At 51.4% G+C, this 57671-nt stretch carries 54 protein-coding genes (1 of these 54 running past the window's edge); 20 read left to right on the top strand and 34 right to left on the bottom strand.

What is annotated here, in order from left to right:
- The 9 genes from J2Z18_RS27475 to J2Z18_RS27435 form a co-directional block, all read right to left on the bottom strand.
- Positions 1-261: the 5' portion of a hydantoinase/oxoprolinase N-terminal domain-containing protein gene (locus tag J2Z18_RS27475; protein WP_210095645.1), read on the bottom strand. The gene continues 1317 nt to the left of window position 1, outside the view; only the first 261 of its 1578 coding nucleotides appear in the window; it begins with the start codon at positions 259-261; its stop codon lies off the left edge, out of view.
- The gene (locus J2Z18_RS27470) at positions 258-1373 is read right to left on the bottom strand and encodes an S-methyl thiohydantoin desulfurase family protein (RefSeq protein ID WP_210095644.1); all 1116 of its coding nucleotides are present in this window, start codon (positions 1371-1373) and stop codon (positions 258-260) included. The genes J2Z18_RS27475 and J2Z18_RS27470 overlap by 4 nt, the downstream gene beginning before the upstream one ends.
- Before the next feature lie 4 nt (positions 1374-1377).
- Positions 1378-2667, bottom strand: a complete 1290-nt coding sequence (locus J2Z18_RS27465) for a cytosine permease (protein WP_210095643.1) — start codon at positions 2665-2667, stop codon at positions 1378-1380.
- Positions 2668-2705: 38 nt separating this feature from the next.
- Positions 2706-3287 carry a TetR family transcriptional regulator gene (locus J2Z18_RS27460; protein ID WP_210095651.1) on the bottom strand — a complete coding sequence of 194 codons (582 nt, stop codon included), beginning with the start codon at positions 3285-3287 and terminating at the stop codon, positions 2706-2708.
- A gap of 371 nt (positions 3288-3658) precedes the next feature.
- On the bottom strand, positions 3659-4819 hold the full coding sequence (locus J2Z18_RS27455; RefSeq protein WP_210095642.1) for a cobalamin-independent methionine synthase II family protein: 1161 nt from the start codon (positions 4817-4819) through the stop codon (positions 3659-3661).
- Positions 4820-5022: 203 nt separating this feature from the next.
- Positions 5023-5592 carry an SF0329 family protein gene (locus J2Z18_RS27450; protein WP_210095641.1) on the bottom strand — a complete coding sequence of 190 codons (570 nt, stop codon included), beginning with the start codon at positions 5590-5592 and terminating at the stop codon, positions 5023-5025.
- A gap of 239 nt (positions 5593-5831) precedes the next feature.
- Complete coding sequence (locus J2Z18_RS27445; RefSeq protein ID WP_210095640.1) at positions 5832-7001, bottom strand: DUF4317 domain-containing protein; 1170 nt, start codon at positions 6999-7001, stop codon at positions 5832-5834.
- A 192-nt stretch (positions 7002-7193) separates the two neighbouring features.
- On the bottom strand, positions 7194-9491 hold the full coding sequence (locus tag J2Z18_RS27440; protein ID WP_245256234.1) for a glycoside hydrolase family 127 protein: 2298 nt from the start codon (positions 9489-9491) through the stop codon (positions 7194-7196).
- A gap of 233 nt (positions 9492-9724) precedes the next feature.
- The gene (locus J2Z18_RS27435; RefSeq protein ID WP_210095638.1) at positions 9725-10303 is read right to left on the bottom strand and encodes an NAD(P)H oxidoreductase; all 579 of its coding nucleotides are present in this window, start codon (positions 10301-10303) and stop codon (positions 9725-9727) included.
- 208 nt (positions 10304-10511) lie between these two features.
- Between J2Z18_RS27435 and J2Z18_RS27430 the strand changes: the two genes are divergently transcribed.
- From J2Z18_RS27430 to J2Z18_RS27415, 4 genes are all read left to right on the top strand, one after another.
- Positions 10512-10907: a winged helix-turn-helix transcriptional regulator gene (locus J2Z18_RS27430; RefSeq protein WP_210095637.1), complete on the top strand. Its 396-nt coding sequence runs from the start codon at positions 10512-10514 to the stop codon at positions 10905-10907.
- Between the two features lie 395 nt (positions 10908-11302).
- Complete coding sequence (locus tag J2Z18_RS27425; protein ID WP_245256233.1) at positions 11303-12556, top strand: MBOAT family O-acyltransferase; 1254 nt, start codon at positions 11303-11305, stop codon at positions 12554-12556.
- Positions 12557-12607: 51 nt separating this feature from the next.
- The gene (locus J2Z18_RS27420; RefSeq protein WP_210095636.1) at positions 12608-13768 is read left to right on the top strand and encodes a hypothetical protein; all 1161 of its coding nucleotides are present in this window, start codon (positions 12608-12610) and stop codon (positions 13766-13768) included.
- Entirely contained in the window at positions 13749-13931 is a 183-nt protein-coding gene (locus tag J2Z18_RS27415) for an SH3 domain-containing protein (RefSeq protein ID WP_028404457.1), read from the top strand. Before J2Z18_RS27420 ends, J2Z18_RS27415 begins: the two co-directional genes overlap by 20 nt.
- Positions 13932-14081: 150 nt before the next feature.
- On the opposite strand, the gene J2Z18_RS27410 is transcribed toward J2Z18_RS27415, so the two are convergent.
- Both J2Z18_RS27410 and J2Z18_RS27405 read right to left on the bottom strand, forming a co-directional pair.
- Positions 14082-14789: a DNA alkylation repair protein gene (locus J2Z18_RS27410; RefSeq protein WP_210095635.1), complete on the bottom strand. Its 708-nt coding sequence runs from the start codon at positions 14787-14789 to the stop codon at positions 14082-14084.
- A gap of 67 nt (positions 14790-14856) precedes the next feature.
- Positions 14857-16197: an aminotransferase-like domain-containing protein gene (locus tag J2Z18_RS27405; RefSeq protein WP_028404459.1), complete on the bottom strand. Its 1341-nt coding sequence runs from the start codon at positions 16195-16197 to the stop codon at positions 14857-14859.
- Between the two features lie 205 nt (positions 16198-16402).
- Between J2Z18_RS27405 and J2Z18_RS27400 the strand changes: the two genes are divergently transcribed.
- The 4 genes from J2Z18_RS27400 to J2Z18_RS27385 all read left to right on the top strand — a co-directional run bounded on the left by J2Z18_RS27400 (position 16403) and on the right by J2Z18_RS27385 (position 20419).
- Positions 16403-17386, top strand: a complete 984-nt coding sequence (locus J2Z18_RS27400; RefSeq protein ID WP_210095634.1) for a DMT family transporter — start codon at positions 16403-16405, stop codon at positions 17384-17386.
- A gap of 31 nt (positions 17387-17417) precedes the next feature.
- Positions 17418-18068, top strand: coding sequence for a nitroreductase family protein (locus J2Z18_RS27395; protein ID WP_007131039.1), 651 nt, complete (start codon positions 17418-17420; stop codon positions 18066-18068).
- Between the two features lie 225 nt (positions 18069-18293).
- Positions 18294-19670: a Na+/H+ antiporter NhaC gene (nhaC, locus tag J2Z18_RS27390; RefSeq protein WP_210095633.1), complete on the top strand. Its 1377-nt coding sequence runs from the start codon at positions 18294-18296 to the stop codon at positions 19668-19670.
- Positions 19671-20008: 338 nt separating this feature from the next.
- The gene (locus J2Z18_RS27385) at positions 20009-20419 is read left to right on the top strand and encodes a VOC family protein (protein WP_210095632.1); all 411 of its coding nucleotides are present in this window, start codon (positions 20009-20011) and stop codon (positions 20417-20419) included.
- 105 nt (positions 20420-20524) lie between these two features.
- Here J2Z18_RS27385 and J2Z18_RS27380 read toward each other — a convergent pair whose 3' ends face one another.
- The 4 genes from J2Z18_RS27380 to J2Z18_RS27365 all read right to left on the bottom strand — a co-directional run bounded on the left by J2Z18_RS27380 (position 20525) and on the right by J2Z18_RS27365 (position 26168).
- Positions 20525-21388: an alpha/beta fold hydrolase gene (locus J2Z18_RS27380; RefSeq protein ID WP_028404462.1), complete on the bottom strand. Its 864-nt coding sequence runs from the start codon at positions 21386-21388 to the stop codon at positions 20525-20527.
- Positions 21389-21457: 69 nt separating this feature from the next.
- The gene (locus J2Z18_RS27375) at positions 21458-23206 is read right to left on the bottom strand and encodes an ABC transporter ATP-binding protein (RefSeq protein ID WP_210095631.1); all 1749 of its coding nucleotides are present in this window, start codon (positions 23204-23206) and stop codon (positions 21458-21460) included.
- Positions 23175-25007 (bottom strand): ABC transporter ATP-binding protein, encoded by a 1833-nt coding sequence (locus J2Z18_RS27370; RefSeq protein ID WP_210095630.1) that lies wholly within the window; start codon positions 25005-25007, stop codon positions 23175-23177. The genes J2Z18_RS27375 and J2Z18_RS27370 overlap by 32 nt, the downstream gene beginning before the upstream one ends.
- Before the next feature lie 204 nt (positions 25008-25211).
- Positions 25212-26168 (bottom strand): helix-turn-helix transcriptional regulator, encoded by a 957-nt coding sequence (locus J2Z18_RS27365; RefSeq protein ID WP_210095629.1) that lies wholly within the window; start codon positions 26166-26168, stop codon positions 25212-25214.
- Between the two features lie 325 nt (positions 26169-26493).
- Between J2Z18_RS27365 and J2Z18_RS27360 the strand changes: the two genes are divergently transcribed.
- A complete protein-coding gene (locus J2Z18_RS27360; RefSeq protein ID WP_210095628.1) occupies positions 26494-27066 on the top strand; it encodes a PadR family transcriptional regulator in 573 nt (190 codons plus the stop codon).
- Entirely contained in the window at positions 27050-28030 is a 981-nt protein-coding gene (locus J2Z18_RS27355; protein WP_210095627.1) for a BtrH N-terminal domain-containing protein, read from the top strand. Before J2Z18_RS27360 ends, J2Z18_RS27355 begins: the two co-directional genes overlap by 17 nt.
- Positions 28031-28086: 56 nt before the next feature.
- Here the strand turns inward: J2Z18_RS27355 and J2Z18_RS31080 are convergent, their stop codons facing one another.
- Positions 28087-28173: a histidine kinase dimerization/phospho-acceptor domain-containing protein gene (locus J2Z18_RS31080; protein WP_376773075.1), complete on the bottom strand. Its 87-nt coding sequence runs from the start codon at positions 28171-28173 to the stop codon at positions 28087-28089.
- A gap of 490 nt (positions 28174-28663) precedes the next feature.
- Here J2Z18_RS31080 and J2Z18_RS27345 point away from each other — a divergent pair, with 490 nt between their 5' ends.
- Positions 28664-29626: a cation diffusion facilitator family transporter gene (locus J2Z18_RS27345; RefSeq protein WP_007131029.1), complete on the top strand. Its 963-nt coding sequence runs from the start codon at positions 28664-28666 to the stop codon at positions 29624-29626.
- A 198-nt stretch (positions 29627-29824) separates the two neighbouring features.
- Here the strand turns inward: J2Z18_RS27345 and J2Z18_RS27340 are convergent, their stop codons facing one another.
- Together J2Z18_RS27340 and rlmD are read right to left on the bottom strand one after the other, a co-directional pair.
- Positions 29825-30613, bottom strand: a complete 789-nt coding sequence (locus J2Z18_RS27340; RefSeq protein WP_210095625.1) for a class I SAM-dependent methyltransferase — start codon at positions 30611-30613, stop codon at positions 29825-29827.
- Between the two features lie 134 nt (positions 30614-30747).
- Positions 30748-32424 carry a 23S rRNA (uracil(1939)-C(5))-methyltransferase RlmD gene (gene rlmD / locus J2Z18_RS27335; RefSeq protein ID WP_210095624.1) on the bottom strand — a complete coding sequence of 559 codons (1677 nt, stop codon included), beginning with the start codon at positions 32422-32424 and terminating at the stop codon, positions 30748-30750.
- A 120-nt stretch (positions 32425-32544) separates the two neighbouring features.
- On the opposite strand from rlmD, the gene J2Z18_RS27330 reads away from it, so the two are divergent.
- Positions 32545-32739 (top strand): hypothetical protein, encoded by a 195-nt coding sequence (locus J2Z18_RS27330; RefSeq protein WP_028406872.1) that lies wholly within the window; start codon positions 32545-32547, stop codon positions 32737-32739.
- Positions 32740-32909: 170 nt separating this feature from the next.
- On the opposite strand, the gene J2Z18_RS27325 is transcribed toward J2Z18_RS27330, so the two are convergent.
- Genes J2Z18_RS27325 through J2Z18_RS27315 form a run of 3 tightly spaced genes read right to left on the bottom strand, consistent with a single transcriptional unit; the run spans position 32910 to position 34867 of the window.
- Entirely contained in the window at positions 32910-33791 is an 882-nt protein-coding gene (locus tag J2Z18_RS27325; RefSeq protein WP_007131021.1) for a diacylglycerol kinase, read from the bottom strand.
- 18 nt (positions 33792-33809) lie between these two features.
- Entirely contained in the window at positions 33810-34574 is a 765-nt protein-coding gene (locus J2Z18_RS27320; protein WP_028406871.1) for a sirohydrochlorin chelatase, read from the bottom strand.
- 2 nt (positions 34575-34576) lie between these two features.
- The gene (locus tag J2Z18_RS27315) at positions 34577-34867 is read right to left on the bottom strand and encodes a YerC/YecD family TrpR-related protein (protein WP_028406870.1); all 291 of its coding nucleotides are present in this window, start codon (positions 34865-34867) and stop codon (positions 34577-34579) included.
- 319 nt (positions 34868-35186) lie between these two features.
- On the opposite strand from J2Z18_RS27315, the gene J2Z18_RS27310 reads away from it, so the two are divergent.
- The gene (locus J2Z18_RS27310) at positions 35187-35813 is read left to right on the top strand and encodes a hypothetical protein (protein ID WP_007131018.1); all 627 of its coding nucleotides are present in this window, start codon (positions 35187-35189) and stop codon (positions 35811-35813) included.
- A 268-nt stretch (positions 35814-36081) separates the two neighbouring features.
- Here the strand turns inward: J2Z18_RS27310 and J2Z18_RS27305 are convergent, their stop codons facing one another.
- The 5 genes from J2Z18_RS27305 to J2Z18_RS27285 all read right to left on the bottom strand — a co-directional run bounded on the left by J2Z18_RS27305 (position 36082) and on the right by J2Z18_RS27285 (position 40901).
- A complete protein-coding gene (locus tag J2Z18_RS27305; RefSeq protein WP_210095623.1) occupies positions 36082-36447 on the bottom strand; it encodes a YrhK family protein in 366 nt (121 codons plus the stop codon).
- A gap of 228 nt (positions 36448-36675) precedes the next feature.
- Positions 36676-37632 carry a magnesium/cobalt transporter CorA gene (corA, locus tag J2Z18_RS27300; RefSeq protein WP_007131016.1) on the bottom strand — a complete coding sequence of 319 codons (957 nt, stop codon included), beginning with the start codon at positions 37630-37632 and terminating at the stop codon, positions 36676-36678.
- A gap of 105 nt (positions 37633-37737) precedes the next feature.
- Entirely contained in the window at positions 37738-38718 is a 981-nt protein-coding gene (locus J2Z18_RS27295) for an inorganic phosphate transporter (protein ID WP_007131015.1), read from the bottom strand.
- A gap of 14 nt (positions 38719-38732) precedes the next feature.
- Positions 38733-39347 (bottom strand): DUF47 domain-containing protein, encoded by a 615-nt coding sequence (locus tag J2Z18_RS27290; protein ID WP_028406869.1) that lies wholly within the window; start codon positions 39345-39347, stop codon positions 38733-38735.
- A gap of 213 nt (positions 39348-39560) precedes the next feature.
- Positions 39561-40901 carry a DUF3048 domain-containing protein gene (locus tag J2Z18_RS27285; protein WP_445933629.1) on the bottom strand — a complete coding sequence of 447 codons (1341 nt, stop codon included), beginning with the start codon at positions 40899-40901 and terminating at the stop codon, positions 39561-39563.
- Between the two features lie 717 nt (positions 40902-41618).
- Here J2Z18_RS27285 and J2Z18_RS27280 point away from each other — a divergent pair.
- From J2Z18_RS27280 to J2Z18_RS27270, 3 genes are all read left to right on the top strand, one after another.
- Positions 41619-42158: a DoxX family protein gene (locus J2Z18_RS27280; RefSeq protein ID WP_007131012.1), complete on the top strand. Its 540-nt coding sequence runs from the start codon at positions 41619-41621 to the stop codon at positions 42156-42158.
- 281 nt (positions 42159-42439) lie between these two features.
- Positions 42440-42964, top strand: a complete 525-nt coding sequence (locus J2Z18_RS27275; RefSeq protein ID WP_028407130.1) for a DoxX family protein — start codon at positions 42440-42442, stop codon at positions 42962-42964.
- Between the two features lie 241 nt (positions 42965-43205).
- Complete coding sequence (locus J2Z18_RS27270) at positions 43206-43748, top strand: DoxX family protein (protein WP_144878511.1); 543 nt, start codon at positions 43206-43208, stop codon at positions 43746-43748.
- 985 nt (positions 43749-44733) lie between these two features.
- Here J2Z18_RS27270 and J2Z18_RS27265 read toward each other — a convergent pair.
- The 8 genes from J2Z18_RS27265 to J2Z18_RS27230 form a co-directional block, all read right to left on the bottom strand.
- Positions 44734-45510, bottom strand: coding sequence for a DODA-type extradiol aromatic ring-opening family dioxygenase (locus J2Z18_RS27265; protein WP_007131008.1), 777 nt, complete (start codon positions 45508-45510; stop codon positions 44734-44736).
- 77 nt (positions 45511-45587) lie between these two features.
- A complete protein-coding gene (locus J2Z18_RS27260; RefSeq protein ID WP_007131007.1) occupies positions 45588-46409 on the bottom strand; it encodes an alpha/beta hydrolase family protein in 822 nt (273 codons plus the stop codon).
- A gap of 192 nt (positions 46410-46601) precedes the next feature.
- Positions 46602-46853: a hypothetical protein gene (locus J2Z18_RS27255; RefSeq protein ID WP_007131006.1), complete on the bottom strand. Its 252-nt coding sequence runs from the start codon at positions 46851-46853 to the stop codon at positions 46602-46604.
- A 250-nt stretch (positions 46854-47103) separates the two neighbouring features.
- Positions 47104-47976, bottom strand: coding sequence for a DMT family transporter (locus J2Z18_RS27250; protein ID WP_210095622.1), 873 nt, complete (start codon positions 47974-47976; stop codon positions 47104-47106).
- A gap of 503 nt (positions 47977-48479) precedes the next feature.
- Positions 48480-50252, bottom strand: coding sequence for a BlaR1 family beta-lactam sensor/signal transducer (locus J2Z18_RS27245; protein WP_210095621.1), 1773 nt, complete (start codon positions 50250-50252; stop codon positions 48480-48482).
- Positions 50253-50318: 66 nt separating this feature from the next.
- Positions 50319-51266: a class A beta-lactamase gene (bla, locus tag J2Z18_RS27240; protein WP_210095620.1), complete on the bottom strand. Its 948-nt coding sequence runs from the start codon at positions 51264-51266 to the stop codon at positions 50319-50321.
- Positions 51267-51643: 377 nt separating this feature from the next.
- Positions 51644-52027 carry a penicillinase repressor BlaI gene (gene blaI, locus J2Z18_RS27235; RefSeq protein ID WP_040739251.1) on the bottom strand — a complete coding sequence of 128 codons (384 nt, stop codon included), beginning with the start codon at positions 52025-52027 and terminating at the stop codon, positions 51644-51646.
- A 153-nt stretch (positions 52028-52180) separates the two neighbouring features.
- Positions 52181-54208, bottom strand: coding sequence for a penicillin-binding transpeptidase domain-containing protein (locus J2Z18_RS27230; RefSeq protein WP_210095619.1), 2028 nt, complete (start codon positions 54206-54208; stop codon positions 52181-52183).
- Positions 54209-54847: 639 nt separating this feature from the next.
- On the opposite strand from J2Z18_RS27230, the gene J2Z18_RS27225 reads away from it, so the two are divergent.
- The 4 genes from J2Z18_RS27225 (at position 54848) to J2Z18_RS27210 (ending at position 57282) form a co-directional block, all read left to right on the top strand.
- Complete coding sequence (locus J2Z18_RS27225) at positions 54848-55195, top strand: PadR family transcriptional regulator (RefSeq protein ID WP_210095618.1); 348 nt, start codon at positions 54848-54850, stop codon at positions 55193-55195.
- Entirely contained in the window at positions 55185-55847 is a 663-nt protein-coding gene (locus J2Z18_RS27220; protein ID WP_007130999.1) for a DUF1129 family protein, read from the top strand. The genes J2Z18_RS27225 and J2Z18_RS27220 overlap by 11 nt, the downstream gene beginning before the upstream one ends.
- A gap of 130 nt (positions 55848-55977) precedes the next feature.
- Positions 55978-56910 carry a hypothetical protein gene (locus tag J2Z18_RS27215; RefSeq protein ID WP_210095617.1) on the top strand — a complete coding sequence of 311 codons (933 nt, stop codon included), beginning with the start codon at positions 55978-55980 and terminating at the stop codon, positions 56908-56910.
- Positions 56911-56991: 81 nt separating this feature from the next.
- A complete protein-coding gene (locus tag J2Z18_RS27210) occupies positions 56992-57282 on the top strand; it encodes a YfzA family protein (RefSeq protein WP_210095616.1) in 291 nt (96 codons plus the stop codon).
- The last annotated feature ends 389 nt before the right edge of the window (positions 57283-57671 follow it).

Below are 57671 nucleotides of genomic sequence, written 5' to 3'. Positions count from 1 at the left end.
CTTGCGCTCCACGATGGCATTGGTGCAATGCGTGGTGCCGAGCATCGCATAGCGTATGTCTGAGCCATTTACGCCGCTTTCCTGCAGCAGCAGGCGAACGGCCTCCACAATGCCTTCGTTCACGTCGGCCGTCGTGTGGACCTTTACCTTGTGCACGCAGCGCAAGTCGGAATCCAGCAGGGCGGCGTCCGTATTCGTCCCTCCCACATCAATGCCGATGCGGTAAATCTGGTTTGCACTAGCAGTTGTAGTCTCGGTCATTTCGCCGCACCTCCTTTCGAAGCCAACGTCTCGATCGGCACATAATCAAAGTCATAACCGAAGTATCTTGGCCCGGCCGTCTCGATGCCCTTCGGCGTGCGCCATTTGTCGTCGCACGGCAAACCTGCTGCCGTCACCCGGGCGCCATACTTCAAGTTCTCCGTCGTCACCGGCATGCCCGTATCCTGATCCAGCAGCGTAATCAAATCAGGCGTAATGGCGAGCGGTTGATCGTCAACGGTGGCGAGCAGGAACTCATTCTGGAAAAACAGCCGCATCGTTTCTCCCTTGTTCTCGCCGGTACCTTCAAATACCGCTTCGCCGCGCGTAAATCCGCCGTCCATGCGGCGACGGATATCCACGGCCTTGCCGTGGAACAGTGCATGGCCGTTCAGCTTCGTGAGCAGCTCGCGCACAGGATTCAGCTTCTGCTGCTTCGCTTCGAACAGCGTCCGCCCGATCTCATAGGCGAGCGTCAACGTGCCGCCGATCGCGCTTCGCTTCGCCTGCGCGCCGGATACCGGATAATCGCAGATGGAGGCAGAGCCCCCCATCTCTACTGTCAGCGCACGCGCCAGCCGTTCTTCCCACACCCCGTCAATCGTATGCATCAGCGCGCTGTTGCCGCGCTCGTCCGCCATCGCCACCGGGCTGCAGGGGATGCCTTCCAGATGGAACGTCACCATCTGCGATTCGGGAAACGCGCGCCCCATCGCATCGGCATCGACGAGCGGAATTCCGCGCTGTGCCGCCGCAATGACCGGAACGAGCGAGTTGCCGCCGCCGACCTCGATCGGCATAACGGCGTCCACCTTGCGGCCGAGCTCTCTCTCCATCAGATCCAGCGGCTTGGTCAGCTGGTCTGCCGAAGGGATTTTCTCCAGCATCACCGTCGGTGCTCCGATCATCGATACCGGCACGATAAGCCCTTCATCGTCCAGCTCTTCGAGCTGGACGATTCGTACCGGGCCAAGCTCGCGGATCGCCTCCATGGCCATCAATTTTCCGACATGAGGATCTCCGCCGCCGCCCGTGCCAAGCACCGCAGCTCCGATCGCGATATATTCGATTGACTGTTCATCCAATGAGGTTAATCTGGTTGCTTGATTCATGCTTTCATCCCTTCTTTACGACCCATTTGCCTATGATTGCTTGCAAGATAAATGCCATCAGGAAGCTGTCCAGCGCCGGAACCTGCGTTACCTGGAACCATCCGAGCCCATCCGGGGCCATCGTTGTCATGAACCCGAAGAACGTGGCGATGACCCATACGACGATGGAGCGGGGGATCCAGCTTCGGTTGCTGTCCAGCCCGTCAAACGAGAATCGCTTTTTGTTCACCAACAAATACTCAGCCGTATAAATGCCGCCCAGCGGTGCGACAAGCATCGTAATGTACGTCAGGAACGTCATGAAACGATCATAAATACCAAAGCAAGCAAGTGCCGTCGCAATGAGACCTGCAATAATCGTAATCACGGATTTAGGCACCCGTTTGAATACGACGGAGAAGCCCAGCCCCGCGGAATATAAATTGTTCGTATTGGTCGTCCATTGTGCCAGCGTCAGCACGATGATCGCCGGAATACCGAGACCAAGCGTCAGTAGAATGCCCGTCAGATCGTCGGAATCCATCGTACGCGACAGGAAAATTGCAATGATGGTCATGAAGCTGTTGCCGACAAAGAAACCGATAAATGCTGCGGTAACGGCATGCTTTGGCGTTTTGGCCCAGCGCGCGATGTCAGGGGACAGCGCCGTTCCAAGGATAAAGATACCGATAACCAGCGAAATCGCCGTCCCCATCGGCACAGCCTCACCCTCGAACGGTGCCCAGACGGTGCTTCCGCCTTCCCCGTTTAGCGCCATGACCAGCGCGATAATGATAAACACGACGAGCAGCGGTACCGACCAGACGCTTAATTTTTCAATCGCCCTATAGCCCCAGATCGCCGTGGACATCATGAGAAGTCCGCCAATGATCGACAGCACCCAGAGCGACCAATGCCATCCCCATAATTCGTTTAACGCGGTCTGGAAGTTGGAAGCGAAGAAGCCCACCTGAACGCCGAACCAGCCCAGCGATGAAATGCCGAGAATGACCGAGACGATTAGCGCCCCTTGATTCCCAAACAGAAACCTGCTGATCATGGCCGTCGACAGGCCCGTTTTCGCTCCCACATATGCGCAGACTGCCCCGATCATGCCTAATATCGCCGAACCGACGATGACCGCCGTAAGCGAGTCGCCGATGCTCATGCCCGCGCCGAGCTGCGCCCCCAGGAACATCGCGGACAGGTCAATGCCGATCGCAATCCAGACGAATGCCATCGAGAGCCATGATTTCCGCAAATGCTGGGGGACGGGCTCCCGTTCGTAATCTTCTATTTTCGTATCATTGCTCATGCTCCACCCTCTGCTTTCTGTACAATCTTGTTGTTCGCCTAAGCTTTCACGGATCTCCAGAACATCTCAAAGGCATGTTTCAGCTTCCGTTCGAACAGCTCCGGCGATTTATAGTAGTAATATTGCATGCCCAGCCCGTCCATCAAGGTAAGGTACGAATCCACCAGCGTCTCCATCGGGATAACGGCCAGTTCGCCTCGATCCAGACCTTCCTGGATAATCTCGCCGATAATGCTGCTCAGAAGCGTATCGAACCGCCCAAACGCCTCGTGCATCCGATCCTGCAAGAAATCCGGCGGGAAAACTAAGTACCGGAAGGCAAATACGGCAAGCTCCTGCTTGTCCCGGTGGAAATCGTATTGGCGAAGCAGCAGCGCATGCAGTTTTTTCTCCGTGCTCATTCCTTTGCTGGTTTCTGCCATCGCTTGGATATATTCGTTGTAGGCGCTCATCGATTCTTCGAAGACCGTCATAAACAGATCTTCCTTGCTCTCAAAAAAGGCGTAGATTGCTGGTGTTTTGACACCCACCTCCTTCGCGATTTCCGATAATGCCGTTCCGTCGTAGCCCTTCTGCCCGAATAACCTCAGCGCAGCTTCTTTCAGCTTCGTTCTGGTCATGTTCATCCCCTTTTCTCCGGTTTAATTAACGTTAATTAAGTAGATTATACAACTTTCTGCATAAAAATCAATCTATTTAACGTCTCTGCTGAATTGTCTTCGAATCTTTATACGTTTAATGAATTAAGCAGGACAATGTACCAAGGTAGATAAAATCCCCATACCAAAAAGAGATATCCCAACTCGAAGGATACCTCTTCTGGAAACTCAAACCTATTCATTCAAACACGTCCTGATTCGGGACTTCTGCCTGTGAACAGGGTAGCAGTAACACCCTGCATACAACAAGCCGCATACAAAAAGAGATGCCTCGCGGTCCATTAAAGGCCCTTCGAGTCATCTCTTATTAGCTCAATGATATCTATCCGAATTTAATTATTCCAATATTGCTCGGCAATCCGTTGACCTTGATCGATTTTTGCCCATTGCTCGGCTTCGCTTAGCTCGTTACCGCCATCGCAGGATGCAAAGCCGCATTGATGCGAGAGCAGCAGACGATCCTTGTCAATGATTTTGGATGCTTCGTCAAGCAGACGGATGACGCGGGCTTCATCATCGAGCGTATTTGTCTTGGAAGACAGGAGGCCCAGTACAATCTCCGTTTCCGGCCGGTCCTTGAAGACCTCCAGCGCTTCAATCGAACCCGCACGCTCATCATCCCACTCCAGGAAGAAGCGGTCATATTTCAATTGCTTCAGGAACAGGTTGGCGATTTTCGCGTAAGATCCTCCGCCCATGTTCCGGGAATCATAGTTCCCGCGGCAGTTGTGTGTCCACATTTTTAAGCCGAGGCTATGACCGTAGTCAATCAATGTATTGTTTAGTTCAATAAATTCGGTGGCGAGACCCTGTACTTCCGCTTGGTTAATATGCTCCCCGGTAAACGGAGAGTTCGGGTTGTCGTCCGCAAACAGCTCCCATAAGCAATCATCGAATTGCAGGATCGTGCCGCCCGCCGCAGCGAATTCCGCCACGAATTCCTTATACGCGCTAACAAGGCCCTCTTTGAGCTCCTGTCTGTTCTGATAAACGGCATCCGTTCCGCCAATGTTATCCGACCAGGAGAGCTCGCCGAAAATATGGGAAGGAGACGGTACGCAAAGCTTCGTTTGGTGATCGCCTGCGAAATCCTGAAGCTGTTTGAACAGCTTGATGAAATGATGATTCGTTCCGCTCAGTTTGCCAGTAATACGCAATCCAATATCTTTGCGCGTTTCATATTTCGAGGTTCCGTCCACATCCCGGAAGAAGTAGCCATGGTCCGCGATATAACGCTGGACTCCGCCAAAGCCCCATACAAAATCCAGATGCCACATCGATTTGGAAAATTCGCCGTCCGTAATAACCGACAGGTTATGCTCGATTTCCTTCTTCACGACCTCTTTGATGGCCTCGGTCTCGCACTCGGCATACCCTTCAAAATTTTCATAGAACGGATACTGGATATCATCACGATGTTCAATTTGCTTTTTATATTTCAGCAGCTCTTCAGGACGCAACAAACTTCCTACGATCTGAAACTTATCAGTCATGTAAATAACCCCCCTCGTTGTATACGATGATCATATCACGACGAGCGGGGTTAGAAGGCATACCAAAAAATCATAACTAGCTATAGCTAGAAGCTATAGCAAAAAAGGTGCGGAAAATGCATAGGAAGCCAACTTAAACAGTGAAGTTGCAGAATTAGATAAGGATATCCAAAATGATATGCTGTGTTTATTAAACTGTTTGTTTACAACGTACTCCGCCGCAGCTCATAAAAATACTGCACAGCGGGATGCTTTAGCTTCATCTTCTCGGCCATGTTCAATATGCGCTTTTTGCCGACTCGTCTGTCCACCAAAGCTAGAATATTCAATAAAATATCATTACTCTCCAAGCTTTCATCTATAGAAATCGATAAAAACGTAGTGGCTGCTGTGACAAAATTGGATTTGCTTAATGCGGCCTGTACCGACAAAAGCTCTTTTGCAAGCTCTGTTATTTTTCGGTTTCTTGCGATGACTTGCAGACGCTCCTCGGGAACGGTCCCCTTGGTTTCCTTGCGGATCGCTTCAATTTCCTCCTGGCTGATAGGGATTTGGAGATCCGGATCATTCTTTATTTCCTGCTCTGTCTGGTACCAGCGGATGGAACCCGTGGTCTCACTCATATTGAGCACGTTCTTCTTATCTACGGCAAGATAACAGATTCCGGGTTTGCCTGGCAGGTAACGATAACTGGTTGCCCGGTATTCGACCCTTCCATGTAACGCAGGAGAGAGAAAGCTCTCCAGTTGTTGCTTCAATTTGCTCCAGGACATGGTTCCTCCTAATTGAAAAGATTACCCTTGGGTGAAGGTCAATCATACCATGATTATGGTCATATTTAATCTTAGCACTGAACCAAAATAAAAAGAAATAGGACTCCCCAGGCAAGGGTAACGACCTATTTCTGAACCTTATACAGCCTGCCGCCCTTAAAAGCGGCTGTTGTCAGGAGTGAGGATATTACCAGCATCCTCACTCCACTTTATTATATACTAGCGTACGATGAACGAGTCTATAATAGCGTTTCCGTACTAAGCGTAAAGCCTTCAATGACGGCATCTTCATCGACCTCAATCAGGATGCAGCGTCTCCCTTGGTAATTCACCTGCTTCACATATCGTAAATCCTGCGGGCTGATCGAAATCGTGGCCACCTTGGTATCGATCTTAATCGACTTTGACGAGAATTTCGGCATCACGCTGCTAGCCTTCAGTTCATAATTCGTATCGTCGACAACCGTTTGAAAGGCCCGTTCCACTTTTTCCGATGTCACGTTCTCTACGCCACTTACGGTCAGCACGCGTTCCACATCTTTATAATCCAGCTTCGGAGGCTCTTCCTCCTCCTGGTGGCTTTCAATGACATGGTTGATCTCCTCATACACCTGTGCGAGAGTAGCCGAGTCCAGCTGTTCGCCTGCCACTTCCTTCACGATTTCTTCGAAGATGCCCCTCTCCTCCATTGCGGTCATGGACCTCTCGGCATTCAAGACCTGTTCGATGAAATCCTGATCCGGAAAATTGGATTTTCCCGTACAATACAGAACGCGGTTCACATCCGAGTAATTGTCCGTCACGCTGGGGTAGAAGAACCCCTGCTCCGGCGAACTCAATTTGATAACCGGGTCCACCATGACATTGTACTTGAATTCCTTCTCCACATAATCGAACAAGAGCGTCTTCCGCTGCTTCTCCGTGGAATTCACGCTGCATAGAATGAACGGGTGCCCGAACACCTCGTCCTTCTCGCTCTCCTCAGCCTCCTCATTCCGGGCCTTGGTCGGCCGGTAATATTGCCCGCGAACGAAGGTGATCACCGTATCTCGCTCATACTTGGTATCCGCCATCATTTTGTCCACCAGCATCAGCATCAGGTCCTGCCATTCTTCCGGATCTCCTGTCGACAAGCCTTGATGAAGCATCACCCGCGTAGGTTCCCCTGCCTCCTCCTGAAACTTCAATTCAAACAGCTTATGATCCAGCTCACCGGTCAGCAGCTTCTTGAAATTGCCCATATGCAGCTCCTGCTTCTCTCGGTCCAACAGACCAAACGGCAGCCGCTCCCAGTGATAGATTTCGTTCGTTTCCTTCATAATGTACACGTTGAGAATATCCTCAATATTCAGCAAATCGTTATCCATCTTAAACTGCTTGCGTATATGTGCGACTTCTTTCTTATTCATAGCTCGGTAGACAACTCCTAGAAAGTAAATTGGCTCTACCAGTATAAACGAATTAAAAACCCTTCGCCAGAAGGGAAGGGTTTTATAACCATGACGCCTGTTCAGTCAGAGCCAACCATCTGTGAAGCTATCGCCCAACGACAACTTAATTCTACTTGCCAAAATCCTGCTCTCGACCGGACCACTCTTTCCCTATTTCGCCACAAACTTCTCCATTTGAACCCGGTCGATCATTCGAACGCCGTATACCCCTCCGGCCAATTTGCCATTAGCCGATGCGAACTTGACTTCGACACTCCGTTTTCCTTCCGTCAGGTGGATGGGGATTTCATAAGACACATTAAAGAGCTGTTCCCCCTGCGTCCCCTCCAGCTTCTGCCGTGCGATCACATGGCCATCGATCCAAATTTCAAAATCCCGCTCCATCAGCCTTCCGTCAACATGAGCTGCTCCTTCGCGGCTGAAGTAGGTCACCTGCAACAACATCGGTTGATCAGGCAGAACCGACATTTGATAGCTAAAATATCCGCTGCCTATCGCATCTCGGTAGCCGCATTGAGCGTAAACGGAATAGCCTGACCTCGATTGCTCGGACTTCATATGGTGATCAACCTCGGATTGCTGTTGATAAGGATGGACGACATCCACCGTAATGGCCTTCAGCCGTTCCCTCTCAGCCCGCTCGCTATTCTCATAGTTCTTGAATTCCTCTTCAGTCAGTAGATTCCAATAAATCGTATATCGCTGATGGTGCAGGGCGTAGAAAGGGATCAGTCTCACCCGCGAATTGCCGGGTTGCCCGACAGGCTCCGTGACAAACGTCAATGCCTCCCCGTCAACAGGCTTAATCCATTGCCGGATATCCGGCTCGTCTGAGACCCATATCGGAACCTCAATTAATGGATGCTGATGCAGCTTCGTATGATTGTCCACGATATCACTGTCAGGAAACGCCTCCGTGCCCAGCGCACCCGCAAGTACGATTGGGCCATACAGGATGCCTACCTTTTTCGCATCATCTTTGGCATGGTACAAGCGAAGCTCCATGGGTAAGGTCACTTCAATCGTATCCCCAGCATTCCAATCCCGCTCGATATTGAGATATCCGGGCTCCGCATCGGCATAGATCTCACTCCCGTTCACCACGGCCGTTACCGCTCCGGCGGTCCATTGCGGAATACGGATACGAAGTTTGAAATGAGCAGCCTTCGCCTCTTCTATAATGAGTCTAGTTCGCGATTGTTTCGGGAACTCTGTTTCCTGTCGGATGACGACCTGGTGATCGTCGAAGGTTGCTTTGGAGGCAATGAACAGATTCACGTAAATCGCATTCGACGTGGCATGATAGATTTCATGCGTATAGCGGGCCGGATTCTCCATGCCGGTGCCTGTACAGCACCAGAACGAATGTTCAGCAGTTCCATATACTTTGAAATGGCCCGGCTCCGTGGATACGAAATACATTTTCATGCCGGTATCCGGATCCTGGGATGCAAGAATATGATTATATAAGGCCCGTTCGTAGAAATCCATGTATTCCGCAACTTGCGACCAGCCGAACAAGTGGCCTGTGAGCTTCAACATATTGTAGGTATTACAGGTTTCCGCGGTCTCAACACCAAGCTTCTCCTGGTTCGCAGCTCTGAAGTGCTCGAAGATGCTGTTGCCTCCGATGATGTAGGAGCGGTTGCGCGTAACCTCTTTCCAGAAAAATTCTGCGGCCTTCCGGTAGAAATCGTCGCCTGTGATCTCATATAGCTTGGCAGCGCCGATGACTTTCGGAATTTGCGTATTGGCGTGCTTTCCTTCAAGTTCATCCACACCGCGGGCCAGCGGTTCGAGGATTGCCCGGTGACAGAACCGGATCGCAAGCTCCAGATATGCGTGGTTATTCGTCAGGCGATACAGATCAGCCATAGTGTCATTCATTCCGCCATGCTCGCAGATTAACATGCGTTGGAATTGCTCGTCCGTCAGTCGATCCGTTCCCTTTTTGGCCCAGTCCGCAAGTCGGATCACGACCTCAAGCGCCTGCTCGATTCCAGTCAATCGGTAAACATCGATCAGCCCTGCAAAAATTTTGTGCAGACTGTACCAAGGCACCCATGATCCGGCAAGGCTGAAGTTATGAACTTCAAAGTCGCCGGTAAATACGATATCGAAGCAATCGCGGGGAAATCCGCTCACATAACCATCCTGATCATGCGACTGCACATAAGCTAATTCGTTAACTGCATAGACCAGCTTCTTAAGCAAATCCTCGTCGCTCGTTGCACCAATCATGGCTGCGGCTGCGGACAGCCAGTGCCCGATGGAATGTCCTGCAATCGGTGTCTCTTCCCATCCGCCGTATCGCGGTTTTTTCGGCTCCAATGAGGCCGCCTCGTAACAAGGGGCCATTAATCGATCGACATCCAGATGAAGTAAATATCCTTTTCCCGTTTCTTGCGATTCTTTAAAAATACCTTCCAACAGTTCGGTCTTTGGCATTGTATCATCTCCCCACAAGTCCACCAATTTAACACTCATACATTCCAGTTTACCTTCTGCATGTGAGATGAACGATGAAAGAACCCAACCATTTTTTTATAAAATTTCACACAAAGCCATGGATCGTTAGCCGTAACATTAACACCCATTACAGAAAACTCAACTTCAGTGCTGGTATTCCATTTATAAAAATAAACAGTCCCTTCTACGTCATATAGAAGGAACTGCTGAGCTTAATGATCCTTGCCATAATTCAAACCTAAGCGATAAGCTTGGTCCAGCAGCATGTCGTAATGAGCAGGCCCGGATTCCAGAGTCTCATATAAGAATTCAACCTTGGAATTGGAAATACCGCAATAACCTGCGATTCCCACATTCAGCAGATGCGTAATCATCTCACCGTAGCTGCGCTTGTTCATCTGTTCTTCCGAAACGCCTGCCAAGCCAATCCACAAGGCATGCTGGTGATGAAGGTTGTTCGCACCGTATGCAAACCCATTGTTCCATACACGGTCAATATACCCCTTTAGCATTGCCGGCAGATGCCACCACCAAACGGGGAAAATCAATGCCAACGCATCATGCTCCTTCAGCCGCCTTATTTCCGTTTCCACTTCAGGGGAAAAGGTCTGTACCGAAGCGGACCAATCGGGTTCATCTGCGCCTTTAAGGACAGGATCAAAACCAATCCCGTGCAAATCCAATATCTCATAGTCATGGCCAGCCTCGGCAAGACCTTGTACGAAACGATCGGCAACCTTAAAGGTCAAGGAATCTTTTCTCGGGTGGGAAACAACGGTTAGTACTCTCATGCTTATATCTTCACTACCTTTCCTCAGCAGCTGATTTGTAGCCATGACCCATGGCTGCTGTTATTATAAACAGTAGGAAAATGATCCGGAAGTACGCACTTTGATGTGCTATAGGAAGATACATGTGCCATAGGAACACGGAAGTTCCCTAGGGGAATCCCTTGAATCTTGGCCTGAGCAATGGATAAACGGGATTGGAGGATGAGAGATGACGGAACCGGTGAACAACAGCGCTCGAAAAAAATATCAAGTCGGTGTGGAAGCGGCTTTAGAGGTCATGGGAGGAAAATGGAAGCCTTTAATCATCTACCATCTAATGACAGGGCGGAAACGTACGTCTGAGCTTCGCCGGTTAATGCCCGGCATTACTCAAAAAATGCTGACCACCCAGCTCAGAGGCCTGGAAAAGGATGAGATCGTGACACGGAAGGTATATAACGAGGTTCCGCCTAAAGTGGAGTATGAGCTAACGCCTTACGGCTGGGGATTAAAGCCCGCGCTGGACCTGTTATGCTATTGGGGAGAGGATCACCTGGATAAGATGTACGGAGACAAATCCAAGGTTTTGGAGGAATTCCAAGGCTGCCGTACGGAGGAGAAATAAGCCTTTAAGTGTACTCTCCGAGCCATGAAAAACTGGGACTGCTTGATACTTGATACGTAACGAAAACATAACCTGCCCGGTTTAAGAGCAGGTTTTTTTCACAACAACCTTTGTAGACGATTCTCTTGACCTATACCCGGCTGCAACTTTTATTGAAATGGATCCGTCTACTCTATGTGCTGTGCTTTCCTCAAGGCATCATCATGTAACGGCCTCTGATAGGAAATTGGCAAGACGGCTGCCGCACTTCGTATTAACTGCCCCCGTAAATACCCAGGTGGCGGTTAGCTCACGAAGCCTTCATAGCCTGAGTCTTTCACTTTAATGTATCATTCGTCAATATATGAAGCTTGTTCATAAAATTTCCATAGGCTTCGACTTGTGGATCGTGTAACATGAACAAGGGTATAAAGTTACGTATTTTTGACGGCTTGGATGGTGGATACGGAAAAATTATGATGTATACGGATTGGTTTTACTGGCTGTTCGTGCTCGTGGCTGTCGTCACGTACCACCTCGTGCCGCAACGTGTCAGACCTTGGGTGCTGTTTGCCTCAGGTGTCGCTTTTTACTACAATTTTGCAGGTGCTTACCTGTTCCTGTTGCTTGCGGAAGTTGTCATCGCGATTATTGTCGTGAAATCTGCAGCGAAATGGGGCAGGCGATGGATTTATCCCGCAGGAATCCTTACCGCCATTCTGGTCCTTGGCTATTTCAAGTACACGAATATGATGCTGGATACGTTACATAATCTATTCGGTTTTATTCATCAGCCCTTCTTGCCTAAGGCAGAGCAGATTGTGCTCCCGCTCGGTATTTCCTACTTTACGTTCGAGCTGATTCATTACTTGGTTGAACGCAAACGCGGAACGCTGCCGGGGCATCGGCCGGAGGGTCTGTTGTCGTTCATTTTCTTCTTCCCGACGATGGTGGCTGGCCCCATTAAGCAATTTCAAACGTTTCATTCACAGCTAACAGCGAGATTTCACGTGGACCACTTGCTGACCGGCGTCATACGGATCGGGATCGGCCTGTTCAAAAAGCTCGTCCTCGCCGGATCGATTGATATCCTGGCGCAGCCTGTCTATTCGGCGTCCGGCATCGCCGGGACAGATACCGGAGGACTCTGGATTTCGCTGATCGCCTATACGTTCGTCATCTATTTTGACTTTTCCGGCTATTCGGATATTGCCATCGGTACTGCGCGCTTGTTCGGGATCGTCCTCCCGGAGAACTTCCGCTTCCCTTATCTGGCCCGCAGCATTGCCGAGTTCTGGAACCGCTGGCATATCTCGCTCGGTTCATGGCTGACCCGCTATGTATACTTTCCCCTCGGGGGAAGCCGCGTCTCTGCTCCCCGGGTTTACTTCAACCTGATGGCCACGATGACCGTCTCCGGTCTCTGGCACGGAGCCGCCTGGAATTTCGTGGTCTGGGGCATGTTCCACGGCGTGATGCTGTGCATGCACCGCTTTTATGTAAAGAAGCTGAAGCCTGCTTTAAAGCCCGTTCCGAAATGGCTGAAGCCGGTGACGGTCACTGCCGCGATCATGATTACATTCTTTGGAGTGACGATCAGCCGCGTATTTTTCATATTGCCGATCGCAGACGGATGGGATTTAATGCTCCGGCTGCTTGGCATGCGATAAGTTGTCGATACTCGAATATGAATATGGATGGAAATGGAAGTGTAAGCTGTCTTGCCTAAATTCATTCTGAATAAAACCGTATTTGTCATGATGATCTCCTTTGCCTTGATCGGATTGCTCGGATTGAGCATTCGGGCGAATCAAGCGGTCGAAGAAATGAGACAAGAAGTCGTGACATACGCGGAGAAAGAGCTGCGCGTTCCGACCTATGATGCCATTGTCTATACGCCGTTATGGGTCGAATATTTGAAGAAGCATCTGGATGACGGCACCAGGGTGATCGGCATGTTCGGACCCTCCACGCTCTTCGGCACGACCGTAAGAAAAGGGGAGAACACCTCGGCCGGCGTCCTTCAGGCTCATTTGAAGGACAGCCGTGTGATCAACCTCGGAATTTCCGGAGGAAGATTTACGGAGACCTATGCCCTGCTCGCCTCCATGATCGATAAGGTTGATTATGTTGTGTTTGAGATCAACTATGGGATCGTCGTCGTGTCGGATAACGAGCCGAACGTTGTTGTCTACCCGTCGCTGGTGGAGAAGCTGGGACAGCCCATCCCGCGCAGCTGGCTGGCTGATTTCCCGGACAAAAACCGCGAGTCGCTTCCGAGCAATGCCCACAATTGGGTGACGTCCCGCCTCCTGAATCAATGGACCCTCTATCATGACCGCGACGCGATCAGCTACCGTCTGTTCAAGACCCGTACGCCGATGGAGAAAATCCGCCAGGAGGTTCAAAAGAACGAAAATGAAAGAAAAGGGATCGAAGAAAGCTATACGCCGATGTATACCGCTTATGACAACATGAATGACGCTCAGCAGGAAGGCATCGACCAGCACTACGAAGAGCTCTATCGCTGGAATAAGCCTTTCGATCCAGATCACAGCTTCGGGTTATTCATGATCGAACAAACGCTTGATCTGCTGGAGGAGCATCAGAAGCAAGCCGTATTCTATTCCGCTCCGCTCGATAAAGAGCATATCGCTGACAAGAAGCTGTTCCATTGGAGCGAGTATACGGAAGCGATGGGCGCCTATCAGAAGCTGGTAGAATCAAGAGGCTACCCCTTTATCGAATTTAATCAAGAACCGATCAACACCATTCCGCATGAATATTATCGCGACCCGGCTCATCTGATCGACCAAGGGAGTCACCGGTTTGGCGAAATCTTGTATACGAGGATGAAGAATTATGGAATTGCAGCCCCATAACGCATCGGCGGAAGCGAAAGCCCGCAGCCTTACGGATCGTGTCGTACGGGCGCTGATCATGGTCGGCCTGGCGCTCGGCGGAGCCGTCGTCCTGATCGCCGTCGTGCTTGGTATTATCTTCTTTTCCGGAGAAACGCAGGAATTTATTTATATGAACTTCTAATATCTGATGCATAACAGGATGTTGCAAAATCCTCGCATAAAAAACGGCGTGCAAATGACTGACTTTCAGTCCTGCATGCCGTTTTGCAATTTCGCCCGCCGCGATGTCCGAACGGACTTTTCGCTCTGAGGCTCGTCCACCCCGGACGGTTTAACATCTTACATATTTGCGTTTGAAACCAAGCTGATTTTTGTCAATCGCCTTCTGAATGCTTTCGGAGGCGTTAACGATGCTGCTCTTTTTGTTATCCCGTTTAATTTCAACCGGGCCTACGGCCTTAGCAGTCTCGACTGCCTTATCGTGGAGCGGCAGATAGGATACCCCAACGGTGTACATAAAGTTATTCATCGAGGCTTTCGTGCGTTCGGGAGATTCGTGAATCGTCTGTTCCACCCTCTCCAGCATGCTCGCGAGTTTGCTTTCGTCAAACTGGGCGTCCGGCCGGCTGCCCAAAAGCCAGCAATAACAGCTCCATCCCGCTGACATTCGCAGCTCATCGCCGCTTGCGATCCATTGATCGGCAACCTCTTGCGCAATATCGGCTTCCGCCAGGGTGACCGCAACCACGTAATCGGACAGCATATAGAAATACGCCCCCTCGATCCAGCGCTCATAATCCGCCGCGGTCATCGCTTTCGGATCGGCAATGATGCCGGCAAAGTACATGGCGTCGTAATTTCCTGTAGCGTAAAGCTCCTCAGCCAAAGGCTGATTGATCTTGATTTGCTTGGCCATGGGCTTCATCGCGCCTGTCGCCACGCCGAACAGCGGTTCGCGCGCTCCATTGGACATGTACATTTTCTTGAGCCGTTCCTTGCCGAGCGCTTCAAGCTCCTGCATCACCGTTTCAAAATTCATCGTGGGACACTCCCGTCTTTATTTTAGTTGTATTTACTTACCATTATTTTCGCAAAATTCGATTGCCTCACACATTCATTCCCCGCTTGACTTCCTCAATCACGGCTTGCACGCCCTCATGAATCTGCTCCGGACGGGCGCGGGAGATGCTGATTCGCAAAAACTTCTCCCTCTGCCGATAGTCGGGCAGGTAAAACAGCTTCCCGCTCAACACGAGCACGCCCCGTTTCTGCAGTCGTTCCACCACCCGCTCCAGATTGACCGCCTGCGGCATTTTGAACTGCGTATATATGCCTGATCGGACTTCCGCCACTTCGAGCAGTCCCGGTTCGTTATACCTGTTCACCGCATCGTGTAAGGTCCTCATCCTCGATTCATACTGCCGATGGATCTTATCCCTGTGCCTATCATACATACCATTCTTCATGTAGATATCCAGCGCCGCCTGAGAGAGAAGTGCAGCACCGTTTAGCTGGTTTGCTTTGTGAAAGCTGGCTGCAAGCGACTCAGGCAGCACCACGGCGCCGATCCGCAGTCCCGGAAAAATGATTTTCGAGAAGCTTTTCAAATACACCACATACCCGCTCCGGTCATACGCAAAAATCGGGTCAAACCCGCGCCGATCACCCAAATCCGCCATGTAGTCGTCTTCGATCACATACACGTCGTGCTTGGCGGCCATACGGGCAATCGCCTTCTTCTCCCTGTCGCTATATGATGTGCCAAGCGGGTTATGATGCCTTGACATCGTGTAGAAGCATTTAATATCGCCGCTGCGGAATATCTCCTCCAGCTGCTGCAGATCGATGCCGTCCGCGGTGCGGGCGATGGTCTTCACCGGCAACCCTTCTGCCTCAAGAAAATCCAAAAACTTATTATAACTCGGCTGCTCCACCAGGATGGCCGGCTTGCCGCTCGGGAACGGCATCTCCGCTAACGTGTGAAGCGCCTGCTGGATGCCTGAGGTTACCACAATCTGCCCGGCCTTGGCAAACACCTGGTCCGCAGCCAGGTGCTTCACGAGCGTTTCGCGCAAAGCCCCCAGACCTTCCGGATCCCCATAGGTAAACAGATGGTATTTATACGTGTCGATTGCCTTGTTCAAGCAATGTTGGAAATCCCGGTAAGGAAACACATTCAAATCGGGTGAAGAAGAGGCAAAATCAATGATCCCGTGATTCATATCGGTTTCTCTCTCTTCATCCTGCACCACATAATAACCGCTCTGCGGAATCGAGTAGATGAAGTGGCGCTTCTCCAGCTCCGCATAGGCCCGGATTACCGTGCTGATACTGCAGCCGTAAATTTCGGCCGCTTGACGTACGGATGGCAGCTTCTGTCCCGGTCGCAGCTCGCCAGCAGCATGCTTTTGTTCGATATCCGCCAGGATCACCGAATATTTGTTCATGATTTGCCTCGCTCCCCACGCCCTTAGATCAGTCCGAGTTTCTTCTTAAACCATACTATACCGAAAAAAGCGCCCCCACACCATAACAGCTGGCCCTAACTGTACCGATACAGTTAGGGATTTTTCGCATTGTGGCATGATCAGGAATCCCTTACGATTTCAATTGCAAGCTTCATCAACCATTCGCTAATAGGAGGTTTTATCCATGTCATCCATGCGATCCAACAAGTCGCGACGAGATCGCGCCTTTGCGTATTTAGCCGTTCTCATCTATGCATCCATCATCGGGTTATCTTTTATGTATACGAAAGTCGCTCTGGCGTACGCAAGCGCCATCGACACCTTGGCGCTTCGCTTCACCTTGTCCTTCGCGGCAATTGTGATTCTGGTTGCTACAGGCGTATTTCGCCTTTCGCTCAAGGGCAAGCCATGGCCGAGGCTGCTTCTGTTGGCTTTGATGTATCCGCTGGGGTTCTTCACCTTGCAGGCGTTCGGTCTGAAGCATGCATCCTCTGCCGAAGGCGGCATCATTTTTGCCGTCACGCCGATCCTTACCGCCATGCTCGCGGGATTTTTTCTGAAGGAGTCCACGACGCTGCGGCAAAAGCTCTCCATTCTGCTGTCCGTATTCGGGGTGGTGCTGATCTTTGTCATGCAAGGCTCAAGCATGGATCTTACGAATGCGGCCGGAATGCTGCTGCTGTTCCTCTCTTGTCTCGTATCCGCAGGGTATACCGTACTATCGTGCTTCCTGCTGCGTACGTTCACGCCGCCCGAAGTGACCAGCTTTATGATGACGATCGGGTGCGTGACCTTTTGGCTGGCGTCGCTGTTGGATCATGCGGCCAACGGAACGATGAATCAAATCTTCACACCGCTGGCCAATCCGGATTTTATCTGGGCTATCTTGTATCTCGGCATTCTGGCATCGCTGGTAACGGCCTTCTCGTCCAGCTATGCGCTCTCCAAGCTCGAGGCTTCGAAGATCAGCGTATTTTCCAATCTGTCCACCGTCATCTCCATCGCAGCCGGAGCGTTTTTACTCGGAGAGGCCGTGACCGTCTATCATCTTATCGGTTCGGTACTCATTGTCGCGGGCGTCATTGGAACGAATGTGAGACCAAAGCCCAAAGCGGCAGCAGTGCTCCGGGATACGGAACGAAGCATGCCGAAGGATAATGTTGTTTGACCCATACTTAAATAAAGGGAGTGTATCGAAAATGAACGTAAACCTCGATAGCAAGCAGGATTTTTTGACCGTAGCAAAAGAAAGGCATGCCGTAAAGCGTTATGACCGCACTTATCGGATGAGCGAAGACGAAATCAAAGAACTGCTCCGAATCGCTTCGCAAGCACCTTCCGCCTGGAATCTGCAGCATTGGCATTTCCTCGTCGTGACGGATCAAGCGAGCAAGGACATCCTCCTTGGTATTGCGAACGGACAACAGCAGGTCGTCGAAGCATCGGCGACCGTGGCGATCCTCGGAGATTTGCAAGCCGACCGGAATGCGGAGAGCATATTCGAAGCGGATGTGCAGGCAGGTCGGTTATCTCCGGAGATAAAGGCAAATCTGATCCTGCAAATCCAGGGAGCCTATACGAACAAACCTAACTGGGCGCGGGATCAGGCCTTCTCCAATGCCTCGCTTGCCGCCATGCAGCTGATGCTTGCCGCAAAAGCGATGGGACTGGACTCTTGCCCGATGAGCGGCTTTAATCCGGACAAACTGATCGAGGCCTTCGCGATTCCTGACCGGTACGTGCCGGTCATGCTCGTTGCCATCGGCAAGGCAGCAGAGCCGGCTCGGCCTTCCGTAAGACTGCCGGTCGAAGAGAAGATTCATTGGAATGGGTTCGGATTCCAGGTGTAGTATGCCAGAGCAGAAAAGCCAAGTTTCTCAGTACAGCTGGGAAACTTGGCTTTTTCTTATGGATTGTATTTTTATAACATTGACTCGATCTCATCTTATCGTTTATAGTACCTACGTGCTTCAATGCAAAAAAGCCAAAAAGCACAAAAGTGAAAAAGCAAAAAAGAGCGGATGGGGATCCATGTCTTCAAGCCGCTAACCTCATGTATAAGGAGCTCCAGCATCATGGAACGACAGCTTGGTTTTGTACAAAGCATCATTCTTATCGCTTTCATTCTAGCATTTCTGTTTGTTTCGATCTTTATATTCAAGGCGGAGCCTCATATCCCGCTTCTGGGCGCAACGATCGGCACTGCCGCCATATTACGCCTATACGGATTCTCCTGGAAGAAGCTTGAATCCTCTATCATACAAGGCATTCAATCCGCGATTATGCCGATCTTGATCCTTTCGCTTATTGGCATATTAATTGCCGTGTGGATGATGAGCGGAACCGTGCCGACCATACTGTATTACGGCTTGGATTATATCGAACCGCATTATTTTGCAGTGAGCGCGTTATATGTGACGATCATTGTATCGATGTTCACCGGCAGCTCGTTTACCACGGTCAGCACGGTCGGCGTCGCCTTGATGGGAATTGCCATGACGACGGGAATTTCGCTTCCTCTGGCAGCGGGGGCCATCGTCTCGGGTGCCTGTTTCGGGGATAAAATGTCTCCGCTGTCCGATACGACGAATTTTGCGCCTGCCGTGGCCGGCATCTCTTTGTTCACCCATATTCGTAATATGATGTATACCACGGTACCTGCGTTAATCATCACAACGATATTATTTCTTCTGATCCCGACGACCGGGTCTATGGATTTGAGCTCTATTCAGCCCATCAAGGAGTCGCTGCAAGACGGGTTTCATCTTCACTGGTTAACGCTGCTATCACCCCTTGCGGTCATTGTATGCTCGGCAAAGCGTATACCGATCCTTCCCACATTAATAGCAGGCATCGTTACCGGACTGTTGATAACGGCATTCGTTCAACAGCAAACCACGATAAGCAGCTGGTTTAGCGTGATGCAGGGCGGTTACAAGAGTAGCATCGTGAATGAGACTGTAGCTCAGATCGTGAATCGTGGCGGCCTGCAATCGATGATGGGGTCGGTGTCCCTGATCCTGATCGCCTTATCATTAGGCGGCTTGCTGCAGCACTGCGGAGTCATCGAAGCCTTGTTCCGTAAATGGATTGAGCCGCTGAAACGGCGCAGCAGCATTGTTCTTATGACGGGCGCATCATCGATCGCCGTTAACGGCATGACAGGGGAGCAGTATTTATCCATCCTGCTGCCGGGCCAAATGTTTAAGGATGAGTATACCCGCAGACAAATACCGGCCAAAACCCTGTCACGAACCTTGGAGGATTGCGGAACCCTTGTCAACCCTCTGATTCCATGGGGCGTCAGCGGAGCTTTCTTCGCTGCCACCCTTGGCGTTCCGGTACTAGAATATACCCCGTTCGCTGCATTCCTATGGTTAAGTCCGATATTCACGTTCGCCTTTGCCTTGATTCCGCAATTACAACGAAACTCGCTGGGAGAAAGTAAGTGATATCAAGCTTCAACTCTGGTCTTGTACCCTATCAATTAGGATACAAGGCCTTTTTTATTATGAGCTATGCGGGTATAGCTTCCTTCCATATTCGCAGGATTCCGAGTATGGCTCACTGGATAAGCGCTGCGTGCTCAAACGGCTTCGATTCGTTTCCGGTGGATGTGAAGATTAGTTTGTTGACATTATAGGTGCCGCTGGCCGGCGGGCAAATCTATTGGTTTGCATGAAAATGAGTGTGGAGGGAATAAAGAAAGGATACTTGAGCAATCGAGAAGAAATATGCGGGTATTTTAAACGCTATAATTAAAGGGATTGAAAAGAAGGGGGGATGTTCGATGATAAAGTTAAACGTGTATTTGAAATTTAATGGTCAAGCTGAAGAAGCTATGTTCTTTTATAAAGATGCGTTGAAGGTTGATTTGGCAGGACCAATTGTACGCTATCAGGATATGAGTCACAAAGAATTACCGGATGAAGACAAAAATCTTATTTTAAATATGGGTCTTGATTTAGGTGAAAGTATATTAATGGCAAGCGATACCAGGGAACCCATGCACTGGGATTTGATCCCAAATGTAACGATAAGTCTTAATCCAAAATCCCGGGAAGAAGCTGACCGCTTATTTGCGGCATTAAGCGAAGGGGGAACTATAATATATCCGATTGCAGATCAACCATGGGGAGATTATTTTGGTCATCTTAGGGATAAGTTTGGTGTAGCATGGGATGTTATGGTTAATGACTGAATACCTCCTCTCATTCAATATTGGAAGACCCTAGAATCGAACAAGCCTCTTATACGCCAATTGACTTTGCCCTTTATTTCTGCAGAAATAAAGGGCTAGGTCACATCAGTCTAAAGTTAAAAAGTCATAAAGCTCAGGTTGTGCGGCTAAAAACGACCCAAAGTGATCATAGTCTTGCATCCGCCTCAGTTTCGCGTTCGGGATGATAGATGCTAGGTAATCCGCATAGCGAATCGGGACAACATGATCGTCTTCGCTATGCCAGAACGCAACGGGCACGCGTATTTTTTGTAGTGGGATGTTCCATGGTTGACCAAAAATCACATAATCATCTACCATTCCGTCCACTTGCCGAGTTGCTTCGATACCGGATTGCTTAAGAACGGGAACCAGGTCGTCCGAAATTAATTTTCGATCCAATTCTGGAAGGTTATCGATATAATATTCCGTGAAGCGGTCTGGGTTAGCATTGACCATATTTGCTAACTTAGTTATATATGCTCGGGTGAATTCAGGACCCTGAAGGCAAACCTTTTCTTCCGTAAAGAGACAGAGCCCCTCTTGACCAAGGATATCGATAGGACCCATTCCACAAATAACGGCCGTTTTCCGAACGCGTGTTGGCATTCTATACGTACAGGCAAGAGCAAAAGGCGCCCCCCCGGAAATCCCGACAATAGAAAACCGCTTAACACCAATTTCATCAGCCAAAGCTTCAAAATCCTGGCACCAATCATCCAGTGTTCTTCCCGCTTTTGCATCCGATAACCCGTACCCAGGTCGTTCTGGTACGAAAATTCGCAACGGAACTGGGCCTTCTTGTGCAATAGATTCCAGCCGGGCAGCGTAGATTTGGTAGCGTGCTCCCGGCGTTCCATGGAATACAAAGACCGCTTCACCATCAATTTGACCATACTCTGCACATCCAAGTTTTCTGCCATCATTCAACATCACGGTATAATCCCTCATATGCTCATCCTCCATGCTCATTCATAAATTTAGAAACCGCGTGCTTCCTCACCATCACTGCCCGTTAGCTTAAGGACGGTGGTCAGGGAATATATCTGGTTGCTGGGGCGAATGCTGCCGACTCCATAACCGGGCATACAGGCCATTCGACGAAAGCAATTCATCATGGCGGCCCTGCTCCACGATCTGCCCATGATCCATTACAACAATCCGGTCGGCATGCTGCACGGTCTTAAGCCGGTGAGCAACGACGATGACGGTTCGGCCTCGAACAAGACGATCGATTGCTTTTTGAATCTCGGCTTCGTTCTCGGGATCCAGAGAAGCCGTTGCTTCATCGAGGAGAATGATCGGCGCATTTTTCAGCATCGCCCTGGCAATGGAAATCCGCTGTTTTTCACCTCCCGACAATGTGCTTCCTCCCTCACCTACCATCGTGTCGTAACCTTGTGGCAGCTTCAGGATAAAATCGTGACAACAAGCAAGCCGCGCTGCTTCCTCGATTTCCTCACGCGTTGCGTCCTTTCGGCCGAACCGGATATTGCCTGCGATCGTATCCTGAAACAGGTACACATCTTGAAACACCATCGATACTTTGTGAAGCAATGCTTCCGGGTCCATGGCACGAATGTCCTCCCCGCCCATTATCACCGTTCCCTTATCCGGGTCGTAAAAACGGGCAATGAGCCGAAGAATCGTACTTTTGCCGCTGCCCGAAGGGCCGACCAATGCGGTAAAGGAACCCGCCGGCATGCTTAGGCTCACCTCCCGGAGAACCTGCTGATCCATGTAGCCAAACGTAACTTGCTTCAATTCGACATCATGATTTGCAGGGGGCAGCCGCTCTCCTTGCATGACCGGCTCCCGCAAAAGCTGCACGATGCGTCCGCCCGCCTGCTCGAGATAGCGAAGCTCCGCATAACCGGCGAGCGCTGTCATCAACGGATCGAAGATTCGGGTTCCGATGATCAGGAACGCTACGAATGTGATGACATCCAGGCTTCCGCCGAGCAGCAGATGAACACCAGCCATGACCATCAGGGTTAGACCGCCACGAATACAGGCAATCGCGCTCAGTACAATGGGCCCCACGATCCCTTCGAGGCGGATGCTCTGCCGCATCAATTCCCTGAATGAGCTTTCAAGCCGGACAAAACGTTCTCCTGTCAAGTTATAGGCTTTGATCACCCGGATACCGTTCAAGTATTCTTGCAGCCGGCCTCCGGCATCGATCTTGGCCCGCATATGCTGCGAGCCGAGTTTGCGCTGGATGCCGGACGTCAAGAACACCAGCAGGATGGCCAAAGGCATAGCCGCGAACAAGGAAAGCGCGAGGCGCCAGTCGAGGAAAGACAGGCCGATCAAGGCCAGAACCGGCATGACGACGGCTCCGATCATCTGCGGAACCAAATGGGAGATGCCGTGCTCCAGCATCGCAAAATCGCCCGTTATCATATTGGCCAGATCACCCGGATCCCGCTTGTTCAGGTATCCCAGAGACAGCTTGCGCAAATGCTCGGCCAGCCGAGACCGTCCGTTCGCCGCCGCACCGTATGCGTCGCGGTATTGGGCTCGATAAGCAGGAATTTCGCAGACAAACAAGAGAACGAGCGAAGCCGCCAGCCCACCGCACACCCACCAGAGTCGTGCCGTATCCAGCGGGATATCGGGATGGACAAACGGGTTAAAGATCAATCTCGCCGCTTCCACCAACAGCGCAAAAGGAATGATCCCCGCCAGGTTGGCAATCGTCGTGTAAAAAACAGGTTTGACGAGCGAGCGCGGATTATCCGCCGTAATGCTGCGCAGCATGTTCATGTTCAGCGTCCACCTCCCCTTTGCCCATATGCCAAGCTGCCGCTTGACGATAGGAATTCCACATGCGTCCGTACAGGCCGCCCGCCGAGAGGAGCCCTTCATGCCTTCCCCGCTCGACGATTCTCCCGCTGTCCATGACGAGAATTTGTTCTGCATCCCGAATGGTGGACAGGCGATGCGCGATGACGATGACCGTCTTGTTTTTCATCAATGTTTTCAACGCCAGCTGCATCTCATGCTCGTTCTCCGGGTCGGCAAACGCCGTCGCTTCATCGAGCACAAGGATGGGGGCGTTTTTCAGGATCGCTCTAGCCACGGCGATCCGCTGTTCCTCCCCGCCGGACAAATAAACGCCTCCTTCTCCAATCAGCGTGTCATACCCAAGCGGAAGGTCCTCGATGAATGCATGGCACTGCGCCGCCTTCGCCGCGGCGTACACATCTTCCGGCGGCGCGTCCGGCCGCCCAACCGCGATATTGTTGTACACGGTGTCGTAAAACAAAAAGGATTCCTGAAACACGAATGCAACGGTGTTCATCAGATCAGGGGTCGCTATTTCGCGGATATCCACATCGCCGATGCGAATCGATCCCGTGTTCACATTCCAGAAACGAGGCACCAGGTTCGCGATGGTTGATTTGCCCGCTCCTGACGGACCGACGAGCGCCGTCACTTCCCCTTGGCGGGCGGTAAAGGAAATGTCCGCAAGCGCATCGGTATCCGCATGCTCCGATCCATACGAAAAAAAGACGTGATCGAATGTAACATCGAATGAAGTCGGCCGGCTCGGATGCTCGGGCTCCGGCACATGCGGCTCCGCCAATATGCGGTCGATGCGCTCCACGCCCTCGTTAATATCCCTGATCGTTTCGGCCAGGAACATGATTTTAAACATCGGGGCGGATATGCCCGGTGCCATGACCAGGAAAAACAACAGAACAGAGGCGAAGGCGACGCTGCCCGGATCGCGGCTTAACAAAAACACGCCGACAGGCAGAATAAACGCGGCTAACGAGCCAAGAATCACCTTGAAAATTAAAGATCCGTATTGAAACTGATCCGTTAATTTAACGCCATAGTCGCGGTAACGAATCATGTCCTGGTGAAACTGGCGAAAAGATTGTACGGTTTGTCCGAACACCTTGACGGCAGGCATCCCCCGCACATATTGGACGGCAGAAGCATTCATCCGTTCCAGTGAATCATAGCACCGCTTGAGGTTTTCTTTCGTCACCGACCCGCTTATGAGCGCGATCTGAACCGCGAAACCGAGAACAATCGGCACGATGCAAGCAATCGCCAGCCAAACATTCAGCGTGAACATCACGGCAATCATCAGGAGCGTGGTCACGGCAACATGTACGAGATCAGGTAACTGGTGAGCAATGAACGTCTCCACTTTCTCTACGCTATGTTCCAGCGTTTTCTTGACGGCTCCCGTCGATTTGCCGGTCAGCCATCCGAGCGGAAGCTTGCCGATATGGCCGGAAAGCTTGATCCTGAGACCGTAAAGAATACGGAAAGCGGCGATATGCGAAGCCATTCCCCCTGCGTACATCGTAATCAAGCCGACTGCGAAGCCGAGCAAAGCGATAACGCCAAAGCGGATCATCTTCGCTCCGTCAGCCAAAGCCGGGGACGCCGCGTGCTCCAACAACTCTTTCAAAATGAAATAGACGGAAGCGTAAGGCACCAGCATACAAATGGCACTAAGCGAAGATAACAGGCCGGAGACGATCATCAGTCCGCGCTTCTCTCCGGCGATTTCCAGCAGTCTGGCTATCCCCTTTTTATTTGTCATAGCTCTCCCTCGACCTTTCGAGTTTTATTGTATGTTGTATTTAAACAAACTCCATAATCCTTAGCGTACAGTCGAATCGTTTCCTTCTCTACCAGTAGACGGAGTATTTTCGCGGTTACAGGGAGCCATCGGTCCAAAACAAAAAGACTGCTCCGAAGAACAGCCTTTCCATAAAACAATTGTTCATGAATTCCATGCTACAAATCAAAATGAACGTCTAAGCAGGTTTCCGGGATTTACGCCGTACTTTTCCCGAAATGCCTCAGTAAAGTAACTGGGGTTGGAGTAGCCTACCGAAAGCGACGTTTCAGTCACATTCAAGTCTCCTTGCTGCAAAAGGAGAAAGGCTTTTTCCAGTCGTTTTTCCCTCAAATAACCAAATACGGTCGTTCCGTATAGTTCTTTAAAGCCAACTTTTAATTTGTTATCGTTCAGGCCGATCATACGGGACAGTTCGACCAGCGAGGGGGGATTCGCCATTCGTTCCAACATAATATCGCGCGCCCGCTGTATTTTTTGCCTTTCAATGCTAGATAGTCTCGGAGTCTTCGGCTCGGTAAGAAATGACTGAAAGGCCGATGACAGGAGCTCCAGCACATTGCACTCCAGTTCCAAGTTCTTCATGCTGCCTGTTTGCACAGACTGAGACAAGCGTTTAATAATTACGGCAGACGCGGGATCGATGGGCTCATCAAAAAGGCGGAAAGGCTTTCTCCCGAGAAGGCTGGAAAAATGAAGATGCCTGGCACCCGAGATATCCTCCATGTAATGATGGAAGGTCGAAACGGGAATCCCGACTGATAGTGCCTGATAAGGCTGATTTCCGGTAAATTCAAACAGCGCTTTCCCTTCGTCGATGAGTTGAAGCGCACACGTCCCGGGAACAAATTCGTACTGATTTCGTTCGACATGAATAACCCTCGTTCCTTGCAAACAATAGTGAAGCTCAACCATTGGCGTTGTTGTGGCTAGCGGCATGAGAAAATCGCCATGGAACATCAGCTCTTCAAACACGATCTCGAGATCGGGGCGAGGAACGAGTCGACGAATGCTTCCATCTCCGATCGGCGTATTCATCGTCATTTCCGACCCCTTTGTACTTTGCTGCCGCAGCCCGAATTCGTCGAAAAATAAATGAAAGTTATGATGGAAATCTGCCATTTTGTTCCTACCCCGTTTCGCCCAAATTGTTACTTCTGGATTTCGCAAAATTTATAAATATACTTTTTGTAGTACCATTAGCACCTCGATGATGTCTAAATTATAAAATAACTTTTCCCAGAAATATCGCCTTTTCTAAAAAAAGGCCAATAACTCTTCCCACATGAGATCGGTACAAGTCTACAAGATGAGTGCCTCCCCCTTTCGAATGTGCTGTTGGTCAACTCTGACCAGCCGTACGCGCCTCCATAGAACCCGTTATTGAACTTATATTTCACTGGTGTTATATTACATATGTGAAATAATAAATTTAAGGGGGTTCTTCATGCACCCTATTTCCAATGTCGAATTCATGCTGCTGCAAATGATCGCAGAATGTCGTCAAGCTTCGGGCTACGATATTAAGAAATTAGTCGATCAACGAGGCTATCGGGAATGGGCGAACATCGGCACGACATCGATTTACGTCGGACTGAAGAAGCTGAGCGATAAAGGATGGATTGCATCCGAGGAATCCGATGGAAAGTCCGGCAAGGGACCAACGCCGACCCGATATGTCCTCACCGAAGCCGGCATGGCCCAGCTGAAAGATGAGATCCTTGACAGTCTTTCGTCAGCACGTGAGCGCGACAACCGCTTCGATCTCGCTTTGGCCGCTATGCCTTTTATCGGGAACGACATGGCCATAGCTGCATTGCGTAAAAGGTTGGATTTTCTTCGGGAGGCTTCAGAAGGCATACGGCAAAAATTCGAATCCCAAGGCGGCGTTCGATTGCCGCTACACGTAAGGGCGCTGTTCTTGCATCCGCTCAGGCTGATAGAGAGTGAGCAAGCGTTCGTTGCCAGTCTAATTAATGAATTGTCGAAGGAGACCAGGGAAGATGACCACAATCATTGAAGGTTTCGTTTCTTACCCAGGCGAACATTGCGAAACGACTGCCATGGGCAATTTAATGCAGTTTGCGGGAGTCCAGCTGTCGGAGCCGATGCTGTTCGGACTCGGACAAGGGCTCGGATTCATTTATTGGGACTCGAAGGGAATGGATTTTCCGTTCATCGGCGGAAGAGTGAAAGTGGATCAGTTGACGGCCAACCTCGCCGACATGCTGCGTTTGACCGTTAACGTTCAAGAAACGTCCTCCGTCGATAAAGCGTGGCGGAACGTACGGGGCTGTATCGAACGCGGGATTCCGGTCGGGCTGAAATTGGATTCCTATTACTTGGACTATTTCACGAGCAAAGTGCACTTTGCCGGTCACTATGCGGTCCTATACGGTATGGATGACGAATACGCCTATATGGCGGATACCGGACAACAGGGCAGTCTGGTGAAGACGCGTTTGACAAGCTTGGCTGAAGCCAGAAATGCAAAAGGACCCATGAGTTCCCGGAATCGTTCCTTTACGCTCGAGCCGATTGACGCCTTACCTCCGCTCGCTCCCGCATTACGCCAATCCTTGACCAAGAATGCGCAGGACTATCTGAACCCGCCCATACGCAATATCGGGAATAAAGGCATCGTGAAAATGAGCAAAGAGATCCTGAAGTGGCCTTCCCGCAGCGGAAATTTCGAACATGATTTATGCCTGACCGCCTTGCTGATGGAGCGTGCGGGAACCGGCGGCGCTTTGTTTCGGAATCTGTATCGGGATTATTTGAAAGAATGTGCCGATCAATTAGCAGACCCGAGAATCGAGCAAGCCTATCTTTTGTTTACGGAAATCGCTCCAATGTGGGTCAGTGTCTCAGCATCAATCGACCGTGCGGGAAGAACGGGTAACCACCAGGAGCTACAGCAGGCATCCAATCTCTTGCTCGAGATTGCGGATAAAGAACGCACAGCCATGGAGTTATTGTTGTGAGAAATAATCGTTCCTTTGTAAAAAAGGATAGAGTTTCAGAAGGTATTCTGATGACTCTATCCCTTTTTCTTTATAATCTGGGCGTAACCTATGAGCGTTGTTAACGGAGGATTCATCTCGTGCGCAGCATTAGCGAAAAACACTTTGTTTTGTGCCTGAGCTTTCTTTAATGCATCTCGTTTCTGTTCAATGATACGGATTTGCTCCCTGATCCTCTGCACATCTTCTTAAACATGCCTGCCAATTCACTGATCTCATCGCGGGGAGGATACTCGCATATCCATGTTGTAATCCCCGGCATACACCTGCTGAGAGTTTTTGGATAACCGGGGGACAGACTTCGTAAAATAAGCGATCTCTCCACGTTGTGCTGCAGCCAGCTCCTTTCCTTCGCTATCGGTCGCGCCTCCCGCCCTCCCTTTTTCAAATTCTCATGAGGATACCTCTCACGGTTCAAACGGTATCGGACAGATGTATCATCCCAGCCTTACATGTATCGGATATGTAAATTTTTTCGCGTTACTTCGCTTTTCGCAACATGTCAAAAAAAGGCTTGCGTCAGTCGGAAAATGAGTGTATGATCATCTCATAAGAATATATGAGCAATTGTTCATATACGAGGAGGTAAACGTTATGAGCCATTCCAGCCATCCGCATTCCACCCATGATCATCATGATCACGGGCATGATCACAGCCATGGACATCACGGTCACGCGCATGCCCACATGCCAAATAACAAAAAGGGCCTGACCATCGCCCTGATCATCACAACCGGTATCATGTTTTTGGAATTTTTCGGCGGATTGATTACGAACAGCCTTGCCCTGCTATCAGACTCAGGCCATATGCTTAGCGATGCCGGCGCACTTGCATTAAGCCTTGCAGCCATGTTTCTGTCGGCCAAAGCCCCATCGGCGCGGAAATCCTACGGTTTTCACCGGTTCGAAATATTGGCTGCCTTACTGAACGGTGCTGCATTGTTTGTCGTTGCCGGTTCTATCATTTGGGAAGCCTATGGACGATTCTTTGAACCTCCGACCGTAGCCAGCGGCCCCATGATGGCGATCTCCTTTATCGGACTGTTTGCCAATTTGCTCAGTGCCTGGTTCCTGATGAGAAAAAGCGATGTCAAAGAAAATATCAATATCCGCAGCGCCTATCTTCATGTTCTTGGTGACGCGCTCGGTTCTGTAGGCGCCATCGCGGCCGGACTGATTATGAGCCTGACCTCCTGGTACGTCGCTGATCCTATTATCAGCGTGCTTGTCTCCCTGCTCATTTTGAAAAGCGCCTGGGGGGTCATCGCCAATGCGGTCCATATCCTGATGGAGGGAACACCGGCAGGCATCGATTCGGCAAAAGTACGCGAGGCGTTGATGGAGGTCGATGAGGTTGTGGATGTGCATGATCTCCATATTTGGACGATCACTTCAGGACTGAATTCCTTAAGCTGCCACCTTGTGATCGAAGACAACACAGACCATCAGACCGTGCTACAGCAGGCCGTCCGAGTAATTGAAGAAAAATTCAACATTACCCATACCACCATCCAGGTGGAAAATGGACAGCTCCAGCATGGTGAGCTAAAAGTTTAATGGACCGGCCGAACTGAGCAACTTTATAACAACTGTGCTAGGGGCGGCTGACTAAATCCGCCCTCAGCCTTTTACTGGTTAATACGAGGGGATGGAGATGGTGTGCCTAGCAGGATTCATTGTCGGCTATAGTGGAAGTTTAGGCCAGTAATTATACGCGAGAAATTTTCTCTAGATGTTGTCCCACAGCAATAATCTTTAGACCGTCACACGAACGATGTAGCGTTCAAAGGTTGTGGGTAAGCCTTTGTCCGTTGCGTTCTTTTCAAATATCCTTGTTATCTCCGACATAGACTGCTGAATTACCGATTCAAATACGGAAGGTTTTTGACCGAAAAGACTCATTCTAATTACGTCAATTGGTTCATGCAGGTATTCAAGGCTTCTTACCGTTTCAATCTTAGCATTCTCTAGTCCTCCCTCTTGTAATCTTTGCTTTATATTATCGAGTATAGGAGTACCTGAGGGAGAAGGTTCAAAAAAATCAGGAAATAACTCTGACAACTCCGATGTAATATGATCACCGGGGTGAAGAGCGATGAGTTTCCCACCCTGTTTAATGACTCTCTTTACGTCAAGGTAAGCTGAGGTAGGTCCTCTACGGTTATATGCACAGTCAAATTCCTCGTCTTCAAAAGGCAGCTTGTCTTTCGTGTTTGCCGTTATAAAGGTTACATTGTGCCGACCTGCATCATTTCCCTGCTTGATGAAGTCACTCGTTATATCTATACCAACAATATGCTTTACGACCGGGCTCCATTGTAAGGCAAACTCACCGTGCCCACAGCCAATATCCAGTACCTTCTTGCCCGGAACCATCTGAGACACTTCATTAGTGAAAATCAATTCACCATTGGGCTCAGTAATGGTCGATTTCCAAGAATACGAATACTGTCCTGTTAATCTTCCTAATTGAGCATACCACTCGATTGAATGGGGACGCACCCAATCCGTATGTGTTTTCGGATTAAACCATTTAATACTCATAAAACACCTCCAAAAATAATAGGGAAGAACTCATATAATAAAATTTACCAGTCAAACTTGCAATACAATTTCGGAAGAAAAAAAAGAGGGGCTTGGTCGCCCCTCTTTACTATTCCCGCCAATACATCTCCGAATTAATTGTCCTTTCGCACCAACAACGCCACACACTCCACATGCACCGTATGCGGGAACATATCCACCGGCGTAACCTCTACCGTCCGGTATCCGCCATCCTCCAGTACCCGCAGATCCCTTGCCAATGTCGACGGGTTACAGCTCACATAAACAACCCGCTCCGGCTTCATCTGAAGAATCGTCTCCAAGAGACGCGGATCGCAGCCCTTGCGCGGCGGGTCGACGACGATGACGTCGGCCTCGATGCCCTGCTCTTTCCAGCGCGGGATGACGTCCTCAGAGGCGCCGACCTCGAACTCGACATGCGCCATGCCGTTGAGCTCCGCGTTGGCGCGCGCATCCTCGATCGCTTCCTTCACGATCTCGACGCCGTACACCTTCTTGGCATGCTGGGCCAAGAACAGGGAGATCGTCCCGATACCGCAATAAGCATCGATGACGGTTTCCTCCCCGGTTAACCCCGCATACTCCACCGTCTTCCCGTACAACACTTCCGTCTGAGCCGGGTTGACCTGGTAGAACGAGCGTGCGGAAATGGCAAATTTCACGTCGCCGATATAGTCATGGATGACTTCACGTCCCCACAGGACGCGAGTCACATCCCCAAAAATCACGTTCGTCTTCCGTGTGTTGATATTTTGGCAGACGCTGACGACAGCCGGCAATTCCTCGCGAATCGCCGTGATCCACTCGTTCATACGCGGGATGCGTTCGCCGTTCGTGACGAGCACGATCATCATTTCGCCGGTGGCAAAGCCGATCTTCACCACGACATGGCGCAGCAGGCCTTGTCCGCTCTCTTCATCGTAAGCGGTAATGCCGAGCCGGCGGCCGATGGCCTTAACGCGGCGCACCACTTCGTCGTTCTGTTCATGCTGGATCAGACAGGTCTCCATATCGACGATCCGGTGGCTGCCGCGGGCGTAAAAGCCCCCGACGAGGCCGCCCTCGGTCACGCCGATCGGCACCTGGGACTTGTTGCGGTAGCGCCAAGGCTCGTTCATGCCGAGCGTCGGACGGACGATGATGCCTGCTTCCGGCTCTTGATGTAGTCCAGTGCCGAAGTCTGCGCCTGGTTCATCATGGAGTCCGGTGCCGCTGATGTTGCCGGCGCCCGGCTCTTGATGAAGCCCGGTGTTTCGGTGCTCGCCGCTGACTTGAGCTTCGCGATCCGACGCGTTTTGACCTGCAGTCGCGGCATCAGCCTGTCCACTCATGCCACCCGCTGCTGGGGAAGCTCCTTCAACTCCGCTCCCCTCGCGCACCACCCGCAGCTTCCCGATCCGCTCCAGATTGTCGATCACAAGCTGCCGCTTCCATTCCAGCTGTGCGGTGTAATCCATATGCTGCAGCTGGCAGCCGCCGCACTGGTCATAGATCGGGCAAGGCGGAGCGATCCGGTGCTGGCTGCGCTCGACAAGCTCCAGCAGCTTGGCATATCCGTACTGCTTCTTCGTCTTGAGCACCTTCGCCCGGACCTTCTCGCCCGGCAAAGCTCCCTGCACGAACAGCGTATATCCTTCGACGCGGCCGACGCCCTCGCCGTCATGGGTCATCCCGATAATCTCGAGGATAACCTCGTCATTCTTCGCCACCGGCAGATCGGCGATGGCCGCGGAGGCTGCGGCCGGCTTGCTGCTGCGGCGCGAATCGCGCCTGCTGCGCTTCTTGTTCATGATGTGACATTCACTTCTTTCCGCTTTAGCTTCTATATCGATCTATACGTACGGTTACTCGTCTTCTTCATCTATTCCCATATCGCCCGGCATCCATAATATCTCCCATGGGGGAGACCCATGAGATTGCCGAACGAGCAGCTTCTTCCCGGATACAACAAAAAGCTCCCCCAAGGGAGCTTGCCTGCGAAAGCTCCGTCCATCATTATACGGGAGCTTCCTTCCATATTCAATCGGCATCGCCTGCAAAATCCAATCATTTACTTACAAGAGCCGGGAGACGGATGCGCTGAATCGGCTAAAGCATCCGGCTAGCATCCGCACAAGACCGCACAGACCCGGGCACGAACATCATGCGCCGCTTACGCCATTCACTCAACGACAAATGTCTCGCCATCTCTTGCTTTCATTCATTTAACGTCTACCGTCCCGCCAGTCCTTAACCAGGCTCCTTAAAGCCCACCCTGCACCACTACCTACCGGCATCAAGCAAAAATTCGCAGATGCTGCGGCAAAATCCGGAACGTGCCCGGCAGCATGCCGCCAAACTCGCCGTCCAGGTTCAGCTGCACCTGTCCCGGTGACGTAACCTCCATGTAGTCGGTGCGGAAATGCAACACCTTCTTGTCATTCACATGCTCGCCGCGCAGCGCGAGCGTGGCTACACGCACGAACTCCGCCAGGTTGCACTTGCGCAGGGCAATGACGTCGAACAGGCCGTCATCGATGCTGGCGCCCGGTGCGAGCTTGTCGAAGCCGCCGACCGAGTTGCTGTTGGCAATGAGGAACACCATGAACTCGTCATGAATGATCTCCTGCCCGCTGGCTTGGATGATGAGCTCCTGCGGCGTAAGGCTGACCATTTTCTCGATCCCCTTCAAATAATACGCCAGCTGCCCGATCATCGTCTTCAGCTTGCTAGGCACCTCATACGTAAGCTCCGTCAGCGTACCGCCCCCGGCGATATTAATGAAGTAGCGGTCATTCGCCTTGCCGACATCGATCGGGCGGGTCTCGCCCCGGATCACCAGGTCGCAGTACTCCTCCCAGTTCCTCGAGATGCCGAGCGCACGGGCGAAATCATTCGTTGTCCCCAGCGGAAAAATACCAAGCGGCGGCAGGTTATCCCTTCCCGCCATCCCGTTGATCACTTCATTAAGCGTGCCGTCGCCGCCGGCCGCAATCACAAGATCGTACCCCCGCTCCACGGCATCCGCCGCTTCACGGGTCGCATCCCCCTCCCCGGTTGTTGCATGGCAGGAGGTTTCAATGCCCGCGCTATCCAGACGGTGCAAAATATCAGCTAATCTTCGCTTCATTTCCTCCCGCCCTGAGGTCGGGTTATAAATTAATCTTGCATTTCTCATTAACGATACGCCACCTACTCATGATTTCAAGGATTGTATCATCAGATGGGCCTGGGACTCCATCCAATGCGACAGCAGCGGATGCGGAAGCAGGGTTTTGCCGGAATAGCGGCACGAGAGCCCCTGAATCCTGTCCGGAATGACCTTCTCTGTAAAATACCCCTCACTTAAAAAAAGCGGAGCCGCGATCACCTCGCAGCCGCGCTCCTTCCATTGCAATGCTTTCTCCCGGACATTCCCGGGGCTCAGCAGGGCATAATCGACGCTTGTGCCGCTTAAGGCGCCAACGCGCCCGGCAAGCCGGGACATGCCTTCCTCCCAGCGGCGGCGAAATCCATCATGCCTGCTGCCGTGTCCCACGAGAAGGATGACCTCCTTCTCGGGCTGAACGGACAGCTCGCTTACCTTATCCCACACCATGGCGGCGATGTCCGGATGATCGTCCATCGGCGTGCCGAAATGAACGGCGGCGCGGACCCGGAACGGCTCAAGATCCGTTTCCAGCTCCGGAACCGCCTTCGCTCCTATAGCATAAGCTATTTCGTCGACATGTGTGCTGCCTGATGACACAAATAGCGGAATGACCACAATGTCCGTAACACCCTGGTCCTCCAAAGCCGTAATGCCGTCCTGAATCAGACGGCCCTCTACCAATTCCAAGTATGAAGCTACGACCGGCATATCCATGCGGGCTGCCAGCTTGCCGACGGCTTCGTCCACAAGCGACACCCATCCTTGCTCCCTGGAGCCATGACTGATCACGAGCACGCCCGGCTGTGCCATCATTAACGCCCGAGACGCTCCAAAGTCATTTTATACCCATCATTGCCATAATTCAAACAACGCTTCACCCGCGAGATCGTCGCGGTGCTGGCTCCCGTTTCTGCTTCAATCTGGTTGTATGTGCATCCCTTGCCCAGCATCCGAGCCACCTCGAGCCGTTGGGACAAGGACTGGATTTCGTTAACGGTGCAGAGATCGTCGAAAAATACATAGCATTCTTCCACGTTCTTCAAGGTTAATATAGCCTCAAATAATTGATCAATGCTCTTATCATTAAGTTTCTTCAGCTGCACTGAATTATCATCCCCTATTGTTACTGTGTATAACACTCGCACTCCCATTGTACCCGAGCGGGTACAGTCTTTTCAAGCATTAACGATTTCACGCACTACAGGACGACCATACATTATAATCTTTGGTATGAACCTAAACGAGATGAATTAAACCTAGATCTCATATATTCCCTCATAATCCGCAGCTGTCCCCTCACATCATTCCCGTAGGCATCCGCCCGATTCCGCTCCTATCCCGAAAATCGGGACAATAGCCTAAACCCATCGCCCGCCCGGAACATACAGTATAGTATCTTAACTTACAAAGGAAAGTGATATGATGACTGGTCATTCCCACTATTATCACCGTCGACCTTCTTCCCAACGTCCTTCCCATCGCAGTACTTACCGCTCGCTGAACGAATCACTTCCCCAGGAATCGTCACCGTATCCCGGCCTGAATTCCTACAGCGAGTATCCAGATGCTAATCCATCCGCTTTATATCCATACACCGATTCGGTTCCGGCCTTAGCGCCGGTACCCGGCACGGAAGCTACTGCTTCGTCGTTCGCGCCGTCCGACAATTCGAACGGCGGCCTCGGCGGCCTTCTCGGCGGAGGAGGCAGCAGCGGAAGCGGAGGATTAGGAGGCCTCCTCGGAGGCCTGGGTCTGAAGAACATGGGCGATCTGAAAAACATTATCGACCGGATGGGAGGCATTGACGGCATCGTCAACAATCTCGGCAAGGTTCAAAAGGTCATGCAGGGCTTCCAGCAGCTCGCGCCGATGGTGTCCCTGCTGGCAGGAGCGTTCAAGAAGAAAAACAATCCGCCATCGGCTGATTACGCCGACTCCGGCGGCAATTACGAGTATACGCCGCCAAGACGACGTTCATCCGGAGGCGGCAAACGCCGGACCGGCTCGCGCAAGTCGTCCGGCTCCAGCAAACGCAGACGCCGGCGGTAGCCGAAAGGCGCCCCGAGGCGAGGGCGATGCAATCCCCCCGCAGAGCCCTTGCATTTTTAGGGCGCGCAGGGCACCGTCGGCTTACCCGGATATAATCAGGTTAGGCGGCAGTACATGACCGCTCCATGAACAGCTCCAGCCCTGAAAGCTCAGGGCTGGAGCATATTTTTGCGCCGGGTAGAGCATTCCCGTCTAACGTGGACATCAGAGCATGGCTTGAAAGATGCTTCAATGGCGTGAGCTTTTTACCGTATGTCGCTTACGCTGTTCAACGCGACCAATCCTGATCGGAGCTGCTCTCCTGATCGGCTGAATGCTCGAGCGATTTTAACCGGAACCAATAAGAGCCTCGAATGCCCGACCGCAGCAGCATCATAATGCTTCCGAGCAGGTACAGCACGGTGGAGATACGTTTTGTCCCCGGGTAGAACATTAAGATGCTGCCAGTAATAAACAGCAGTCCGGTCAGCAGCTCGCTAAGCATCATCCCCGCCTCGAAACGGCTGGTGACGGTTAGCCGGCGCTTTCGCGCCCGCGACAGTCGGAGCAGCCTGCGCAGCCCTCCGGTACGTACGGACAGGTTCAGGTGTCGTTTTCTATGGTGTTTGCCTTGTCGATTCAGACCGGGTACCATCGTAACTCCCTCCTCAGGAAGCCTTACCCGTGATGGACCATCCATAAACCCCGGCAGCCAAGCTCCGAAGATGTGTGCGCTGGAACTTAGTCTCAGACGATTAAGGGTCACATACCCAGCCTTGATTCCGTCTTTCGGCTTGTCTCAAGCAATTGTAACCTTGTCACCCGGCGCAGTTCTTCTCTTACATTCTTTTTGTTAACCCGGAATATCATCCAGAAAATAACACTATTTAAACCAGCCCCTGCGTATAAACCACATCACCATGCCGCCCCCGAGCAGGAACATTAGAACCAGCACGGCAAAGTAACCATACCTCCATTGCAGCTCCGGCATCACCTCAAAATTCATGCCATAAATGCCCGCAATCAGCGTCAACGGCATGAAGATCGTGGTGATCACGGTCAGCGTCTTCATGATTTGATTCATCCGGTTCGAATTTACGGAGATGTAACTGTCGCGAAGATCCGCCGTCATCTCGCGGTTGGTCTCGATCATGTCGGACAGCTTGAGCAGGTGGTCGTAGATATCGGAAAAATAAGCAAGGTGCACATGATGCTTCATATGCTGCGAGTTGATAATCCGATAGAGCAGATCCCGCATCGGCACAACCGTCCGCCGGAGGCGAAGCAGCCGTGACCGAAGGGCAAACACCTGGTTCATCAGCTCCTCCACCGACTCCCGTTCACCTTCATTCTCCAGATCCGCCAGCTCGTCCTCAATCGCGTACAAGCTCGGGAAATATTGATCCACCATCTTATCCATAATCGTATAAGCGGTGAAGCTGGGGCCATCCTCGCCAACCGCTCCCTTCCTGGCAGCCTCCACGACCCGGTCCCATGCATCATTTACCTCCGGCAGATTTTGCTGGTGGAACGACACGACGAGCCTTGGCGCGAGGAACAGATCCACCTCCACCGCCTGGAGCGTATCCGGATGCAGTGCATGCAGGACGAAGAACTGCATTTCATCGTAATAATCCAGCTTGGGACGCTGCAGAAAATGCAGGCAATCCTCAATGGCCAGCGGGTGAAAATGAAAATACGTCTCCAGCATCCGCGCCTCCTCCGGCGTCGGTTCGCTGAAATCCACCCAGACCCAGGCGTATTCCGCCATATTCATCTCGGCCAGCGACAGTCCCAGCACCGGCTCATAGCTCGGCGTGATGGCCAACGTGCGAATCATAGGCGTCCTCCCTTCTGCAGATATGTAATCGTCTATTAAAAAAAGCCAATCGTATGCTGATTGGCTCCACATCTATCCGTTATCTATCTGTAAGTAAGTATTGGTCTAGAAGAAAATTTTAAAGATAAGTCCCGCCAGCACAGCCGTAATCGGAATCGTGATGAACCAGGTTACGACAATTCGCCCTGCCAGGGACCATTTCACGGCGGAGAAGCGTTTCGCCGAGCCTACGCCGAGAATTGCCGATGTAATCGCATGGGTCGTACTGATCGGCAAGTGAAGCAGTGTCGCCGAGAAAATAACAGAGGCTGCCGAGAAGTCTGCGGCGAATCCGTTAATCGGCTCGATTTTGAAAATTTTCGTTCCCATCGTCTTGATGATCTTCCAGCCGCCGATCGAGGTTCCCAATGCCATCGCGGTTGCTGCCGCCAGCTTAACCCAGAACGGAACTTCCATCTCCGAGAGATGACCGGAAGTCACGAGAGCGAACGTAATGATCCCCATCGCCTTCTGCGCATCGTTCGTGCCGTGCGTGAAGGATTGGAGCGCAGCCGTAAAGATCTGCATCGTGCGGAAGCCCTTATTCACGGTGTGCGGACTGCGTTTTGCGAAGATGACTTTCAGCAGCTGCATCACCAGATAACCGACCACAAATGCGATGATCGGCGAAAGGACAAGCGCCAATACGATATCCGTAAAGCCGCCGTAATTCAGCTTATCGCTGCCCGCTCCGACGAAGACCGCACCGGTCAATGCACCGATCAGAGCATGCGAGGAGGATGAAGGCAAGCCGAACCACCAGGTTACGAGGTTCCAGATAATCGCCGACAACAGCGTCGCGATTACAACCTCGATTCCGTTATCCAGTGTAGCGGGGTCTGCAATGCTGCCGCCAATCGTTTTGGCAACGCCTGTGAACAGCATCGCGCCAACGAAGTTCATCGAGGCTGCAAGCAGAATGGCAACTCGAGGCTTCAAGGCACGGGTCGATACCGAGGTAGCAATCGCATTAGCCGTATCGTGAAACCCGTTAATAAAGTCGAAGGCGAGTGCCAGGAAAACAACGAGAATGATTACGATATCCATAGTTCAGGACTCCCTTACGAGTTACGCATAATGATGGATTCCAGCATATTCGCCACGTCTTCGCAGGTGTCCGTGGTTGTCTCAAGACGCTCATAGATCTCTTTCTTCTTGATCAGCAGAATCGGATCGGAAACGGTCGCGAACAGATCCTTAATGCAGATACGCAGCAGCTCATCGCCCTGGTTCTCCAGATCGTTCAAGCGGATCGTATATTCGCGGATCGCAAGAAGTTTTTTCTGCGAGAGCAAATGAATGGCTTTCTGAATTTCGTAGGCCGATTGACGAAGAATTTCTGCAAATTGCACGATGTATTCGTCAGGCTGTCCGAGCTGGTACATATAAAACCGGGATGCGGTGGCCTCGAGCCCGTCCATCACATCGTCCATGCTGGTTGCCAGGTCCATGATGTCGTCTCTTTCGATCGGCGTTATAAATGTTTTGTTGAGCTCCGTGATGATCGTATGGGTATAAGTATCACATTGGGACTCGAATTTTTTCATTTCATTGGCGAATTCTAGCACATCCTGAAGATTGGTAACGTGCTGTGAAAAATAATCTGCAGCTTGAACCACCGTGTCGGCCATATTCTCCAGGCATTGGAAAAATATATCCTTTTTCTTCATTTTCATACTCTTTAACCCCTTTACGGATAAATTGCCGCGAACGAAAGAAAAGATAGACAACCTTGAATATCTTATCACATCCGCCGCAGGGTGTGTATAGAAAACTAACACTCAAAAAAGTAAGAAACTAACAAGGAAGCGCATCCCTAGCCTGCTCCATACCTTTATGCCTGATACTTAACATCCCCGTATAAGGATATATTATCCGCCGCCCATGAATTATGGATTGGTTATGCTCACATGGCTCTCAAATGATGGAGAGTTAGGCACAATGTTGAAATATGTCGTTCCCGGAACAAGCGCCACCTCTGCCCCGTCCTTGACGAACCGGATCGCATCATTCGCGGCTCTGACCCACTGCCCCCGGATCACCTCGCCCCGTTGGAACAGCATGGCCTCGCCCCCGGTTTCTACATCCACGGCTAGACGCCCTATATCATCCAGCACTTTATGGTCGGCTCCGAGCACAATCACATTGGCAGCTTCCAGCTGCTCATTGTTATTAAGATCGACATGGGGAGACCCATTAATGGATCGCTTATACGTGCTCGTTGCTTCATCGTATTCATAGGAAACCACATAACTGTTCAGCAAAAAGGTAATGTCCACCTTGCCCGCGGCTTCTCCGGCTGCCTCCGTTTGGGACCCCGCTTCGCTGCCTGCATTCCCGGCATTTGCCGATTGTCCTGCACCGCCTGCGCTGTTCGCAGATGCTGAAGATTGCTCCGCATTGCTTGTATTTTCCGCAGCATCAGCAGATGGTTTCCCGCTATTCGTCGTTCCGTCTTGCTGCGTCGAACCCTCCGTGCCGTCCGCAGTTCCCCCGGAGGATGGGGTGTCATCGGTGCTATTCGTACCCTCGGTGCCATTCGTTCCACTCGTGCCTCCTGCAGGCTCTTCCGTAAGGAAGCTGTATTGCGGAACCTGAACCTGCTGATCATAGCCCATCTTAGCAGCAGCTTGACGCAGCTTCTCGTCGCTGGAATACAGATTATGCGGCGCTTTACGGTCCTTCGATCTCCAGAAAAAAGCACCGGCATTGCCGATTTCGTCCAAATCCTGCTTCCCCTGCTTTTGAATGATCGAATAAGCCTCGGGGCTGCCGCCGGCATGAACCAGAACGCCGCCATAGCTCTCGCCAAGACGGATCAGATAAGGACGAATGCTGCGGATCGGCCCGATCTGCTCGATGCCTTCTTGGCTTTGGAAAATCCCGATCAATCGCGTAATGCCGCCCTCGGCCAATACCTCGTATACGATATCGGCTTGGCTCAGCCCCGACTGCGGCCTTGCCGCCGGCGCGTTATTGATCATCACCGCCAGCGGCCGCTGCGTGACCGGCGCCTCAACCGCCAGCCCGGTTAAAGGCGCCCTGTACGGAGCCGGTGCTGCCGGCTCCTTCACATCCTCCACCGGAGGCTGTACCGGACTCTGTACCTCCGGACTCTCTACCGGCTCTGCTTGCGGCTTCCCACCACAAGCAGACAATGCAAGGACGGCCGCAATCGCCATGAAGCTTGTCCTCCATGCAAATTTGCCAAGTCGATGTTTACTGCGCATATCATTTCCCCCTATGGACTCTCCCAAATACTTATTACCCGAAATTTCCAACCGACAATTCAACTTTAATTTACATTTAATCATAAACGCTGCGCTTTGTCTGTAATAAAGAACCGTTCGTAAGGCGCCTGGCTCTAGGTCATTCATCGATCAAGTCTTGTAATCTCGGTTGATTCATAACTCGATAGGTTCTCCGCAAGCCTACCTTTCTATGGAAGATAACTCGATCGTCCTCCGGCAAAGCCTTTCTATCGGAGATAACTTGATAAGTTCTCCGCAAGCCTGCTTGGGGTGGGACCACGAACATTTGGCTGCTGTCATTGATGCCCTACAATTACCTCCCTTTCCCTGTAGTAGAACATTCACTTATTTCATCAGCCGATTCTAGGGGCAGACCGCGCAAGGTTTCAAACCATTTAAGGAGCCGCTGCCGTATTTCAGCCTATTTGAAGGGCAGTATGCAATGTATTTCAGAGGCAGAATGCTATGTTCACAAATTTGTGATTTTTATCACATTGTATTGTGAATAATTTCACGTATAATGAAAGTGTAAGAAAGGTGATCACTTAAACCAAACAGCACCAAGCAAGACAAAGCAAGAAAGTGAACAACAAGAAAGCAAACATTAGAAGTCACCAGTAAGCCATTTAACAACAACGACATCCATGAACAGACAACAATGCAAACGAAAAATAACTCAATTAAGGAGTGGTTCATATGTTTAACAATTGGCTGAGAACAAACAAAGTGGCAATGTGGTTGCTGACCTTCATCCGGGTCTACATCGGTTACGAATGGATGGTGGCCGGCTGGGGCAAATTGACTGGCGGCTTCGAGGCTGCAGGCTTCCTGCAAGGCGCGATCGCCAAGGCGACCGGTGACCATCCCGCTGTACAAGGCTGGTGGGCGGCCTTCCTCGAGCACGCGGCGCTGCCGGGCGTAAAGGTCTTCAACGTCATGGTCCCGCTCGGTGAATTCCTCGTCGGCCTCGGGCTGATCCTGGGTACCTTCACCACCTTCGCCGCCCTCATGGGGATCGTGATGAACGCCGCGTTCCTCTTCTCGGGCACCGTGAGCACGAATGCACAAATGCTATTGCTGCAAATGTTCATCCTGGTTGCTGCAGCGAATGCCGGTAAAATCGGTCTCGACCGCTGGGTAATCCCATATCTCCGCGGCCTGTGGAACAAATGGACACACAAAACGACCCGCCATGGCGACACGACGCCAACGCCGCTCAAGAAGCAAACGGCTTAATCGGCTGCAACTCAATTAGGCAGCATCCAAGTGATGGAGAACCACGGTTCTTCATCACTTTTTGGTATGTCCGGATCGCATTCCAAAACGCACAGGCATAAGCCAGGTGGAAGTGAATAATGTATTTTAATACGGATTTTTGAAAATATACATTGCTAATCACTTTCCCAGCGTGAACGAAAATCCTTGATGCGTTCACGCTTTCTGCGGTAATTATTTTCATTTTCTCAAAAATCCGAAAACAAAATATAGAATGATTATTCATGGAGGAGTGGTGTTGGATGTGGATGAGCTGGCTTCAGACAAGCAAAATCGCAATGTGGGTATTGACGATGATCCGGGTATGGGTCGGGTATAAGTGGCTGACCGCAGGCTGGACCAAGCTGACGGGGGGCTTCGATGCCAGCGGCTTTATGAAAGGAGCGATCGCCAAATCAGCCGGTGAGCACCCGCCGGTGCAGGGGTGGTGGGCGGCCTTTCTGGAGCATGCGGCGCTGCCGGGCGTAAAGTTCTTCAACATCATCGTCCCGCTTGGGGAGTTTCTTGTCGGGCTGGGTTTAATCCTCGGGACGTTTACCACCTTTGCCGCGCTGATGGGACTGGTGATGAATTTCGCCTATCTCTTCTCCGGCTCGATCAGTACGAACGGCCAGCTGTTGCTGCTTGAATTTCTTCTCATCCTGTCTGCGGCCAATGCCGGGAGGATCGGGCTGGACCGCTGGCTTATGCCCTTCCTTAAACGGAAGTTTGCCCGTAAAATGAATGTCAGTTATCATGAACCTCTTATGAATAATCAAACGGCGTAGCCAACGTAACCCTGCGTGCTCCTCTCAAAGAGCGCAGGGTTATTTCTTTTTTTTAATATAATTATGATTTTTATCACGAATGTGATTTTAATCACATATATTGTGATTTGTTTCACTTATAATGAAATCAGAAAGAGATGATCATCTTCCTCCCTCAACCAGATGAACACCAATAAGCCGGTCGAGGGCAAGCAACAACAATGAACTCAATAAAAAATCATCTTCCCAAGGAGTGGTTGATATGTTTAACAATTGGCTGAGAACAAACAAAGTTGCAATGTGGCTGCTGACCTTCATCCGGGTCTACATTGGTTATGAATGGATGGTGGCCGGCTGGGGCAAATTGACCGGCGGCTTCGAGGCTGCAGGCTTCCTGCAAGGCGCGATCGCCAAGGCGACCGGTGACCATCCCGCCGTACAAGGCTGGTGGGCGGCCTTCCTCGAGCACGCGGCGCTGCCGGGTGTAAAGATCTTTAACGTCATGGTCCCGCTCGGTGAATTTCTCGTCGGCCTCGGGCTGATCCTGGGCACCTTCACCACCTTCGCCGCCCTCATGGGCATCGTGATGAACGCCGCGTTCCTCTTCTCGGGCACCGTGAGCACGAATGCGCAAATGCTCTTGCTGCAGATGTTCATCCTGGTTGCTGCAGCGAACGCTGGTAAAATCGGTCTTGACCGCTGGGTAATCCCTTACCTCCGCGGCCTGTGGAACAAATGGACACACAAAACGACCCGCCATGACGGCGGCACAACCCCAACACCTCTGACAAAGCAAACCGCTTAACCGGCACCGCTGATACAGGGACGGGGCGAGTTAGAAAAATTCGTACCGACAATATGCGAGCACAATGCCCGGGGAGCATAACGACACAACGCCAGATGGCAAGAAGCTCCCCTGGACATCGAGCCCACCACCAGCAATGGCATAACCACCCGCCCACACCCAAAGCCCGGCTTGGCTTCTCAAGCCGGGCTCCTTTGTGCTTCCCGGGCGGCTTACACCCTACGGAGCTGCGCCGGTGCACCCACAGGGAGGGCCTCCGTCTCGGAGCAGCGACAGCGGTCGCTCTTTGGGAGCCCTTTGCCACCTTTACACAATATACATTCATGCAAAGGGCGGACAACAAGCGAGCGAAGAGACGGGGGACCGGACGACACAACTAGATCCGCCGGCTGAGCTCCCAACACCCCTCTTCCCCGCCCACACCCAAAGCCCGGCTTGGCTTCTAAAGCCGGGCTCCTTTGTGCTTCCCGGGCGGCTTACACCCTACGGAGCTGGGCCGGTGCCCCCCAGGGAGGGCCCCGTCTCGGAGCAGCGACAGCGGTCGCTCTTTGGGAGCCCTTTGCTACCTTTACACAATATACATTCATGCAAAGGGCGGACAACAAGCGAGCGAAGAGACGGGGGACCGGACGACACAACTATGTGCACCGGCTCAGCTCCCCCCTCTCCCCCGCCCACACCCAAAGCCCGGCTTGGCTTCTCAAGCCGGGCTGCTTTTGTGCTTCCCGGGATGCTTACACACCACGGAGCTGCGCCGGTGCCCCCTCAGGGAGGGCCCCCGTCTCGGAGCAGCGACAGCGGTCGCTCTTTGGGAGCCCTTTGCTACCTTTACACAATATACATTCAGGCAAAGGGCGGACAACAAGCGAGCGAAGAGACGGGGGACCGGACGACACCCCCAAGTGCACCGGCTCATGCTCCCGCTCCCCTTGAGCCCCCAAAGCACAATAAAGCCGGGCTTGATCGCCAAGCCCGGCTTCTCCTTTTATTGAAATGACCAGCAGTTCAAGCTTAAACTGCCATATTGGTAAGATTGAAACAACCGTTCCGCCTTGCGGCCGTTATCCGCAGCCCCCATCGCATAGAACAGGGGAACCAGATGCTCCGTCCCATAAGAAGGTACGGCTTCGCGGGCATGAGGCGCTTTCTTGTCATACGCGAATAACTGATGGAGATTCCACGTCTCCAGCTGCTCCGCTATCCATTCATCAAACTGTACCGCCCAATCATCAGGCTCGTCGCTCGGATGCACCATCCGCAGATTGTGCACGAGGCCGCCGCTGCCGATGATAAGAATGCCGTCCTCACGGAGATCGGACAACATTGCGCCGATCGAGTACTGCTCGCTGGGCGAGCGCTTGGAATCGATGGAAAGGGCAACAACAGGGATATCCGCATCCGGATACATTTGGCGCAAAATGACCCAGGCCCCATGATCCAATCCCCTGCCGGTAACCGGTTTGGCATGCAGATTGCCTGCCTCGAAGCGCTGCATGATCTGATTCGTCAGCTCCGCGCTGCCTTTGGCCGGATAGGTGATCTGGTACATCTCCTCGGGAAATCCATAAAAATCATGCATCGTGCCATGCTCGGCATCGTCAGTCAGGCGCTGATCCGGATCATCCCAGTGAGCTGAGAATACCGCAATGCCTCGGGGCTTCGGCAGTTCCCGTCCCAAACGTGCGAGGAAACGGGTATACTCGTTGTCCTCCAGCGCCATCATCGGCGAACCGTGTGCAATAAATAGAGCAGGTAACGTCATGGATGCCACCTCCAGCTTCAAAATCAAGGGACAACTCTATTGTACCGTTATTCTGCCCAATATGCCAAATAACTTCCTCAAATACTCCAATGCTGCCATTCCTGCTGAATATGCTCTTGCTCGTCCAGCCAATCCCGGGTTCGCTTCAGCAGCAGCTCGCGCTGCGGGCCGGCAGAATAGGTGTGATCCGCCTGAAAAATAATCTCCTTATCGCACCGGCCTTCCGAGCGCATCCAGAACACCTTTTGATACAGAAAAGCATAGTCCACCGGGATAATGTCATCCGAGGTGCCGTGAATGACCAGCACATTGCCCGTAAATTTCAGAGCCTCTTGGAACGGCTGGCCCTGCGCCAATGACTCGAAAAATACCGGAGTGAACGAGTACCCCAAATAATCGGCAGCACCCGATTTGACGGCGGTGTCATATACGTCGCGGCCCGTGATTTTCACAATATCGTTGAAAGGATAGCCTACCGCTGACCATAGCACGAGATTTTTCACCCGGCGGTCCCGCACGGCGGTCTGGAGCGCTACCGCGCCGCCCAGGCTGTGGCCGATCAGCGTAATTCGCTGGGGGTCGACATCCGTGCAGCTGAGCGCATAATCCAGAACGGTCCGCGTCTGGGCGATCATCGACTCCAGCCCCTCGCTGCCGTAGCTGCCCGAGCTCTCGCCGCAGCCGATATAATCGAACCGAATGACCATATGCCCATCTTGGGCGAGTTCACGCGCGGTTTTGACGAACAGGCGGTCAACCCCGATGCGGCTCCCCACAAACCCGTGGCAAATAATAATCAGCGGCACCCGGCTGCTTCCAGCATCCGCCTCCTTCTGCGGATAATGTATCGTTGCTGTCAGCTCCTCTTGACGATGCCGGATCGTAATTTGACGCTCCATCCTAATTCCTCCCCGCGAAATCAGACGCTTTTAGATACTATAATAATTCCGATAAGTTTAATATGAATTAATTAAACTTATCTTAGCATCGTGATGCGCGGGTTGTCAACAATTCACAAAAATCGAACCCCAGGTATGCGGCTACCGCTTGTGTAAGGTAATCACCCTGAATGCTGGCTTATATCCTTCGTCCTACTCATAGCTTTGGCGGAACATCGCATGGGTCTCCTCGCGGCCATCCCAGCCGTTCAGCCAGCTCTCTCCATCCGCCCCGTCGTTCCATAGGGACGGATCCGCCATCCCTGTCCGATTCGGGTGCACTGCATCCTGTGCGGGTTCTGCGCCTTCTTGTCCCCCGGAGGCATAGTCCGGGTCCAACTCCAAGGCGTATCCGGAGGATACGGTTTCATTCCTGTTATACTGTTCGTCAAAGTAAGCACTCATCTAAAAATCCTCCTTCCGCCCCGTTCGGCGAGGCCTGTATGGTCATTTCTGAATGCTTATTATTTTGAAGTACGAGAGGCGGAATTATACTCCCGCTCCCAAATATGCTAAAACCCGACGGTGCTGCGAGAAAGTGGTCTATGATAATTAAGGATTTCGTGGACTTAACGCCCATGACGCTGCTGAGACCTTTCTATATAGAAAGTAACCCCCTTCAATTGAGGAATTGAAGGGGGTTTTGAACTACCCATTATTTTTCTTTAATAACCAGTAACACGCCCATGAATATGAGAATGGAACCGATCCAAAATGTTGCTCTGATGCTTTCTTCAAGAACAAGCCATCCAAGCAAAGTTCCCACTACGGGTTGAAAAAAGAAAAACATCCCCCCATTTGAAGCATTTAGCATTTGCAATCCACGATTCCAAAGTAGAAATGCACCTGCCGTCGACACAATGCCTAAATACAAGATTCCGCCCCAAATTTTCGGGTCAGCCAGTTGAGCGATGTTCAAGACGTGTAACCGCGGCAAGACAAAAGGGCTCAGTATAGTAATGGCCACCAAAATAGAATAAGTCGTTACCGCAATTAGTGAATAATCCCTCGGCACACGCTTTACAAGCACAGACATGAATGCCCATGTCAGCGCAGCTGCAAGAAGCCAGACACCTCCGAGTTTGCTTGTAAAACTAATCTGTCCTACACCTACAATGAGCAAAACCCCAAGGATTGCCAAACAAATGGATATCCCCTTTTTCAAAGTTAACCGCTCTTTAAGAAGTAAGCGAGCAAACACCACCATGAATGCGGGAGTTGTGGACGTGATAATTGCTCCCATTTGCGCGGAAGACAACATGGTACCGGTTTCCTGTGCAACGATCGAAACTGCATTTCCGATGATCCCAATGGCTATGATGATTAAGAAATCAGGTTTACGAATTTGCCAGTTTTGACGCGTTGCCAAACCGACCATGAGCAGTGCTGGAACAGCTACTAAATACCGAATCCATACCAATTCCAGTGGAGGTATGACCGACACGACAACTTTTACAACGACGTACATACCTCCCCAAATACTGGAAGATAAAATCAAATATAAAGAACCTAATAATGCGTTTTTCATTTTGTTCCCTCCGTTTTTAGATAGGGTTTAGCAAGCCCTTAACGGAGAGATGGAGCCACCTTCACTCCACTAAGGGCGTAAAAGTGCTACAGGCACATCGTTTTCAAACAAAGGAGAAAAAAACATAAATGAATCACCTCTCATCCCGCGAGTAACTGCGGAAATGCTAGTCCTAATATTTGTCCTATCGTAACAAAAGAATTAACTTTTGAACATATACAAATCGTCATAAACTGCTGTCAAATTTAAGAACATCAGTTTATAGCAAGGCGACTCCAGTACGTCATAATAAAGTTCCTTCATCCGAGTTTACACACAGAAAAAAGCATCCGCCCAAGATCCATATCTTAAGCGAATGCGATCACCCCACGTTTTCAATTGAATGCTCTCGCCATTCTAGAGACGGCCGTCGTGCACGGCGCCCTACCCTCGCAACCTCTTAGCAAGAATTTCCCCTCATGAGCAACGTCTTGACTGAAAAAACACCCCTTCTATTCCCTGCTTCAGTAGATGCCTTTATCCTTCAAAATCCGCAATGAAATTTCGGCCGCCCTACTCCCGCTCGCCTGATCTTTATGCGCAATATTCGTTGCAAAAAAGTAAGTGTTGCCCTCGTTCTCGACGTAACCGACAAACCAACCGTTCGTGTTTTTATGATTGACCGTGCCTGTGCCGGTTTTGCCGAACAGACGGGCACCGCCCCGTTCCTGCAGTTGGATCGCTTGCTTCACCGTCTCGATATGCTTATCGTCGAATCCGAATTGGTTCGTATAGAGCGCCTTCAGCAATTGAACCTGCTCAACCGGCGATATCGCTAATGACGATTCCAGCCAAAACGGCCCGGACCTGCCGGATAGATCGGCATTCCCGTACCCGATTCGCTCGAGATACCCCTGCAGCTCGCCCCGGTCCATCCGGTTCTCCATCGCTTGGAAGTACCAATTGACCGAGCTATCCATCGCCGTAAACAGGTTATGGTCCCTATTCCAGGCATCGTACGGGTATTTTTGGCCGTTCCATTCGATGGTCGAGCGTTCGGCCGAAATGGCCCCTGATTCTAGTCCGAACAAAGCGCTGTAGATTTTATAAGTAGAGTCCGGAGACACTCTCCGCGTGCTTTGCGATTCGTTATAGATGCGGTATTGGTCAGCATTCAGGTCATACAGCACGAACGTTCCTTCATAATCCGAAAAATAGGCGCTCAGATCCTCGTATTCGGTATGTTCACCCATAAAATCAAATCGCGAATCGTCCCGGTACATGGCCTCTGCGACGGGAAGCTGGCTTGCCACCATGAGAGCTGCAAGCGCAACGACCGCAAGACTCTTGATGTTTTGCCGCCTGGAGTCCGCCCGAAACCGGACAATCGTCTCGATGCGATGTCGGATCGGGCTCTTCGGGCCCACAAAGGGGCTCGCCAGCGAGAACGGCACGGAGTGCGATGCTCGGCCCGCAAAACGGAGAATCGTTTGGCCGTAATCGCTATGGAAGCGTTCGTCCAAGGATGACAGCACGGCGTGATCGCAGGCGATTTCACGATCCAGCCTCATCTGCTTCAAAGCCATCCAGATGAGCGGGTTGAACCAGTAGACCGCTTGAAACGCCACGATCCCGTAATTCGTAACGTTATCCTTCGTTTTCCAATGGTTTAATTCATGCAGCAAGATATATCGGATTTCATCCATGGAAAGCCAATCCATGCACCGGGACGGCAGCATCAGGTAGGGTTTCAGCACGCCAGCCAGCATGGGCGATTGAACAAGCGGCGACTCCAACACCACCACTTCCCGGGTGATATGAAGCTTCCGCTTGCACTCCTCCAATAGGGCCAGCACATCCGAATTCGATACGGGGCGGGCCGTTTTTTTCATCCGTCTGATGCTCAGCCAAGCTTGCAGAATGATCAGGGCAAAAACAAGCAAACCTGCGATCCATATGCCTACCGTCATGGTTTGCAGAAACTCCGGCGTCCCCCGGTTCACGGAGATGGTGAAGTCCTGCAGCATATTCGCATTAGCAGCCTCTTGCAATCCGGCCCCGTCCCCGGCAACGCCTAAGTCACGGTGCTGCGGCCCGCCCAAACCGGGAACCCACGATGAGAATTGAAATAAATGCCCCGGCATAAAAGGAATCGTTAACGCGACCAATAACAGCATCCAAATCCGGTAGTGCCACCTCGCGGTAAGTTGTTTTCGAAACACGGCTTTGATGCCCATCATTCCCGCTGCGGAAATACTAGATATGATACAGCCTGCGACCAGCATCGAAAACAACATGTCGCCGCTCTCCCTTCTCCTTAACGAGATACTACCACTATCGCATGACCCGGGCGATATATCAAATCAATCCCTCAGGGCCGAAAGCACAGCTTCCGCTGCCTTAGCGATCAACGCATTGTCGTAGTCTGCATCCTGCGCATCCCGGCTTGATAAAATCGCGAGCACGATCGGATCGCCCTCCGGAGGCCAGACAATGGCGATGTCGTTCCGCGTTCCATAACTCCCTGCCCCCGTCTTATCACCGACGACCCAACCTTCGGGCACGGCCGCGCGAATCAGCTCGTCGCCCGTCGTGTTGCCCCGCAGCATGTCCGTGAGTATCGTTTGTTTATCCTCTGGAAGCACATCGCCAAGGGCAAAAGCGTTGAGCGAGGTGGCTAAAGCCCGTGCCGTGCTTGTATCACGGTCATCCCCAGGCACAGCCTCATTCAGTTCGGTTTCGTAACGATCGGCCTGGATAACCGTATCGCCGATTTGCCGCAAAGCCGCCTCAAAGCCGTCCGGTCCGCCCAACTGCTTAAGCAGCAGATTGCCGGCCGTGTTGTCGCTATAGCGAATGGCTGCATCCATAATATCTCTAAGGGTCATCCCCGTCGAAACATGTTTCTCCGTAATAGGCGAATAGGTCACGAGGTCCTCGGCGGAGTAGGAGATCATCTCGTCGATGTCCTCGACGGAATTCTGCATAAGCACCGCGCCCGAAGCCAGCGCCTTAAAGGTCGACGTATACGCAAAACGCTCATCCGCCCGATAAGCGATCGTCTCCCCCGATCCCGTGTCGATGGCGTAAACGCCGAGCCTCGCGTCATATTCGTTCTCCAGGTTTTCAAACAACGGATCGGTTGCTGCTGCTTCCACGGTAGACGACGGCGGAACCTCCTTCCCGGTCTCGGCGGCTGGAGCTTCATTCTTCATACAACCGGCAAGCATAAGTATAGCGGTTAGCACAATCGGTACTATGGTCCATTTCGGCTTGGTCCGAAAATGATATGAATGTTTTGCTTTTAACATATGCAATCCTCATTTCAGCTTGATCTTGGATGGTGCGAATGCTTTCTTAGTCCCCCTTTCCAATCAGTTGGATTACTAATGTAATCTATTTCATTATACTACATTTGTAATCTGTTGTTGTCAAATGCTCCGCATGATCTCTTTTTGAAACGCTCGGTCGTGCAAGTTGAACCCTATTTTTCCAATAAAAAAGAGCTCGTTCCAACCTTCAGAACGAACTCTCCTTGGCTTTACATGAATCGTTTATCCCCTATTTCCGATCCTCGACCGCTGGCTTGTCGTCCAAGCGTCGACGCTTTAGCATCGTGCGGCAGTCATCATTACACCGCGCGCCGGGATAGGCAGCGGCTAGACCGCTATTTGCGCAAAGTCATCGGTTACCGCTTGTCGGATTTCTCGTTCAGCATGTTACGCAGCTCCTTGATCTCCTCTTCCGTTAGCGACTCCTCTTCGAAAAAATGAACAAGCATCGATTTCATCGTCCCGCCATAGATACGATTGAGAAACGACTTCGCCTCAGCCCGCTGACACTCGCTCTGGGAATACAGCGGCGTGAACGTGTACACTTTTTGATTCTGGTTGACGCCGACCACCTCTTTTTTGACCAGACGGTCGAGCAAGGTACGAATTGTTTTCGGCTTCCAATCGGTTTTTTCCTGTAATGCTTGAATGACTTCGCTGGCGGTAAGCGGAGATCTCTCCCACAGCACGTTCATGACTTCCCATTCCGCTTCCGAAATTTTTGGCACTTGCTCAGGCACTTTCATCACTTCCCGATTCATTTTGACTCCTCCGCAGATTGAAGGGCGGCATGCCGCATACCTTCCGCGGTCCAATCCCGGATGGAAACAAACGGTCCGATCCGGCTGCTGATCTTAATATCGCATGTCTCTTCCAATTTTTCAAACCGGACGTTAGTGCCGGTTCTCCACGTAACCCTTCACCACCGGCGCGGTTTTGCGAACGACGTAGCCGCTGCCGCCGCGATCGCGCACGTCCTCGATCATAACGGCCATCAGAAAATCGAATCCGTCTGCATCATAAACGACGAACCACCCGTTCTCCTGCCCGCTTTCCGCTTTCGTTCGCTTCAACTCTGCGGTGCCGGTCTTCCCCGCAATTTTGCGGCCCGGGATATATGCCCCGTGCCCTGTCCCTTTGGGATCGTCGACGACCCTAAGCAGCATACGATGGATGGCTTCGGCCGTGTCCGGGGTCAAAACCCGTTCTCCCTGCGGTTCCCCCTGAAGCTCCTTGCCTTTCTTAAGCTCCAATACGGGCGCAATCAGCTCCCCTTCATTGATGAATGGGGTGTAGGACAAGGCCAGATGCAGCGGGCTCATCTGGACTTCCCCTTGTCCATAGGAGGAATCGGCCAGCAGAATTTCGTTCGTGATGCCATCGTTCGACAGGCTTGCCTTCGGGAACGGATAGTTAATCGGCAAAGATGCGCCAAACCCGAATTTCTCCGCCTCCCTGCTGAAATCTTCGGCCCCCATCTCGAGCGCTTCCTGGGCCAAATAGATATTGTCGGAATTGACGATCGCGTCGGTAAGATCCTCGACGGGAACGTCCCTCACCCGTTTCACGTAATAGCTCCCCCAGCTGCCGTCCTTGACCCAACGCAGTCCCTCGATCGTTTTGACCTCATCGACGGAGCTCACGCCAAGCTGCAATCCGATGGAAGCGGTAATCGGCTTAAACACCGAACCGGGGGCGTACAGCTTCGTGAATCGGTTCAATAACGGCTTCTTGGGGTCCTCGTTCCACGATTTCCACTGCTCCTCCGATAATCCTTGGATGAACAGGTTCGGATCGTATGCCGGACTGCTGACCAGCGCCAAAATCTCCCCCGTCCGCGGATGAATGGCCGCCCCCGTTCCCGCGTCTCCATCCAGCGAGCGATACATCGATTCTTGCAGGCCGGCATCGATGGTCAGGCGGATATCCTCGCCGTTTGCCGGCTCGACCTTCGCCAGCGTCTCACGCACCGTTCCGTCCGCCGCGATGATCGAGATGTGGACGCCGTCCTTTCCTCTAAGCCGATCGTCGTAAATTTGTTCGAGTCCGGCTTTTCCGATCACGTCGTCGGGCTCCAGGTTTTTGTCCTTATGCTTCTCCATATCCTCCGCGGTGACTTGCCTGATATATCCGGTTAAATGAACGGCCGCTTCCCCGTAGGGGTAGACCCTGGCGCCTTTGTCCCGTTTCGTTACACCCTGCAAATCGCTAAAATCAAGGCGGGCCCGATCCCCCGTCGCATTGACGATCGGCACGAACACATTATCCTTGACCCACGAAGCCGCGAGTTTTTCCCGAATGAACGATTCCGGGATTTCAAGCCGCTTCGCAAGCTGGGCAATCGTCTTCTCCCTGGCCTCTCCAAGTTCGCCCGGCACGATCCCGATCACTTCAATGCTTCCGTTGACGGCAAGCCCGTTGCCCGACCGGTCATAGATTTCCCCCCGCCTCGACTGCAGCGTGCGAACCGTCACTTTATCCCCTTCTTCCATCGATGGGAAGAGCAGGGATGGCTTCCAATCCACTTTCCATTCACCCGTCTCCTGGTCCCTCGCCACGCGCATGGCCCCTTCAACGTCAATCGGGCCTGCGCTCGTATTCATCTTAAGCTGATATGCAAACGTCTTTTCGCTTAATCCGTCGTCAGTCGCCGGCTCGCCGGCTTGAGGCAGCGCGGTCACGCTCAGATTGCTCATGCCGATGCCCTCGTAAATGGAACGGTAGCGAGCCGCGAACGCCTCTGCAGGAATCGCCTCTTTCGCCGCTTTGGAGACCAGCTCGTACATGGCTTCATATTGTCCCTGCTGCCAGAGCCCGATGTAGCGATCGAACACCTCTTCCGGGAGGGTCTCTTTCTCTTTGCAGCCCGTAAACATGATCAGGATGATGACGATACAGCCCACATATCGAACACAACGCATGAAATCCCCTCTTTTCCGATTCTTGATAGAATGTTGCCCTTAGATTTGAGCTGCCGGAGTTTCGGCTCTCTTGCCGTAGCCCTTTTCAAACGCCTTCCCAAAAACAGATTACTAATGTAATCTAAATTGAATACTACATTTGTAATCAGGATGTGTCAATAACTCGAATCTATCGAAGCTGATGCGGATCCCATCACGCCTTGCTTCTTGTGATCGTCAGTTCGGAGACTCGACGATGGACGCTCGACATCGGTGAGGCTCGACATCGGAGAGGCTCGACAACGTGACTCGACCACCCAGCTCCATGACAGTGGCTCGACGACATGGCTCGACCACCCAGCTCCATGACAGTGGCTCGACGACAGTTGCTCGACCACGAGAGGCTCGATAACGGAGGATGAGCCCATCAACCTTTTTAGCAAAGCCGCGTATTCCTGTCCTTCCAGCTAGCACATAGCAGATAACATTCGATCGACTATCTTGCATTGCAAGTCAAGTCATGCTAAGATGGGTTGCATAACAAGGTAGCGGTTAACGTAAGGTAGCAAATCAGCCGGAGGGTTACTGAAATCCAGATTCTCTGCCGCACCCACCTACCTTGCATAACAACCTAGTCGGAAAAGGAGACCACCACCATCTATGACAACACAAAGCCAGATGCTCAAGGGCATTCTCGAAGGTTGCATCCTGGCGCTTATGAAGCACCGGGAAGTGTACGGCTACGAGCTCAGCACCTTGCTGGAGAACAGCGGACTGACGTTTGTAAGCGAGGGAAGCATCTATCCGCTCCTGCTTCGAATGCAGAAAGAAGCGTTAATCGAAGGCACCCTTCGTTCCGAGCCGGGTGCAGGCGGACCACCCCGCAAATACTACAGGCTGACCGGCAAAGGACAGGAGACGCTGCAGCAATTTAAGCTGCATTGGGGAACGCTTAAAGAGAGCGTGGACTTTATTTTAACTTCCGGAGGCAAAAAGCATGAAGATTAAACAAATGATCAAGGAAAACAACCGGCTTCAGGATGCAATGACACCCGGCAATTTGTCATATTATCAGGACATGGTTGTCTATATACGAAGCAGTTCCGTCAATGAAGCAAAGGGCGAGGAGCTGCTGCTGGAAATCGGCCAGCATCTGCTGGATGCTCAGGCTAAAGGAAAGACTGCGGAAGAAGTCTTCGGCAGCGATCCGGAAGCCTATTGCAAAGACCTGGTTGAGCAGCTGCCGCCTATGAAGGGCCTCAACAAACTGCAGCTTCACGTTATGATTCCTTGGATCTCGTTGACATGGTTCTTTTTCGTGCAGGCGATCGTTGGTTTTATTGTCACTTGGACGGGAGGTCCGGTGGAACGGATGACGCAGGTACGGGTTTCAACGCTGATTCTCCTGGCCGGAGGCTCCTACATCTTGATTCAATTAATAATGAAATGGATGAAGAACGGAACGTTCCAGCCGGAAGAAGAGCGGCGCAAAATCAATATCCGCCATATGGGCATTTACGTCGTTATCGCTGTAGTCATTCTTGTCGGCGGCGTGTGGCTGGGGCGGCTGCTCCCGGTGCTTCATATTCAGCCTTGGGTCAGCCTTGTCATTTTTGTCATCGGACTCTTGGGAACGAAGCTGTTTTTTTCGAGCAAATAATGCAAAATCGCCGCAATTTCGTTATAGTTCATGAAGATTTTTTTAATATTTTCCAAAAATATTGTAAACCAATGTCCGGTAGAAGGTGGTAGGATAAGGGTAATGCGTGGTAAAAGGAGGAAATCTCTTTATGAAATCCAAAAAGTCCGCCGTGGCTGCGATCCTTGCCCTTGCTCTATCCCTTCAGACGGGAATCATTGCGGGAGCAGCCCCTTCTTCGGAAACCAAATCAGCTTCAACAGCCGCCTCAAATAAAGCCACTGCCTTCGGCAATGCCGTATACAACAAGGCCAGCAAATTGCTGAAGGAGAAAGACGTCGCATACGCCAAGACGTATATCACCAAGCATATTCGCAGCGTAACCCGTTATCAGGCGACCATGCTTGTATTGAAGCTGGAGAATGCGATGAAAAAGCAGCTGTCAGCCAAGACCGACATCGTCTATAAAACCGGCATCCAAGACAAACTAATGAACATTTACAAATACAATGAGCCCATCAGCGCTACGCTCAGCCGCACGAAGGACGACAATCTCAGACAAGTCCTGATCAATTTGCGCGACAGCGGCTACCGGTTGTTCACGACCGAAGGCGTTGTATTCCCGATCGTCGACTATAAGTCGCTGGTGTCTTACAAGCCGTATATTAACAAAGATATTCAAGCCTATATCGACATCATGGTGGTTGAATCCGAGAAGGTATCCGTCAGCGATGGTGCACTCATTATTCCTTGGTCGGACGTCATTGATCGGGGGCTGGTCCAGGAAGCTTTCCTAAAAGCTCATCCTAAATCAAACCGGGCCGCTGAAGTGGAGCGCATGCTGTGGTTCATGGAGTTCAGCCTGTTCTACGGCTACAACAACACGCCGCTCTTCGCTTATGAAGATAATCTCCTTGATCCCGAGGTGCGCCAAGCGCTGGATCAAGCCTTGAAGCGCAATGACATCGAGAACAGCCCGTTCCTGAAAAAGCTAAAAGCCTGGTCCGACGTCCTTAAAAGCAACAATGACAAGCTGACAAAGGAAGTCGAGGACTACCGCCAAAAGGAGTTCCCGCTGGAATAAGCGATTGGAACTTAATTCTTAAATAGCCATATTTATTTTGTAATATATAGAGAATAGTAACTTGATTAGGATGGGATTACTTTGGTTAGGAAACAAACGATTGTACCATTTTTGAAAAGCTATTGGGTATCTACTATTGGCGTATTTTTATTATCACAAATGTTCTTTTTCACATCTGAAGCAACAGGTTGGATACTTAACTACAGAGATACGGATGGAACGTTATTTGGAAGGATTCTTGACTCTACTATTTTCACTGAATGGTTTAATTTCTACGAAACGCCCCAATATAATTTACTTACTGTCTTTTTTGGCATCTTTTTTCTTGTTCCTGGAATAATCAGTGTGATAAGAAAGGTTTTTTCTCGCTGAGTTTAAGAACCTTACCTACACTTTAGGAAAACGAATACCAATTGCTGATTTAAGTTCTAATTGTTATGTGTCCAATTGGTTTAACTGCATTATGCTAAGCACTTTGAGTACAACCAAAAAGCCGGATTCCTGGAAGGGGAATCCGGCTTTTCAATGTGAGCGCAAGTCAACGCTTCGCACTTACAAGTTCCAAAAATGGAATTGTTCACGGGATTTCACGCCGCGACTCACCAACAAGTCCCCAAAAGGGACTTGTTCGCGGGATTTCCCGCCGCTACGCACCAACAAGTCCCCAAATGCTCTTCTGTCAAGAAAGTAGACACCTCTAAGCTAAGCTATGCACTCGTAATAGCACTGCTCAAAACGCACCGGGGACATATACCCAATCG

The organism is Paenibacillus lactis (assembly GCF_017873605.1).
Lineage (GTDB): Bacteria > Bacillota > Bacilli > Paenibacillales > Paenibacillaceae > Paenibacillus_AQ > Paenibacillus_AQ lactis.
Note: the sequence above shows the minus strand (reverse complement) of the source record. Positions and strands in the feature narration are given on the sequence as shown.

Bases quoted from the DNA above. Each gene is read 5' to 3' on its own strand.
- J2Z18_RS27470 (WP_210095644.1), bottom strand. From the start codon at position 1,373: ATGAATCAAGCAACCAGATTAACCTCATTGGATGAACAGTCAATCGAA.
- J2Z18_RS27465 (WP_210095643.1), bottom strand. From the start codon at position 2,667: ATGAGCAATGATACGAAAATAGAAGATTACGAACGGGAGCCCGTCCCC.
- J2Z18_RS27460 (WP_210095651.1), bottom strand. From the start codon at position 3,287: ATGACCAGAACGAAGCTGAAAGAAGCTGCGCTGAGGTTATTCGGGCAG.
- J2Z18_RS27455 (WP_210095642.1), bottom strand. From the start codon at position 4,819: ATGACTGATAAGTTTCAGATCGTAGGAAGTTTGTTGCGTCCTGAAGAG.
- J2Z18_RS27450 (WP_210095641.1), bottom strand. From the start codon at position 5,592: ATGTCCTGGAGCAAATTGAAGCAACAACTGGAGAGCTTTCTCTCTCCT.
- J2Z18_RS27445 (WP_210095640.1), bottom strand. From the start codon at position 7,001: ATGAATAAGAAAGAAGTCGCACATATACGCAAGCAGTTTAAGATGGAT.
- J2Z18_RS27440 (WP_245256234.1), bottom strand. From the start codon at position 9,491: ATGCCAAAGACCGAACTGTTGGAAGGTATTTTTAAAGAATCGCAAGAA.
- J2Z18_RS27435 (WP_210095638.1), bottom strand. From the start codon at position 10,303: ATGAGAGTACTAACCGTTGTTTCCCACCCGAGAAAAGATTCCTTGACC.
- J2Z18_RS27430 (WP_210095637.1), top strand. From the start codon at position 10,512: ATGACGGAACCGGTGAACAACAGCGCTCGAAAAAAATATCAAGTCGGT.
- J2Z18_RS27425 (WP_245256233.1), top strand. From the start codon at position 11,303: ATGAACAAGGGTATAAAGTTACGTATTTTTGACGGCTTGGATGGTGGA.
- J2Z18_RS27415 (WP_028404457.1), top strand. From the start codon at position 13,749: ATGGAATTGCAGCCCCATAACGCATCGGCGGAAGCGAAAGCCCGCAGC.
- J2Z18_RS27410 (WP_210095635.1), bottom strand. From the start codon at position 14,789: ATGAATTTTGAAACGGTGATGCAGGAGCTTGAAGCGCTCGGCAAGGAA.
- J2Z18_RS27405 (WP_028404459.1), bottom strand. From the start codon at position 16,197: ATGAACAAATATTCGGTGATCCTGGCGGATATCGAACAAAAGCATGCT.
- J2Z18_RS27400 (WP_210095634.1), top strand. From the start codon at position 16,403: ATGTCATCCATGCGATCCAACAAGTCGCGACGAGATCGCGCCTTTGCG.
- J2Z18_RS27395 (WP_007131039.1), top strand. From the start codon at position 17,418: ATGAACGTAAACCTCGATAGCAAGCAGGATTTTTTGACCGTAGCAAAA.
- nhaC (WP_210095633.1), top strand. From the start codon at position 18,294: ATGGAACGACAGCTTGGTTTTGTACAAAGCATCATTCTTATCGCTTTC.
- J2Z18_RS27385 (WP_210095632.1), top strand. From the start codon at position 20,009: ATGATAAAGTTAAACGTGTATTTGAAATTTAATGGTCAAGCTGAAGAA.
- J2Z18_RS27380 (WP_028404462.1), bottom strand. From the start codon at position 21,388: ATGAGGGATTATACCGTGATGTTGAATGATGGCAGAAAACTTGGATGT.
- J2Z18_RS27375 (WP_210095631.1), bottom strand. From the start codon at position 23,206: ATGAACATGCTGCGCAGCATTACGGCGGATAATCCGCGCTCGCTCGTC.
- J2Z18_RS27370 (WP_210095630.1), bottom strand. From the start codon at position 25,007: ATGACAAATAAAAAGGGGATAGCCAGACTGCTGGAAATCGCCGGAGAG.
- J2Z18_RS27365 (WP_210095629.1), bottom strand. From the start codon at position 26,168: ATGGCAGATTTCCATCATAACTTTCATTTATTTTTCGACGAATTCGGG.
- J2Z18_RS27360 (WP_210095628.1), top strand. From the start codon at position 26,494: ATGCACCCTATTTCCAATGTCGAATTCATGCTGCTGCAAATGATCGCA.
- J2Z18_RS27355 (WP_210095627.1), top strand. From the start codon at position 27,050: ATGACCACAATCATTGAAGGTTTCGTTTCTTACCCAGGCGAACATTGC.
- J2Z18_RS27345 (WP_007131029.1), top strand. From the start codon at position 28,664: ATGAGCCATTCCAGCCATCCGCATTCCACCCATGATCATCATGATCAC.
- J2Z18_RS27340 (WP_210095625.1), bottom strand. From the start codon at position 30,613: ATGAGTATTAAATGGTTTAATCCGAAAACACATACGGATTGGGTGCGT.
- rlmD (WP_210095624.1), bottom strand. From the start codon at position 32,424: ATGAACAAGAAGCGCAGCAGGCGCGATTCGCGCCGCAGCAGCAAGCCG.
- J2Z18_RS27330 (WP_028406872.1), top strand. From the start codon at position 32,545: ATGAGATTGCCGAACGAGCAGCTTCTTCCCGGATACAACAAAAAGCTC.
- J2Z18_RS27325 (WP_007131021.1), bottom strand. From the start codon at position 33,791: ATGAGAAATGCAAGATTAATTTATAACCCGACCTCAGGGCGGGAGGAA.
- J2Z18_RS27320 (WP_028406871.1), bottom strand. From the start codon at position 34,574: ATGGCACAGCCGGGCGTGCTCGTGATCAGTCATGGCTCCAGGGAGCAA.
- J2Z18_RS27310 (WP_007131018.1), top strand. From the start codon at position 35,187: ATGACTGGTCATTCCCACTATTATCACCGTCGACCTTCTTCCCAACGT.
- J2Z18_RS27305 (WP_210095623.1), bottom strand. From the start codon at position 36,447: ATGGTACCCGGTCTGAATCGACAAGGCAAACACCATAGAAAACGACAC.
- corA (WP_007131016.1), bottom strand. From the start codon at position 37,632: ATGATTCGCACGTTGGCCATCACGCCGAGCTATGAGCCGGTGCTGGGA.
- J2Z18_RS27295 (WP_007131015.1), bottom strand. From the start codon at position 38,718: ATGGATATCGTAATCATTCTCGTTGTTTTCCTGGCACTCGCCTTCGAC.
- J2Z18_RS27290 (WP_028406869.1), bottom strand. From the start codon at position 39,347: ATGAAAATGAAGAAAAAGGATATATTTTTCCAATGCCTGGAGAATATG.
- J2Z18_RS27285 (WP_445933629.1), bottom strand. From the start codon at position 40,901: ATGCGCAGTAAACATCGACTTGGCAAATTTGCATGGAGGACAAGCTTC.
- J2Z18_RS27280 (WP_007131012.1), top strand. From the start codon at position 41,619: ATGTTTAACAATTGGCTGAGAACAAACAAAGTGGCAATGTGGTTGCTG.
- J2Z18_RS27275 (WP_028407130.1), top strand. From the start codon at position 42,440: ATGTGGATGAGCTGGCTTCAGACAAGCAAAATCGCAATGTGGGTATTG.
- J2Z18_RS27270 (WP_144878511.1), top strand. From the start codon at position 43,206: ATGTTTAACAATTGGCTGAGAACAAACAAAGTTGCAATGTGGCTGCTG.
- J2Z18_RS27265 (WP_007131008.1), bottom strand. From the start codon at position 45,510: ATGACGTTACCTGCTCTATTTATTGCACACGGTTCGCCGATGATGGCG.
- J2Z18_RS27260 (WP_007131007.1), bottom strand. From the start codon at position 46,409: ATGGAGCGTCAAATTACGATCCGGCATCGTCAAGAGGAGCTGACAGCA.
- J2Z18_RS27255 (WP_007131006.1), bottom strand. From the start codon at position 46,853: ATGAGTGCTTACTTTGACGAACAGTATAACAGGAATGAAACCGTATCC.
- J2Z18_RS27250 (WP_210095622.1), bottom strand. From the start codon at position 47,976: ATGAAAAACGCATTATTAGGTTCTTTATATTTGATTTTATCTTCCAGT.
- J2Z18_RS27245 (WP_210095621.1), bottom strand. From the start codon at position 50,252: ATGTTGTTTTCGATGCTGGTCGCAGGCTGTATCATATCTAGTATTTCC.
- bla (WP_210095620.1), bottom strand. From the start codon at position 51,266: ATGTTAAAAGCAAAACATTCATATCATTTTCGGACCAAGCCGAAATGG.
- J2Z18_RS27230 (WP_210095619.1), bottom strand. From the start codon at position 54,208: ATGCGTTGTGTTCGATATGTGGGCTGTATCGTCATCATCCTGATCATG.
- J2Z18_RS27225 (WP_210095618.1), top strand. From the start codon at position 54,848: ATGACAACACAAAGCCAGATGCTCAAGGGCATTCTCGAAGGTTGCATC.
- J2Z18_RS27220 (WP_007130999.1), top strand. From the start codon at position 55,185: ATGAAGATTAAACAAATGATCAAGGAAAACAACCGGCTTCAGGATGCA.
- J2Z18_RS27215 (WP_210095617.1), top strand. From the start codon at position 55,978: ATGAAATCCAAAAAGTCCGCCGTGGCTGCGATCCTTGCCCTTGCTCTA.